Raw genomic sequence first — 57,671 nt, 5'->3', positions numbered from 1 at the left:
GAAAATCCGGTCCGCGAGGTCGGCGGAGTCGGTCAGCCGCTCATCGTCCTCGAGCCCGGCATACAGGGGGTACTGGATCGCCAGCACCTCCACCGTGGGCAGCAGAAGCTCGGACAGTGAGAGGTAGTACGCGGTGGAGTGGGCGGATTCCGGGAAACAGATCAGCCGGAAACTACTCGGAGTTTCCGTTTGCAATATCCGAATAAGGCCCACATCATCGGGCTTGATCTGGCTCAAGGAGTACATCCCCGCGATTGCACTGAGGGGCCGGGCACGAGTGCACGGTGGGGCGCGTCGACCACGCTCGTCCGAGATGCTGACTCCGTGAGGCTATGAGCCCTTCTCCGGGGCCACAACCCCTAGTAACCGCTATTCGAGGTACGCGCTATATGCGGGTACCACGCCCGTCCCGACGTGGCGCGGGACACAGCCGGGCGCCCCCTAAGGCCCCCTCACCCGTGCCACTACCCCCTAATCTGGGGGCAGTTAGGGGCCAGGAGTCAAGCTGTCGTGTTAAACATGTGCAAAGTAATGGTCTCCTCAAGCCAATTAAATCGGTGCGACGACAGCGATGAACACAACACGTCCTATTGATTTCGCCGTCGTTGTCGACGGCTTGGTCAAGAAGTACCCCGGCCGGCCCGTTCCGGCTGTCGACAATCTCAGCTTCACCGTCAGGCACGGTGAGGTCTTCGGCTTCCTCGGGCCCAACGGAGCGGGTAAGACCACCACCATCGGCATCCTGACCACCCGTGTCGCCCCCAGCGGCGGACGCGCCTTCGTGCAGGGCGTCGACGTGGTGCGCAGGCCGGCGGTGGCCCGGCAGTCCTTCGCCATCGTGCCGCAGCGAAACAACCTGGACCGGTCACTGACGATCCGTCAGAACCTGACCTTCCACGCCGGCTACCACGGTCTCACCCGCTCGGAGCGCAACCGCCTGGCGGACGAGAGCCTGGAGTGGGTCGGCCTCGGCGACCATGCCAAGGCCCGGGCGGACCAGGTCTCCGGCGGCCAGGCACAGCGCGTGATGATCGCGCGGGCGCTGATGCACCGCCCCCGAGTGCTGTTCCTGGACGAGCCGGCCACCGGTCTCGACCCGCAGTCCCAGATCTTCGTCCGCGACCGGGTCGCGGAACTCAAGACCCGTGGCGTCACGGTGGTGATCACCACCCACGACATGGAGGAAGCGTCCAAGCTCTGTGACCGGATCGGCATCGTCGACCACGGCAAGCTGCTGGCTCTGGACACCCCCGAGGCACTGACCAGCCGGATGAGCAACACCGCGCTGACCGTCACGGTGCGCCCGCCGCACAGCGGGATGAACGGCGTGGTCCACATGGTGCAGGGCCTCGGGGTCGCCGAGCGGGTCGAGGTGCTCGGTGGTGCCGGGGACGACATGGGCGGGGCCGCGGCCGCGAACGACGGCACCTTCCGGATGAAGGTCTACAGCAACGCGCCGTCCTCCGTACTGCTGCCCACGGTCATCAAGGCCCTGACCGACACCGAGTGCGAAATCAAGGACCTGAATGTGAGCAAGGCGAGCCTGGAAGACGTCTTTGTCGACCTGACGGGGAAGGAGATGCGATGAGCTCCTCCTCACGACCCACGTCTTCGACGGACGGGACCCCCGGCGGCAAGCCCGCCGAGGAGCAGCCCCCGACCGGCCGGGGCGGTGAGCGGTCCGACCCGACACGCAGGCCCGCCGACCCCAGGACCCCCGGTGCCAGGCCGGACGGGTCCGGGCCCGCCGATCCGCGGAACGCCGATGCGCGGAACGCCGACGCCAACTCCGCCGAGGACGACGGCTTCGAGGACACCCGGACCGTGCTCGTACGGTCCAAGCCGTCCGCCCCGCGTCCCGGCCCGGAGCACCAGACCCCGCGTCCCGGCCCGGAGCACCAGACCCCGCGTCCCGGCCCGGAGCACCAGACCCCGCGTCCCGGGGCCCAGGCCCCGCGTCCGGGCGCCGAGGTCCAGAAGGCCGCCCCGAACGCGCCGGTCAAGCACGAGAACCGGCCGCACGACCCCCGGCACCACGAGGGCCGGCCGCAGGAGCACCGGCACCACGAGCCCCGGGGCATGGGCGCCCCGCACGGCGGCGGGGACATCGGCGACACCCTGACGCTGGTCATCAAGCCGATACCGGCCCCGTCGGCGACTCAGGCCGCACAGGACGCCAAAGCCGCGCTGAACGCGATCATCGCGGCGGCGGACGCCCGTTCGCCGCTCGTGGCGCCCGAACCCGAGCCGGAGCCCGAACTCGAGCTCGACCTGCCCGACTCCAAGCGCCGCGGCGGGCGTCACCGGCGCCGCGCCAACCGGTGGCGGACGTTCTTCTTCATCCTGTGGCGCGACATCTTCGTCACCGGCCGCGAGATGGGCCCCTTCCTGGGCCAGGTCATCGTGGAACCGTTCTTCATGCTGTTCGTGTTCGGCAAGGTGCTCGGCGAGATCGGCTTCACCCAGCCGGGCTTCCAGCAGGTGCTGCTGCCCGGTGTGGTGGCGCTCAACAGCTTCCTGGTCGCCCTCCAGAACACCGCGTTGCCACTGGCCATCGACTTCTCCTGGACCAAGGAGATCGAGGACCGATTGCTCGCGCCCATCCCGGTCTCCCTGGTGGCGGTGGAGAAGGCGGTCTTCGGCGCGATGCGCGGTCTGATCGGCTCCCTGGTCATGATCCCGATCGGTCTGGCGCTGCTGGACGACGTCTCCTGGCCGCTGGACAAGATGCCGGTGACGCTGGGCATCCTCAGCCTCGGCGGACTCGTCGGCGGTTGCGTCGGCCTCACCCTGGGCACCCTGGCGCCCGCGCGTCACATCTCCATCGTCTTCGCCATGACACTGACCCCGATCATGTTCACCGGGGCCACGCAGTTCCCGTGGCGGAGCCTGGAGACCGTCCGCTGGTTCCAGGTGCTGTGCACCTTCAACCCGCTGACCTACGTCACCGAGGCGATGCGCGGACTGCTGCTGACCCCCGGGCCCAAGACGCCGGAGTCGATCCCGCTGTGGATCTGCTTCTCCGCCATCGGGGCGGCCATCCTGGTCTTCGGGACGATCGGTATCCGCGGCTTCAACCGCCGGGCGCAGGACTGAGCCACGGCAGGACTTGAGAGTAAGGCACCACACCATGACGGCATCCGAGCAGACGAAGACAGCCATCGTTTTCCCGGGCATGGGACCCTCCGGCTTCTCCGAGGTGGGCAGGTTCCTCACGCTCGACCCGTTCGCCCGGAAGCGGCTCGCCGAGGCCGACGAGGCGCTGGGCTACTCGGTCTTCGACCGGCTCCGCGATTCCGAGGACGACTACTCCGAGGCCACCCAGATCGCCTTCCTGGTGAACTCGATGGCCTCGGCGGACCGGGCGGAGCAGGAGCACGGACTCGTCCCCGACCTGTGCGTGGGCCCCAGCTTCGGGCAGAAGGCGGCCGCGGCCTACGTCAGTTCGCTGCCGTTCCCCGAGGTGGTGCGGCTCACCGCGGAGCTGGCCCGCTGTGAGCACGCGTACTTCACCGAGGAGTACCAGGACGCGGTGACCCACACCTTCGTCCGCACTCCGCAGGAGAAGCTGACGGAGATCCTCACCGAGCTCGGCGAGCGCGATGAGTGGTACGACTACTCCGGCTATCTCGACGACGGCTTCTTCATGGTGTCGCTGCGCGAGCCGGAGCTGGAGTGGTTCAAGAAGGCGATCAGCCAGGCCGGCGGCTACTCCATGTACAGCATGGTCCCGGCGGTGCACGCGCCCGCGTTCGCGGAGCTGCGGCGCCGGGCCGCCGAGGAGATCCTGCCCGGGTACGACATCCTCGACCCCAAGCTGCCCGTGGTCACCGACCAGGACGGCACCATCGTGACCACGGCCGACGAGCTGCGCACGATGCTGCTGGACACCTTCGATCTGCCGATCCACTGGCCGAAGGTGGTGGACACGCTGAAGGGCGCCGGGGTGTCGAAGATGTACATCACCGGGCCGGACAACCTCTTCCACCGGCTGGACCGCACCAAGTCCAACTTCGAGGTGGTGACGGTGGGCCCGGGCAAACGCTCGCGGCCCGCGCGCAAGCGCTGATGACGGCGTAACGCGCCGCGCGGCGGAAACTCCGCTCAACGCCCCGTGACGTAACCGAGTCGACGGGGCGTTGGCGTGAGCTGCCGGCCGCAGCGCCCGCGCGCCAGGACGACTAAATCCGGTTGCGAAAGTGCCGACCGCGATGTCTGATCCCCGCCAGCAAGGTGGGCCTTCGCCGATCACGCTGGTGACATGACGATGCCACCCACTACAGACTCAGTAGCCGTCCTCACCGGCATGTATGCGGCTGAGGCGGAGTACCTGGCGACCGGAGGCCCCGGCGAGGCTTCATTCGACTTGCTCGCCCCCTTCTTCGCGCCGAATGTCGAGCTGCATCAAGCAGCTGCTCTGCCATACGGAGGCACTTGGCGTGGGCACATCGGAATGACGCGGTTCTTCCTCGCGATGGGACAGACCTGGGAAACGTTCGACATGGTGGAGCAGGAGTTTCTTGCCACTGGTGAGACCGCTGTCGTGCTCACTCAGGTCCGTGCTCGCGCTCGTGCGACTGGCCGTGAACTCAGCTTCCCCATCCTGCAAACGATCACGGTCAAGGACGGGCGGATCACCGAGGTCCGTCCGTTCTACTGGGATACTCAGGCCATCGCCGACGCCTGCGCCGGGTCCGTGCCAACAAGCTGAGGCCGACTGCAAATCCACTGATCACAGCCACACGTTGAGGGCGGCATCCGAAGCGATCGGCCCCCGGTCCGGGGGCCGATCGCTTCGGTGGCTGGTTGCCGGATGGGTCAGGTGGCGGGGAACTCCCCGTGCCTGATGGCGGAGACGAACGACGACCAGGCGGTCGGCTCGAACGTGAGCGCCGGGCCGTGCGGGTCCTTGCTGTCACGGACGGGGACCACGCCGCGCGAGGCGACGAGGTTGGCGGCGACCTCTATGCAGGCGCCGCCGTTGTCGCTGTACGAGGACTTGAACCAACGGGGGGATTCGGTCGTCATGGGGTGCCCTTCAGCAACTGACTGATCATGGCTACAGACTGAGCCTGAGAAGGCGCTTCGGCCTGTAGCTGATGGTAGGCCGTCAGTACGGGCACCACTGAGCTGCTGTCCCGTTCGAAGTGGCCCCGCTGGGCGGACTCCGCGTAGGACATGAGCGAACGGTCCGGCATCGTCAGGATGTAGAGCGGCAGATTGAACGGCCGACGCGTCCCCATGTCGAACGGGGCAACCTGGAGCACGGTGTTCGGCAGCTCGGCGAACTCGGCCAGCCGGGCGAACTGGGCGTCCATGACGGCGGGTTCACCGATGGGCCGACGGAGACAGCTTTCGTCCAGCACCACGAAGATCAGCGGCGGGCGCGTCCGGACAAGCGCGGCCTGCCGCTCCGCGACGAGCGCCACCCGCTCCTCCGCCTGCTCGGCGGTGATCGCCCCTCGCTTGACGGCGCCCTCCGCCAGGGCTGTCGCGTACTCCGGCGTCTGGAGCAGACCGGGGATGACGCCCACTTCGTACAGCCGGATCTCCGCTGCCCGGCCCTCGTGCCCCACGTACTCCGGGAACCCCTCCAGCAGGCTGCCGTGGCGGATCTCGCGGAACCGGCGCTCAAAGGTGTCTTCACCCTCGATACCGAAGGCGCGGTCTGCGCTACGCGAGAAACGGAGGGTTGGAGGTTTCCGACCATTTTCGACGGCTGAAACATGCACACTGGAATATTCCGCACGTGCGGCAAGGTCCTCTTGGGTCCAGCCGCGAGCCTCCCGCAGGCTCCGTAATCGCGCCCCGTAGGCCGCCTCGGGCGAGGCGTCCGGGTTCAACTCGTTCTTGTTCACAGGTCGTCCTGAGCCTTCCATCCTGTGCTGACACGTTGAACGGCTCTCCACAGTAGGCCACGCTGAACTCGCTTGGTAGTGGAATCACTACAGAGAGGAGTGGCCGGTGGCCGACAAGACCACGGCGTGCCAGAAAGGGTGCGCACTGTGCGCCGCCCCCGGCGACTTCGGGCCCCACAACCCCACCGCGCCGCGTTCGGGCCTGTGCCCCGCGTGCGTCGGGGCCGGAAAGCCCACCCGCGACGGCCTGGAACAGGCCGTCGTGATCGTCGCCGGACAGACCCTCACGGGAGCCGAAGCCCTCGACCTGGCCGACGCCACGCCCGAAGAACTGGCCTACCACCTCGGCGCGGTGAAGCGGAGCCTGCGCAGCCTGCTCCAACTCCTCGCCCCCGTTGAGGGAGAGGAAGGCTCCTGATGGCCGACAACCAGCCCGACCGGGACGAACGGCCGAAGATGACGATGCGCGTCTACACCATGGCGCACAACGGGATCGTCACCACCCGACGCGCGATCGTGGCCGTCCTCGACGGGAAGCAGAGCGACACCTACTCATTGGGACAAGCGTGGCCACCGTGCCAGTGCCCCCGCCATCGCGACCACAACAACCCCGGCCGATTCAGGCTCCTCTGAACACGACGACGGCCTGTCGGCGCCCCTGTGGGGTGCCAACAGGCCGTCCGTCGGTCAGGACAGCCAGTCCTCCACGGCCCGCGCCGTCGTCCCGGCGTGCTCCTCCATCATCGTGAAGTGGTTGCCCGGCACGTCGAGCACGGTGTGCGGGAGCTGCCAGTACGAGCGCCAGTCGCCGTCGCGGGACCAGTCGAAGAGCCGGTCCCCGGCCCGGACCAGCAGCGTCGGCGTCTTGACCTCCTTGGGCCGCCACTCCCCGAACAGCCGGAAGTACGCGCCCATGGCCAGCAGCCGGGTGTCGTCCACCGGCACCTGGCCCGCGCTCCGCTCGTCCATCCCGGCGCTCAGTCCGGGCTGGAGGGCCACGGCCGCGTCCCGGTCGTGGGAGTAGATGTCGAGCAGGACGACCGCGTCCGGGAAGACCCCGGTGCTCTCCAGCCGCGCCGCCACCTCATGGGCCAGCAGCCCACCCGAGGAGTGGCCAAGCAGCACGAACGGCGCCCCGTCGGTCTCCCGCAGCACCGCCTCGGCCTGCGCCTCGACCACCGCCTCCGGGGTGGCCGGGAGCCGCTCCCCGGCGACGAAACCGGGGTTGCCCAGCGCGAGGACGTCCCGGTGGCCGCGGAATCCGGCGGCGAACCTGGCGTACTGGTGCGGGCCGCCGATCGACAGGATCGAGGAGAAGCACACCAGCGCGGGCCCGGTCTCACCGCGCGAGAGCCGCACCATCGGGGGCGCCTTGTCCAGCTCGGCGGCGGATCCGAAGGAGGGCCGGAACCGCGACACGTCCATCAGCAGGCGGGTGAATTCCTCCTGCTCACCGCGCTGTCCGGCCTCCCGCATCATCGCGCCGAACACGGCCGACGGCTCCGCGCCCGCCGCCTCGTCCCGCGCCGCGTCCGACACCGTGCCACCCTCGGCGGCCACCGCACCGGCCAGCCGCTCGAGCAGCTGCCGGGCGACCAGCTCGGGCGTCGGGTGGTCGAACAGCAGCGTCGGGGGCAGCCGCAGCCCGCTCGCGGCGCCCAGCCGGTTGCGCAGCTCCACGGCGGTCAGCGAGTCGAAGCCCTGCTCCAGGAAGCCCCGCGCGGCCCCCACCGCCTCCGCATCCGCGAAGCCGAGGACCGCGGCGGCCTGGCCGCGGACCAGGTCCAGCACGGCCTGCTCGCGCTCCGCCTCGGCCAGCCCGGCCAGCCGCCGCGCCAGCGAGGGGCCGCCGGTGTCGGCCGCCCCGGCGGAGACCGTACGGCGCCGGGCCGGGGCCCGGACCAGCCCGCGGAAGACGGCGGGCAGCGCGCCCTCGGCGGCCTGCTCGCGCAGCGGCGCGATGTCCAGGTGCAGCGGTACGAGCACCGCTTCCCCGCCCACCGAGCACGCCGTGTCGAACAGTTCCAGACCGTCCCGCGAGGTCAGCGGCGCCATCCCGGAGCGCTCCATACGGGCCACATCCGCGTCCGCCATGCCACCGGTCATCGCGCTGCGCTGCTCCCACAGACCCCAGGCCAGCGAGAGGGCGGGCAGCCCGGCGGAGCGGCGGTGCGCGGCGAAGGCGTCCAGGAAGGTGTTGGCCGCCGCGTAGTTGGCCTGGCCCGGCGCGCCGAAGGTACCGGCGGCGGACGAGAACACCACGAACGCCTTCAGGCCCAGGTCCAGGGTCAGCTCGTGCAGATTGAGCGCCGCGTCCACCTTCGGCCGGAAGACCGTGTCGATCCGCTCCGGGGTGAGCGCGGGCAGCAGCCCGTCGTCCAGCACCCCGGCGGTGTGGACGACGGCGGCGAGCGGATGCGCCGGGTCCACCTCGGCCAGCAGCAGCGACAGCGCCTCACGGTCGGCCACATCGCAGGCCGCGACGCTCACCTCGGCGCCCAGCGCGGTCAGCTCGTCGACCAGCTCGGGGATCCCCTGGGCACGCTGGCCGCGGCGGCTGTTGAGCAGCAGGTGCCGCACCCCGTGCTCGGTCACCAGATGGCGGGCGAGCTGTCCGCCGAGTACACCGGTGGCGCCGGTGATCAGAACCGTGCCGTCCGGGTCGAACTCCGGCAACCCCTCCGGCGTCCGGTCCCCCTCCTGAGCCGCGACCCGGGCCAGCCGGGGCGCGTGGAGGGCGCCCGCGCGGACCGCGAGCTGTGGTTCGCCACCGGCCGCGGCCGCCATGAGCGCGTCGGCCGAAGCCCCCTCGTGGTCCAGGTCGAGCAGCAGGAACCGGTCCGGGTTCTCGGTCTGGGCGGTGCGGATCAGCCCCCATACGGGCGCGTGCGGCAGGTCGTACACCTCGGCGTCCGGGGACGTGGCGACCGCCCCGCGGGTCACGAACGCCAGCCGCGCCCCGGCGAGGCCCTCCTCGGCGAGCCACGACCGCGCGGTGTCCAGCGCCGCGTGGGTGGCCAGCCGCGCGCCCTCCGCCAGATGGCCGCCACCGCCACCGGCGGGACCGGTGAGCGGGAGCAGGACGACATCCGGCCGGGGGCTGCCCGAGGCCACCACGGCCGCGAGCTCGGTCAGACCGGGGAAGACGGCGCACTCGGCGCCGATCGACTCCAGCGCGTCGACCAGTCCGAAGGCGTCCCTGCCGGTCGCGGCGGCCTGCTCGCCGACCACGGCCCAGCGGACGGCCGCGGGGGCCGCCGAGGGCGCCGGCACCGGCGCCCACTCCAGCCGGAACAGCGAGTCGTGGTAGGTCACCTGGGCCGCGCGCAGCTGCTCCGGGGCGATGCGCCGCAACACCAGGGAGTCCACCGACGCGACCGCGCCGCCGTGTCCGTCCGCGACGGTCAGCGCCACCGCCTCCGGTCCGGCCGGGGCGATCCGTACGCGCAGCGCCGTGGCGCCCGCCGCGTGGAGGGTGACCCCGCTCCAGGAGAACGGCAGCCGGATGCCGTCGGCCCCGGCGCCCAGGAAGTCGCCGAGCGCGACCCCGTGCAGCGCCGCGTCCAGCAGCGCCGGATGCAGCCCGAACAGCGCCGCGTCGCGGTGCTGCCGCTGGTCCAGGCGCAGCTCGGCGAAGACCTCCTCGCCACGGCGCCAGGCGGCCGTCAGGCCCTGGAACACCGGGCCGTAGCCGAAGCCGCCCGCCGCGAACCGCTCGTAGAGGTCGTCCACATCGAGGGCGACGGCCTCCGCGGGCGGCCATACGGACAGGTCAGCTCCGCTGTCGGCGGCCTCGCCCGGAGCCAGCACACCGCTGGCGTGACGGATCCAGGGCGCGTCCGAGGCGTCGCCACGGTCCGCGTCCGGCTCCGGACGGGAGTACACCTCCAGCGCCCGGCGGCCGCTCGCGTCGGACGCTGCCACGGTCAGCCGCAGCTGGATCCCGCCCCGGGCGGGCAGGATCAGCGGCGCCTCCAGGGTCAGCTCGTCCAGCAGCTCGCAGCCGACCTGGTCACCGGCGCGGATCGCCAGCTCCACGAAGGCCGTTCCCGGCAGCAGCACGGTGCCGGACACGGCGTGGTCGGCGAGCCAGGGGTGGGTCTGGAGGGAGAGCCGCCCGGTGAGCAGGAAGCCGTCGCAGTCCGGCAGTTCGACGGCGGCGCCCAGCAGCGGATGCCCGGCGGCGCCGAGACCGGCGGAGGCGACATCGCCCACCGAGAGCGGCACCTCGATCCAGTAGCGCTCGTGCTGGAAGGCGTACGTGGGCAGCTCGACGCGGACCGCGCCCGTACCCTCGTACACCGCCTCCCAGTCCACGGCCACGCCCCGCGTCCACGCCTCGCCCAGCGAGATGTGGAAGCGGTCCAGGCCGCCCTCGTCGCGGCGCAGCGACCCGATCGCGGCGGCCTCGCGGCCCGCGTCCTCGGCGGTCTCCTGCACACCCATCGTCAGCACCGGGTGGGCGCTGGACTCGATGAAGGCCCCGAAGCCCTCGTCCAGCAGGCGGCGAACGGCGCCCTCCAACTCGACGGTGCGACGGAGGTTGGTGAACCAGTACTCGGCGTCCAGCTCGGAACCGTCGACCCACTCCCCCGTCACGGTGGACAGGAACGGCACCTCGGCCTTCTTCGGCTGTACGGGCGCCAACAGTTCCAGGAGTTCCTCACGGAGGAGTTCGACCTGGGCCGAGTGCGAGGCGTAGTCCACCGGCACCCGACGGGCCCGCACCTCATCGGCCTCGCAGGACGCCAGCAGCTCCTCCAGCGCCTCGGGCTCGCCCGAAACCACCGCGGACGAAGGGCCGTTGACGGCGGCGACGGAGATCCGCTCCTCGCCCCAGGGCGCGATCCGCTCCCGTACGTCCGCCACCGGCAGCGCCACCGACACCATGCCGCCCTTGCCCGCCAGCACCCGGCCGATCGCCTGGCTGCGCAACGCCACCACACGCGCCGCGTCCTTCAGCGACAGGATTCCGGCCACGCACGCGGCGGCGATCTCGCCCTGGGAGTGGCCGACCACGGCGGACGGCCGGACACCCAGCGAACGCCACAGCTCCGCGAGCGACACCATCACCGCGAACAGCACCGGCTGGACCACATCCACCCGCTCCAACGACGGCGCGCCCTCGGCGCCGCGCAACACATCGACCAGCGACCAGTCGGTGAACTCCGCGAGCGCGGCGGCGCATTCGTGGATGCGGGACGCGAAGACGGGCGAGGCGTCCATCAGCCCCACCGCCATACCGGCCCACTGCGACCCCTGCCCCGGGAACACGAACGCCGTCTTGCCGGCCGTCCCGGTGCCCTGGACCAGCTGGGCCGCCGCCTCGCCCCGGGCGAGTGCCGTCAGGGCGCGGATGAAGTCCTCGCGGTCCGTGCCGACCAGCACCGCGCGCTGGTCGTGGACGGCGCGGGTGGTGGCCAGGGAGTAGCCGATGTCGGCCGGGCGCGGGCCCGGGTGGGCGTCGAGGTGGTCCAGCAGCCGCTCGGCCTGGGCGCTCAGCGCCGTCTCGCTCCTGCCGGACAGGATCCACGGCAGCGGACCCGGCTCGGGCGCGGTGGCGTCGGGGGCCGTGGGCCGCTCCGCCGGGGCCTGCTCGATGATGGTGTGCGCGTTGGTGCCGCTGATGCCGAACGAGGACACCGCGGCGCGGCGCGGACGGCCGGTCTCCGGCCACTCCGTCTGGTCGGTGAGCAGCGACACCGCGCCCGCCGTCCAGTCCACGTGCGGGGACGGCTCGTCCACGTGCAGGGTCCTGGGCAGTACGCCGTGCTCGATGGCCTTGACCATCTTGATGATCCCGGCGACACCGGCCGCGGCCTGGGTGTGGCCGAAGTTGGACTTCACCGAGCCCAGCCAGAGCGGTTCGTCGTCGGTGTGCTCCTGGCCGTACGTGGCGAGCAGCGCCTGCGCCTCGATGGGGTCGCCCAACGTCGTTCCGGTGCCGTGTGCTTCGACCACGTCCACCTCGGCGGGAGACAGCCGGGCGTTGGCGAGGGCCTGCCGGATGACGCGCTGCTGGGACGGGCCGTTGGGCGCGGTGAGGCCGTTGGAGGCACCGTCCTGGTTGATGGCCGAGCCCCGGACGATCGCGAGGACCGGGTGACCGTTCTTCCGGGCGTCCGACAGCCGCTCGACCAGCAGGAGCCCTACGCCCTCGCCCCAGGCCGTACCGTCGGCCGCGGCGGCGAAGGGCTTGCAGCGGCCGTCGGTCGCGAGGCCGCGCTGCTTGCTGAAGGCCACGAAGGTGCCGGGGGTGGCCATGACGGTCACACCGCCCGCGAGGGCGAGCGAGCACTCGCCGTTGCGCAGCGCCTGCACCGCCATGTGCAGGGTGACCAGCGAGGACGAGCACGCCGTGTCGACCGTGACCGCCGGGCCCTCCAGACCGAAGGTGTACGACACCCGGCCCGAGGCGACGCTGCCGGAGCTGGCGGTGCCCATGTAGCCCTCGAGGCCGTCGGGGGCGCGGTGCAGCAGGGTGCCGTAGTCGTTGTACATGACGCCGGTGTAGACGCCGGTCCGGCTGCCGCGCACCGTCGCCGGGTCGATCCCGGCCCGCTCGAACGCCTCCCAGGTGGTCTCCAGCAGCAGTCGCTGCTGCGGATCCATCGCGAGCGCCTCACGCGGCGAGATCCCGAAGAAGACGGGGTCGAAGTGGTGGGCGTCGTGGAGGAATCCGCCGTTCCGGGCGTAGCTGGTGCCCTGCTGGTCGGGGTCGTCGTCGTAGAGCGACTCGATGTCCCAGCCGCGGTCGGTGGGCATGTCGGTGATGGCGTCCGCGCCGTCGGTGACCAGCTTCCACAGGTCCTCGGGCGAGGTCACCCCGCCGGGGAACCGGCAGCTCATCGCCACGATGGCGATCGGGTCGTCGTCGTGGGCGGTGGTGGCGGCCACGGGGGCGGCCGCGTCCTCCTGGCTGCCCTGGGCCTCGGCCCGCAGATACGCGGCGAGGGCGGCGGGGGTCGGGTAATCGAAGATCAGCGTGGCGGGGAGCCGGACGCCGCTGACGGCGGTCAGGCGGTTGCGCAGCTCCACGGCGGTGAGCGAGTCGAAGCCGACCTCGCTGAACGCGCGCTGGGGGTCGACCGCCTCGGGCCCGGCGTAGCCGAGCACGGCCGCCACCTGCGAACGGACCAGGCCGAGGACGATGGCCTCGGCCTCGGCGTCGGACGCCGCCCCGGCCAGCTGCTGGGCGAGCGCGCCGTCCTTCGCGGCGGCGGCGGATTGGGCGGCGCGGCGCGGGGGGACGCGGACCAGACCGCGGAAGAGCGGTGGCAGCATTCCGGCGCCTGCCTGCGTCCGGAGGGCGGCCAGGTCGAGGGGCATGGGGACCAGCAGCGCGTCGTCCGTGGCGCTGGCCAGGTCGAACAGCTCTCGGCCCCGATCGGCGGTGATGGCGGCGATGCCACCGCGCTGGAGGCGGGCGAGTTCCGCCTCGTCCAGGTCTCCGGCCATGCCGCCGGGCTCGGCCCACAGGCCCCAGGCGAGGGAGGTGGCGGGCAGGCCCTGGGCGCGGCGGTGCTGGGCGAGGGCGTCCAGGAAGGCGTTGGCCGCCGCGTAGTTGCCCTGGCCCGCACCTCCGAAGACGCCCGCGGCCGAGCTGAACAGGATGAACGCGGACAGGTCCGCGTCCTGGGTCAGCTCGTGGAGGTTCCACGCCGCGTCCGCCTTGGGGCGGAGGACGGTGGCCAGCCGGTCGGGGGTGAGGGACGCGATGACGCCGTCGTCCAGGACGCCTGCCGTGTGCACGACGGCGGTGAGCGGGTGGGCGGCGGGGATCGCGGCCAGGGTTTCGGCCAGGGCGGTACGGTCCGCCACGTCGCAGGCCGACCAGTGGGCTTCGGCGCCCAGCTCGGCCAGTTCGGCGCTGAGTTCGGCCGCGCCGGGGGCGGATTCGCCGCGGCGGCTGACGAGGAGGAGGTGGCGTACGCCGCGCTCCGCCACTAGGTGGCGGGCGAAGAGGGTGCCCAGGGTGCCGGATGCGCCGGTGAGGAGGACCGTGCCGTTGGGGTTCCACTCCGTGGCTCGGTCGTCCTGCGACGACGCGGTGGCGCGGGCCAGGCGGGGGGCCTTGACCGTGCCTTCGCGTACCGCGAGTTCCTGTTCGCCGGAGGCGAGGGCGGTGGGCAGCGCCTTGAGGGAGTCCGGGTGGGTGTCGAGGTCCACCAGGATGATGCGGCCCGGGTTTTCTGATTGGGCGGAGCGGATGAGGCCGTGGGCGGCGGTGTGGGCGAGGTTGGTGGCGTCGGTGAGGATGACGAGGCGGGTGTCGGTGAAGTTGGCGTCGGCCAGCCAGGTTTGCAGCAGGTTCAGGGTCTGGACTGTGGTCTGGTGCGCCGTGGTGGCGGGTGAGGAGCATTCCCCTGTCCCGCCCCTTCCCGAAGCGATGGGCTCCGCCCCTCGGCCCCGGTCCTCAAACGCCGGACGGGCTGGGGATGCCGCATCCGGGCCATCAAGTGCCGCGCCGTCCGCGGACCGGCCCGGACGCCCTTCGGGCGTGTCCGCAATCGCCGGACGGGCTTGATTCGCCGCATCCGGGCCTTCAGGTACCGCGCTGTCCCCTGTCAGGGAAACCACGACGTGCTCCGGCAGCGCCGTTCCGGCAGCGACCGCTTCGGCGAGCCCACCCAGATCCGCGTACGCCGCGATCTCACCGCCGAGCGTTCCGAGACCGGGAACCTCGGAGCCCACCACCGCCCAGCGGCCGGGGGACACCGGCTCGGACAGGGACGGGACCGGGGTCCACTCGACGCGGAACAGGGCGTCGGAGGCGGTGCCCGGGGCCGTCAGCTGGTCCTGGGAGACCGTGCGGAGGGCCAGCCGGTCGACCGACGCCACCGGGGCGCCCGTGACGTCCGCCAGCTGGAGGGACACCGTGCCGTTTCCGGCCGGCGACAGGCGGACGCGTACCGTGTCGGCACCCACCGAGTGGACGCGGACGCCGGTCCAGGAGAAGGGGAGTCCGCCCTGGCGCGGGTTCTCGGTCAGGTCGCTGAGGCCGATGGTGTGCAGGACGGCGTCCAGCAGGGCCGGGTGGAGGCCGAAGAGGGCGGCGCCCGGTTCGGTGTCCTCGGGGAGGGCGACCTCGGCGTAGACCTCGCCGTCGCCGCGCCAGGCGGCGCGCAGGCCCTGGAAGACCGGGCCGTAGCCGAAGCCCGCCTCGGCCAGCCCCTCGTACAGGCCGTCGGTCTCGATGCGCTCAGCCCCGGGGGGCGGCCAGGCGCTCAGGTCGAACGAACTCTCCGGCGGGCCCGCCGCCAAGGCGCCCGTGGCGTGCCGCAGCCACGGCTCGTCGTCCCCCGCCTCGTCGGGGCGGGAGTGGAGGGCGAGGGTGCGGCGGCCGGTGTCGTCCTGGGCGCCCACGGCGATCTGGAGCTGGACCCCGCCCCGTTCGGGCAGGATCAGCGGCGCTTCGAGGGTCAGCTCCTCCACCAGATCGCATCCGGCCTGCTCACCGGCGCGCACCGCCAGTTCCACGAACGCGGTGCCGGGCAGCAGCACCGCGCCCATGACGGCGTGGTCGGCCAGCCACGGGTGGGTGTCCAGCGCGAGCCGCCCGGTGAACAGGAAGCCCTCCGCGTCGGCCAGGGAGACGGCCGTGCCGAGCAGCGGATGGTCGGCGGTGCCGAGGCCGAACGAGGAGACGTCGCCGTAGGCGGTGCCCGCGTCCAGCCAGTAGTGCTCGCGCTGGAAGGCGTACGTGGGCAGCTCGACGCGCTCGGCGCCGGTGCCCGCGTAGTACGCCGCCCAGTCGGGGGCCGTGCCCCGGGTGTGCAGGGTGGCCAGGGCGGTGGTCAGGGTCTCGGCCTCGGGGCGGCCGGACCGCAGGGTGGGGGCGAACGCCACGTGCTCGGACTCGCCCGCCAGGCACTCCTGGCCGAGCGCGGACAGCACGCCGTCCGGGCCGAGTTCGAGGTAGGTGGTGACGCCGTGCGCCTCCATGGCGCGCATGCCGTCGAGGAAGCGCACGGCCTCGCGGACGTGGCGGACCCAGAAGTCGGCAGTGGCGATCTCCGCGGCGGGCGCGATGCCGCCGGTGAGGTTGGAGACCACCGGGATCTTCGGGGCCTCGTACGTCAGGCTCTCCGCGACCTTGCGGAACGGCTCCAGCATCGGGTCCATCAGCGGCGAGTGGAACGCGTGGCTGACGGTGAGCCGCTTGGTCTTGCGGCCCTGGGCCTCGAACGACGCGGCGATCGCGACAGCCGCGTCCTCGTCGCCCGCGATGACCACCGACGTCGGGCCGTTGAGCGCGGCGATGGACACCCGCTCGGTGAGCAGCGGCGCCACCTCGTCCTCTGACGCCTGGACGGCGATCATCGCGCCGCCTCCCGGCAGCCGCTGCATGAGGCGGCCCCGGGCCGCCACCAGCAGGGCGGCGGCGTCGAGCGAGAGCACCCCCGCGACATGCGCGGCGGCGATCTCGCCGATGGAGTGGCCGGAGACCACGTCCGGCTTCAGGCCCCAGGACTCGACGAGGCGGAAGAGGGCCACCTCGATGGCGAACAGCGCGGGCTGGGTGAAGCCGGTCCGGTCCAGCGCGGCGGCGTCGTCCCCGAACAGCACGTCCTTCAGGGGGCGTTCGAGGCGCGGGTCGAGCGCGGCGCACACCGCGTCCAGCGCCTCCGCGAACGCCGGGAAGGTCTCGTAGAGCTCGCGGCCCATGCCGAGGCGCTGGCTGCCCTGGCCGGTGAAGAGGAACGCCAGCTTGCCCCGGGTCTCCACGCCCTGGACCACCCCGGCGGCGGGCTCACCGGAGGCGAGCGCGGCGAGGCGGTCGAGGAAGGTGGCGCGGTCACCGGCGATGACGGCGGCGCGGTTCTCCAGGGCGGCGCGGGTGGTGGCCAGCGAGTGGCCGACGGACACCGGGTCGAGATCGGGGCGTTCGGCCACGTGGGCGTGGAGCCGGGCGGCCTGGGCGCGCAGCGCGTCCTCGCCCTTGCCGGAGACCAGCCACGGGAGGAGGGGGAGGGTGCGGGGCGCGGCCGTCTCCTCGGCCGGTGCCGCCGTGCCCTCGGCGGGGGCCTCCGCGGTCTCCTCCTCGGCGTCGGGGTCCTCGGCCGGGGGCTGCTCGATGATCAGGTGTGCGTTGGTGCCGCTGATGCCGAACGACGACACGGCCGCGCGGCGCGGACGGCCGGTCTCCGGCCACGGCCGGCCCTCGGTCAGCAGCGAGACGGCCCCGGCCGACCAGTCGATGTGCGGCGACGGCTCGTCGATGTGCAGGGACTTGGGCACATAGCCGTGCTCGATGGCCTTGACCATCTTGATGATCCCGGCGACACCGGCGGCGGCCTGGGTGTGGCCGACGTTGGACTTGATGGAGCCGAGCAGCAGCGGCCGTTCGGCGGGCTTCTCCTTGCCGTACGTGGCGAGCAGCGCCTGCGCCTCGATCGGGTCGCCGAGCGTCGTACCGGTGCCGTGCGCCTCGACCACGTCGATCTGGTCGGCCGTCAGCCGGGCGCTGGCGAGCGCCTGGCGGATGACGCGCTGCTGGGACGGGCCGTTGGGCGCGGTCAGGCCGTTGGACGCGCCGTCCTGGTTGATCGCCGAGCCACGGACGACGGCCAGCACCTTGTGGCCGTTGCGGCGGGCGTCCGACAGCCGCTCGACCAGCAGCATGCCCGCGCCCTCGGACCAGCCGGTGCCGTCGGCGGAGGCGGCGAAGGACTTGCAGCGGCCGTCGAAGGACAGCCCGCGCTGACGGCTGAACTCGGTGAAGGTACCGGGCGTCGACATCACGGTGACACCGCCCGCCAGGGCCAGCGAGCACTCGCCGTTGCGCAGCGCCTGCATGGCCAGGTGCAGGGTCACCAGCGACGAGGAACACGCCGTGTCGACGGTGAGCGCCGGGCCCTCCAGTCCGAAGGTGTACGCCACCCGGCCGGAGGCGATGCTGCTGGAGCCGCCGGTGCCGAGGTAGCCCTCGACACCGGGCGGCACGGCGCGCAGCCGCGAGGCGTAGTCGTGGTACATGACGCCCGCGAAGACACCGGTACGGGTGCCGCGCACGGAGGTGGCGTCGATGCCCGCCCGCTCGAACACCTCCCAGGTGGTCTCCAGCAGCAGCCGCTGCTGGGGGTCCATCGCCAGGGCCTCGCGCGGATTGATACCGAAGAACGCCGGGTCGAAGTAGTTGGCGTCGTGGAGGAAACCGCCCTCCCGGACATAGCTCGTGCCCGCGCCGTCCGGATTGTCGTCGAAGAGCCGCCCGATGTCCCAGCCGCGGTCGGTGGGGAATTCGGAAATGCCGTCCCCGCCCTCGGACACCAGCCGCCACAGGTCCTCGGGCGAGCCCACCCCGCCGGGGTAGCGGCAGCTCATCCCGACGATCGCGATGGGCTCCTGGTCCTCCGACTCCACCTCTTGCAGGCGGCGCCGGGTCTCATGCAGGTCGGCGGTCACCCGCTTGAGAAAGTAGCGGAGCTTTTCCTCATTCATACGTGCGTTTCCCTCTCGAGGAATCCGGAAGACCTTGTCACTTGACGTCGGCTGCGGTCACTTCAGGAGATCGTCACTTCAGGAGATCCCGAATTCCTTGCCGATGAAGTCGAAGAGGTCGTCGTCCGTGGCGGACTCCAGCTCCTCGGCGACTCCGGCGCCGTCTTCCGGTCCTCGGTTGTCATTCCATTGCGCGAGCAGGGCCTGGAGCCGTGCGGTGACCCTGCTCCGGCCCTCGTCGTCCGGGGCGGCCCCGGCCCCGGCCAGGGCCAGGGACTTCTCCAGCCCGTCGAGCTCCGCGAGCAGCGAGGTGACCGCCGACGCGTCGTCCGGGAGGATCTCGCCCCTGAGGTACTCGACCAGTGCACTGGGGGTCGGGTAGTCGAAGACCAGCGTCGCCGGGAGGCGGACTCCGGTCGTCGCGTTGAGACGGTTGCGGAGCTCGACCGCGGTGAGCGAGTCGAAGCCGACCTCGCTGAACGAGCGGGCCGGGTCGACCGTCTCCGGGCCGGGGTAGCCGAGGACGGCCGCCACCTGGGTGCAGACCAGCTCCAGCAGCACCTCCTCGCGCTCGGGCTCGGACAGCCCGGCGAGCCGCTCGCGCAGCGCCTCGGCACCGGCCGCGGCCGCCGCCGCGGACTCGGCGGCGCGGCGGGCGGGGGCCCGGACCAGGCCGCGGAAGAGCGGGGGCAGCAGGCCGCTGCTCGCTTGTGCCCTGAGGGCGGACATGTCGAGCGGGAGCGGTACGAGGAGGGCGTCGTTCGAGCCCCGCACGGCGTCGAACAGCTCCAGGCCAGTCTCGGCCGTGAGCACGCCGACGCCTCCGCGGCGGATGCGGGCGATCTCTGTCTCGTCCAGCTCACCGCCCATGCCGCCGCCGGCCACGGACCACAGGCCCCAGGCGAGGGAGGTGGCGGGCAGGCCCTGGGCGCGGCGGTGCTGGGCGAGGGCGTCCAGGAAGGCGTTGGCCGCCGCGTAGTTGCCCTGGCCGGGGCCGCCGAAGACGCCTGCGGCCGAGCTGAACAGGACGAACGCGGCCAGGTCCGGGTGGTGGTCGCGGGTCAGCTCGTGGAGGTTCCACGCCGCGTCGGCCTTCGGGCGCAGTACGTGCGCCATGCGGTCGGGGGTCAGCGAGGCGATCACGCCGTCGTCCAGGACACCTGCCGTGTGGATGACGGCGGTGAGGGGGTGGGCGGTGGGGATCGCCCTCAATGCGTCGGCGAGGGCTTCTCGGTCGGCCGCGTCGCAGGCCACCCAGTGGGCTTCCGCGCCCAGCGCGGTGAGTTCCACGGTGAGTTCGGCGGCGCCGGGGGCTTCCGCGCCACGGCGGCTGAGCAGGAGGAGGTGGCGTACGGCGTGGTTGGTGACCAGGTGCTTGGCGAGGAGGGTGCCCAGGGTGCCGGTGGCGCCCGTGATCAGGACGGTGCCGTCGGTGTTCCACTCGGGCGCCTGGCTCTCCGTCGCCGTTGCCACGGTGGTGGCGCGCGCCAGCCTTGGCGCCCTTGGGGCGCCGTCGCGGAGGGCGATCTGGGGTTCGCCCGTTGCCAGGGCGGTGGCCAGGGTGTCCTGGGGCTTGCCCTTGGCGTCCGTGTCCACGAGGACGATGCGGTCGGGGTTTTCCGCCTGGGCGGAGCGGGCCAGGCCCCAGATGGCGGCTTGGGCCGGGTCGGTGGCGGGGCTGTCCGTGCCGGTGCTTACGGCTCCTGAGGTGAGGATGACCAGGCGGGCATCCGCGAAGCGGTCGTCGGCCAGCCACTGCTGGAGGAGGGTCAGGGTGTGGGTGGTGGCGTGGTGCGCCGCGTCGGCCGGTGAGGAGCTTTCCCCTATCCCGCCCCTTCCCGTAACCATGGGCTTCGCCCCTGGACCCCGGTCCTCAAGCGCCGGACGGGCTTCAAGTGTCGCGGCCGGTGCCCCGGCACGCCCTTCGGGCGTGTCCTCAATCGCCGGACGGGCTTGATGTGCCGCGCCCGGGCCTTCAAGTGCCGCGTCTACATGAGCTTCGTGTGCCAGCGACACCACGACGTACTCCGGGAGCGCCTTGCCCCCTTCCAACGCCTCTGCCAGCGCCGCCAGGTCCTCGTAGGCCGTGAGGCCCAACGTGTCGGGGCCCACTGCCGCCCAGCGGTCGGGGGACACTTCGGCGGACGGCGACGCCGCTACCGGGACCCAGTCCAGGCGGAACAGGGAGTCGGACGGGCTGCCCGGGCGGGCTGTGCCCAGTTGGTCCGGGGAGATCGTGCGGAGGGCCAGGCCCTCGACCGATGCCACCGGGGCGCCCGTTGTGTCGGCCAACTCCAACGACACCGTGCCGGTGGCCGTGCCGTCCAGCCGTACCCGTAGGGCCGAGGCGCCCACCGCGTGCAGGGAGACGCCGGTCCAGGAGAAGGGCAGGCGGCCCTGGCCGGTGCCCTCCTCGGTCGTCTGGAGGCCCAGCGCGTGCAGTGCGGCGTCCAGCAGTGCCGGGTGCAGCCCGAACGCGCCCGCGTCGGACCTGCGGTCCTCCTCCAGGCTGACCTCGGCGAACACCTCGTCGCCGCGTCGCCAGGCGGCCGTCAGGCCCTGGAAGACCGGGCCGTAGGCGAAGCCCGAATCGGCCAGGCCTTCGTAGAGGCCCGCTACCTCGATCTTCTCGGCCTCGGCGGGCGGCCAGGCGGTCAGGTTGAACGACGGGGGCGTGGCGCCCGACGCCACCAGTGCGCCCGTTGCGTGGCGCAGCCACGGTTCGTCCGTCGGGGCGCCCTCCGCACGCGAATGCAGGGTGAGCGCGCGGCGGCCGGTGTCGTCGGGGGCGGCGAGGGAGAGCCGGAGCTGGACGGCGCCCTGGTCGGGGACGATCAGGGGGGCTTCCAGGGTGAGTTCGTCCAGGCGGTCGCAGCCCGCGTGGTCCCCTGCCCGCAGGGCCAGTTCCACGAAGGCGGTGCCCGGCAGCAGCACCGTGCCCATGACGGCGTGGTCGGCCAGCCAGGGCTGGGTCTGGAGGGAGAGCCGTCCGGTGAAGGCGATGCCGTCCGAGTCGGGCAGTTCCACGGCGGCGCCCAGCAGCGGGTGGCCCGCCGCGTGGAGGCCGATCGCGGTGGCGTCGCCGCCGACCGGTCCGGCGTCCAGCCAGAACGAGCGGCGCTGGAAGGCGTACGTCGGCAGATCGACCACCCGGGGGCCGTACGGGGCGTACAGCGGACCGAAGTCCACCGCCGTGCCCCGGACATGGGCGGTGCCGACAGCCGCCAGCAGCGTCTCGTCCTCGGGGCGGCCCTTGCGCAGCGCGGCGGCGAAGGCGGCCGCGTCGGCGTCGGTCACGCAGTCCTGGGCCATGGCGGTCAGGACACCGTCCGGGCCCAGCTCGAGGTAGGTGGTGATGCCCTGGGCCTCCATCGTCCGGACACCGTCGAGGAAGCGGACCGCCTCGCGGACATGGCGCACCCAGAAGTCAGCCGTCATGATCTCCTCCGCGGAGACCACGCCACCGGTCAGGTTGGACACGATCGGGATGCGCGGAGGCTGGTACGTCAGCCCCAGCGCCACCTCGCGGAACGCGTCCAGCATGCCGTCCATATGGGGCGAGTGGAACGCATGGCTGACGGTGAGCCGCTTGGTCTTGCGGCCCTCCGCCTCGAAGGCCGCCGCGATCTCCAGCGCCGCGTCCTCGTCGCCCGCGACCACGATCGACGTCGGGCCGTTGACGGCCGCGATGCTCACGCGCTTGCCGAGCCGCGGGGTCACCTCGTCCTCGGACGCCTGGACGGCGATCATCGCGCCACCGGCGGGCAGCCGCTGCATCAACCGCCCGCGGGCGGCCACCAGCTCGGCGGCGTCGGCGAGCGTCAGCACACCGGCGACATGGGCGGCCGCCAGTTCGCCGATGGAGTGGCCGGAGAGGAGGTCCGGCTTGACGCCCCACGCCTCGACCAGGCGGAACAGCGCCACCTCGATCGCGAACAGCGCGGGCTGGGTGAAGCCGGTCCGGTCCAGCCGCTCCGCGTCGTCCCCGAACATCACGGTCTTCAGCGGCCGCGTCAGGTGCGGGTCCAGCGCGTCGCAGACCTCGTCCAGTGCCTCGGCGAACGCCGGGTGGGCGTCGTAGAGCTCACGGCCCATGCCGAGCCGCTGGCTGCCCTGGCCGGTGAACAGGACGGCCAGCTTGCCGCCCTCGGCCACCGCGCCCTCGACAAGACCGGTCGTGGCGCGGCCCTCGGCGAGGGCGTCCAACCCGGCCAGGAAGGTGTCCCGGTCCCGGGCGACGAGGGTCGCCCGGTGCTCGAAGGGCACCCGGGAGGTGGCCAGGGAGTGGCCGAGGTCGGCCAGGGACAGCTCGGGACGGTCGGCCACATGGGCGCGCAGCCGGGCCCCCTGGGCGCGCAGCGCCTCGGGGGTCTTGGCGGACAGCACCCATGGGAGCGCGGACGGCTCGCCGGCCGGAAGCCCAGGAACCTGCGTCTCCTCGGGCTCCGGCGCCTGCTCGATGATGGCGTGCGCGTTGGTGCCGCTCATGCCGAAGGACGAGATACCGGCCCGGCGCGGACGCCCGGTCTCCGGCCACTCCCGCGCCTCGCTCAGCAGTGACACCGCACCCGCCGCCCAGTCCACGTGCGGCGACGGCTCATCGATGTGCAGCGACTTCGGCAGCACGCCGTGCCGCATCGCCTGCACCATCTTGATGATGCCCGCGACACCGGCCGCGGCCTGCGTGTGGCCGAAGTTGGACTTGATCGACCCCAGCCACAGCGGCTGATCCTCGGTCTTCTCCTTGCCGTACGTGGCCAGCAGCGCCTGCGCCTCGATCGGGTCACCCAGCGTCGTCCCCGTGCCGTGCGCCTCGACCGCGTCCACATCACGAGCCGACAGACCGGCGTTGGCCAGGGCCTGACGGATCACCCGCTGCTGGGACGGGCCGTTGGGCGCCGTCAGACCGTTGGACGCACCGTCCTGGTTGACCGCCGTGCCCCGCACGACCGCCAGCACCCGGTGGCCGTTCTTCTTCGCGTCCGACAGCCGCTCCACCAGCAGCATGCCCACGCCCTCGCCCCAGGCCGTGCCGTCGGCGGCCGCCGCGAACGGCTTGCAGCGGCCGTTCCTGGCCAGGCCGCGCTGGCGGCTGAACTCGGTGAACACATCGGGGGTGGTGATGATGGTGACACCGCCCGCGAGGGCCATCGTGCACTCGCCGTTGCGCAGCGCCTGCGCCGCCAGGTGCAGCGCCACCAGCGACGACGAACACGCCGTGTCGACGGTGACGGCCGGGCCCTCGAAGCCGAAGGTGTACGACACCCGGCCGGAGGCGATGCTGCTGGAGCCGCCGGTGCCGAGGTAGCCCTCGACGCCTTCGGGGACGGTGTGCAGCCGGGACACGTAGTCGTTGTGCATCTGGCCGACGAACACGCCGACCTGCTTGCCGCGCAGCGCCCCGGGGTCGAGGCCCGCCCGCTCGAAGGACTCCCAGGAGGTCTCCAGCAGCAGCCGCTGCTGGGGGTCCATGGCGAGCGCCTCGCGCGGGTTGATGCCGAAGAAGGCCGGGTCGAAGTGGTGGGCGTCGTAGTAGAAGCCGCCCTCGCGGGCGTACGAGGTGCCGGGCCGGTCGGGGTCCGGGTCGTAGAACGCCTCGAGGTCCCAGCCCCGGTCCTCCGGCAGCCGGGCGATGCCGTCCCGGCCCTCGGCCAGCAGCTCCCACAGCTCCTCGGGGGTGCGCACATCCCCGGGGAAGCGGCAGCTCATCGCGATGATGGCGATCGGGTCGTCCTCGTCCGTCCCGGCACCCGCCGGGCCCTCGGCCCGCGCGGGGACGGCGGCCGCCGCCTCGGAGCCGAGCAGCTCCTCCAGCAGATATCCGGCGAGCGTGGTCGGCGTCGGGTAGTCGAAGACCAGCGTGGCGGGCAGCCGCAGCCCGGCGGCGCCGCCGAGGCGGTTGCGGAACTCCACCGCGGTCAGCGAGTCGAAGCCGAGGTCCTTGAAGGCCCGGCTCGCCTCCACCGCGTCGGGCGAGTCATGGCCGAGCACCACGGCCACCTGGGCGCGCACCAGGTCCAGCAGGGTCTGCTCGCGCTCGGCCGCGTCCAGCCGGACCAGCCGCTCCACCAGCGAGGAGCCGTCCCTGTCCGCGCCCGACTCGGCGGTGCGGCGGGTCGTACCGCCGCGCACCAGACCGCGCAGCAGCGGCGGCACCATCTCGATGGGCGCGCCGGTGAGCGGCGCCAGGTCCAGCTGCATGGGCACCAGGAAGGCGTCGCCCACCTCCTGGGCGGCGTCGAACAGCGCCAGGCCCTCCTCGGAGGAGAGCCCCAGCACCCCGGAGCGGGTCATCCGGGACTTGTCGGTGGCCTCCAGCTCACCGGTCATCCCGCTGGCCTCGGTCCACAGCCCCCAGGCCAGCGAGGTGGCGGCGAGGCCCTGGGACTGGCGGTGGCGGGCCAGGGCGTCCAGGAAGGAGTTGGCCGCCGCGTAGTTGGCCTGGCCGGGGCCGCCGAACGTCCCGGCCGCCGAGGAGAACAGCACGAACGCGGCCAGGTCCTGGTCGCGGGTCAGCTCGTGGAGGTTGACGGCCGCGTCCACCTTGGGGCGCAGCACCTTCTCCAGCCGCTCCGGTGTCAGCGCGTCGATGACCCCGTCGTCCAGCACACCGGCGGTGTGCACGACGGCGGTCAGCGGGCGCCCGGCGGGGATGTCGGCCAGGACGGCGGCGAGCGCGTCCCGGTCGGCCGCGTCGCAGGCGGCGATGGTGACCTCGGCGCCCAGCTCGCGCAGTTCGGCGGCGAGTTCGGCCGCGCCCGCGGCCTGCTCACCGCGGCGGCTGGTGAGCACCAGCCGGCGTACGCCGCGCTCGGTGACCGCGTGCCGGGCGACCAGGCCGCCCAGGGTGCCGGTGCCGCCGGTGATCAGCACCGTGCCGTCCGGGTTCCACGGGGCGGGCACGGTGAGCACGACCTTGCCGATGTGGCGGGCCTGGCTGAGGTAGCGGAACGCGTCCGGGGCCTGCCGCAGGTCCCACGCGGTGATCGGCAGCGCCCGCAGCGCGCCCTGCCGGAACAGCTCCAGCAGCTCGCTCAGCATCTCCTGGATGCGGTCCAGGCCCGCCTCGGTGAGGTCGAACGCCTGGTAGGAGACGCCGGGGTAGGTGGCCGCGACCTCTTCGGGCGCCCGGACGTCGGTCTTGCCCATCTCGACGAACCGGCCGCCGCGCGGCAGCAGCCGCAGCGAGGCGTCCACGAACTCCCGGGCCAGCGAGTCCAGTACGACATCGACGCCACGACCGCCGCTGACCTCGCGGAACGTGTCCTCGAAGGCCAGGTCGCGGGAGGAGGCGATCCGGTCGTCGGCCAGCCCCAGCGAGCGCAGGGTGTCCCACTTGCCCTGGCTGGCGGTGGCGTAGACGTCCACGCCCCAGTGGCGGGCCAGCTGGACGGCGGCCATGCCGACACCACCCGCGGCGGCGTGCACCAGCAGCGACTCCCCGCCCTGGAGGTCGGCCAGGTCGCGCAGCGCGTAGTAGGCCGTCATGAAGACGATCGGGACGGACGCGGCCTGGGCGTACGACCAGCCCTCCGGCATCGGCACGACCATGCGGCGGTCCACGACCACCAGCGGGCCGAAGCCGCCGGGCAGCATGCCCATCACCCGGTCGCCGGGCGCCAGATCGGTGACGCCGGGGCCGGTCTCGAGGACGACTCCCGCGCCCTCGCTGCCCATCAGGCCCGCGTCACCGGGGTACATGCCGAGCGCGTTGAGCACATCGCGGAAGTTCACACCGGCGGCCCGGACCGCGATCCGCACCTGCCCGGCCTCCAGCGGCGCGGCGGCCTCCGGGCTGGGCAGCAGGGTGAGGTTCTCCAGGGTGCCCTTGTCCTGGATGTCCAGCCGCCAGGCCGGCTCGCCGGGCGGCGGCACCATGGGCCCGGCGGCGGCGGTGCGCGCCAGCCGGGGGGCGTGTACGGCGCCCCGGCGCAGTACGAACTGCGGCTCGCCGGAGGCGAGCGCGGCGCCCAGCGCCTCGTAGGAGGCGTCGGTGCCGTCGAGGTCGACCAGCACCAGCCGGTCCGGGTTCTCCGACTGCGCCGAGCGCACCAGACCCCACACCGGGGCGTGCGCCAGGTCGTGGGTCCCGGCGTCGCCCGCGGTGGCGACCGCGCCCCGGGTGACCAGCACCAGCCGGGACGCGGCGAACCGGTCGTCGGCCAGCCACGCCCGGACGAGCGCCAGGGTGCGCTGGGTGGCGGTGTGGACGGCGGCGGTCACCTCATCTCCGGTGGCGCCGCGCGGATCGAGGTACGCCAGGACGTAGGCGGGCGCGTCCCCGGCCGCGGCCAGCGCGTCCAGGTCGGCGTGGATCGCGGCGCCGGAGGTCAGCGGGGCGGGCGCGCCCTCGCCGAGCACCGTCCAGAACGCGGCCGGGCTCTCGGTGGACAGCGGCACGGTGGCCCAGTCCAGCCGGTACAGCGACTCGTGGTACGCGGCGGAGCGGCCCTCGGCGAGCTGCCCGGCCGAGACCGGGCGCAGCGCCAGCTGCTCGACCGAGGCCACCGGGGCACCGGTGCCGTCGGCCAGCTCGAGCGACACGCCGTCGGCACCGGCCGGGGTCAGCCGGACCCGGAGCGCGTCGGCGCCCACCGCGTGCAGCGACACCCCGCTCCAGGAGAACGGCAGCCGCCCCTGCTCATCGCCGCCCGCGCGGGCGAAGGTGCTGTGCAGCGCGGCGTCCAGCAGCGCCGGGTGCAGCCCGAACGCGCCCGCGTCGGCCTTGCGGTCCTCCGGCAGCCGCACCTCGGCGAACACCTCGTCGCCGCGCAGCCAGGCGGCGGTCAAGCCCTGGAACATCGGCCCGTACGCGAAGCCGCCCTGCGCCAGGTGCTCGTAGAGCCCCTCGACCTCGGCGGGCTCGGCGCCCCGCGGTGGCCACGCCGTCAGGTCGAACGAGGGCCGCGGGCCAGCGGCCACCAGCACACCGCTCGCATGCCGGATCCACGGCAGCTCGGCGGGCGCGTCCTGCGCCCGCGAGTACAGCTCCAGCGTGCGGTGCCCGGCCTGCTGCGGGGCGCCGACGACGATCTGGAGCTGGACCGCGCCGCGCTCGGGCAGCACCAGCGGCGCCTCGATCGTCAGCTCGTCCAGCCGGTCGCAGCCCACCTGGTCCCCGGCGCGGATGGCCAGCTCCACGAAGGCGGTGCCGGGCAGCAGCACGGTGCCCATGACGGCGTGGTCGGCCAGCCACGGGTGGCTTTCGAGGGAGAGCCTGCCCGTGAAGAGGAAGCCGTCGGAGTCCGCCAGCGGCACGGCCGCGCCCAGCAGCGGGTGGTCGGCCCGGTCCAGACCCGCCGACTCGACGTCGCCCACGAAGCCCGCGGGGGACGTCAGCCAGAAGCGGCGGTGCTGGAAGGCGTAGGTCGGCAGGTCGACGCGGTGGGCGCCGGTCCCCGCGAAGTACGCGGACCAGTCCGGCGTCACCCCACGGACGTGCAGGGCGGCGAGGGCGGTGGCCACGGTCTCGGCCTCGGCGCGGTCCTTGCGCAGCGCGGCGGCGAAGGCGGTGTCCTCGCCGGTCACGCAGTCCTGGCCCATGGCGGACAGCACGCCGTCGGGGCCGAGTTCGAGGTAGGTGGTGACGCCCTGGGCTTCCAACGTCTGTACGCCATCGAGGAAGCGGACGGCCTCGCGGACGTGGCGGACCCAGAAGTCGGGGCTGGTGATCTCGACAGTGGAGACGACGTTCCCGGTGAGGTTGGAGACGATCGGGATGCGCGGGGCCTCGTACGACAGGCCCTGCGCCACCTCGCGGAACGCCTCCAGCATCCCGTCCATGCGCGGGGAGTGGAACGCGTGGCTGACCGTGAGCCGCTTGGTCTTACGGCCCTGGGCCTCGAAACCGGACGCGATCGCGACGGCCGCGTCCTCGTCGCCCGCGATGACGACCGACGTCGGGCCGTTGAGGGCGGCGATCGAGACGCGCTCGTTGAGCAGCGGCAGGACCTCGTCCTCGGACGCCTGAATGGCGATCATCGCGCCACCGGCCGGAAGCGCCTGCATCAGACGGCCACGCGCCGCCACCAGCTTCGCGGCGTCCGCGAGCGAGAGCACACCCGCCACATGCGCGGCGGCCAGCTCACCGATCGAGTGACCGGAGAGGAAGTCGGGCCGCAGCCCCCACGCCTCCGAGACCAGCCGGAAGAGCGCCACCTCGACCGCGAACAGCGCGGGCTGGGTGAAGCCGGTCTGGTCCAGCTCCTCGGCGTCATCCCCGAACACCACGGTCTTCAGCGGCCGTTCCAGATGCGCGTCCAGCTCGTCGCAGACCGCGTCGAACGCCTCCGCGAACACGGGGTAGGCGTCGTACAGCTCACGGCCCATGCCCAGCCGCTGGCTGCCCTGCCCGGTGAACAGGAACGCCACCTTGCCGTCCGCCACCGAGCCCTGCACCAGCCCCGCGGCCGACTCGCCGCGCGCCAGCGCCTCCAGGCCGGAGGTCAGCGCCGCGCGGTCCCCGCCGACCACGACGGCACGGTGGTCCAGCGCGGCGCGGGAGGTCGCGAGCGAGTACGCCAGGTCGGTCGGGGACAGCTCCGGCCGCCGTTCCAGGTCGGCGAGCAGCCGCTCGGCCTGCGCCCGCAGCGCGTCGGCGTTCTTCCCGGACACGGTCCACGGCAGCACGGACGGCCGAGCCGCCGGAAGCGCGGTGACCTCGGCCGGTTCGATCTCCGGCGCCTGCTCGATGATGGCGTGCGCGTTGGTGCCGCTGACGCCGAAGGAGGAGACACCGGCCCGGCGCGGACGCCCGGTCTCCGGCCACTCCCGCGCCTCGCTCAACAGCGACACCGCGCCCGCCGCCCAGTCCACATGCGGCGAGGGCTCGTCGAGGTGCAGCGACCGGGGCAGTACGCCGTGGTGCATGGCCTGCACCATCTTGATGATGCCCGCGACACCGGCCGCGGCCTGGGTGTGGCCGAAGTTGGACTTGATCGACCCCAGCCACAGCGGCTGGTCCGCGGTCTTCTCCTTGCCGTACGTGGCCAGCAGCGCCTGCGCCTCGATCGGGTCACCCAGCGTCGTCCCCGTACCGTGCGCCTCCACCGCGTCCACGTCACCAGCCGACAGACCCGCGTTCGCCAGCGCCTGACGGATCACCCGCTGCTGCGACGGACCATTCGGCGCCGTCAGACCGTTCGACGCGCCATCCTGATTGACCGCCGTGCCCCGCACGACCGCCAGCACCTTGTGACCGTTCTTCCTGGCGTCCGACAGCCGCTCCACCAGCAGCATGCCCACGCCCTCGGCCCAGCCGGTGCCGTCCGCGTCGGCCGAGAAGGACTTGCAGCGGCCGCTGGCCGAAAGCCCGCCCTGGCGGCTGAAGTCGATGAAGGTGTCCGGGGTGGACATGACGGTGACACCGCCCGCGAGGGCCATCGTGCACTCGCCGTTGCGCAGCGCCTGCGCGGCCAGGTGCAGCGCCACCAACGACGACGAACACGCCGTGTCGATGGTGACCGCCGGGCCCTCCAGACCGAAGGTGTACGCCACCCGGCCCGAGGCGACACTGCCCGCCGTACCGGTGCCGAGGTAGCCCTCCAGGCCCTCCGGCAGTGCGGTCAGCCGGGAGAGGTAGTCGTGGTACATGACGCCCGCGAAGACGCCGGTCTTGCTGCCGCGTACGGTCGCCGGGTCGATCCCGGCGCGCTCGAACGCCTCCCAGGAGCTCTCCAGCAGCAGCCGCTGGTGCGGGTCCATGGCGAGGGCTTCGCGCGGGTTGATGCCGAAGAAGTCGGGGTCGAACTCGCCCGCGTCGTAGAGGAATCCGCCCTCGATGGTGGCGCTGGTGCCGGTCTGCTCGGGGTCGTCGCCCAGCAGGCCCTCCAGCTGCCAGCCGCGGTCGGTCGGGAAGCCGGAGATGGCGTCCACCGAGTCGGTGACCAGCTGCCACAGCCCCTCCGGGCTGGTGACCCCGCCGGGGTAGCGGCAGCTCATGCCGACGATGGCGATGGGCTCGTCGTCGGCGACGGCCACGGTGGCGGCCGGGGCCGCGGCGGCCTCGTCCGCCTGGTCGCCGAGGATCTCGGTGCGCAGGAAGCCGGCGAGCGCGGTCGGCGTCGGGTAGTCGAAGACGAGGGTGGCCGGGAGCCGTACGCCCGTGACGGCACCGAGGCGGTTGCGCAGCTCGACGGCGGTGAGCGAGTCGAAGCCCAGCTCCTTGAAGGCGCGCGCCGAGCCGACGGCCTCCGGGCCCGCGTAGCCGAGTACGGCGGCCACCTGACCGCAGACGATCTCCAGCAGCAGCCGGTCGCGCTCGGGCACGGACAGCCCGAGGAGCCGGTCGGCGAGCCCGCCGGGGGCCGCGCCGCCGCCCGACTCGACCACCCGGCGGCCGGGGGTCCGCACCAGTCCGCGCAGCAGCGCGGGGACCAGGCGTGCGTCGGCGTGCCGCAGCGGCGCCAGGTCCAGGTGCATGGGGACGAGCGTGGGGTCGCCCACGGCGAGGGCGGTGTCCAGGAGGGCCAGGCCCTCCTCGGAGGAGAGGGCGGCCACTCCGGCGCGGGTGATGCGCTGGATGTCGGTGTCGTCCAGGTCGCCGGTCATGCCGCTGCGCTCGGCCCACAGGCCCCAGGCGAGGGCGGTGGCGGGCAGCCCCTGGGCGCGGCGCCGGTGGGCGAGGGCGTCCAGGAAGGCGTTGGCGGCCGCGTAGTTGGCCTGGCCGGGGCCGCCGAGGGTGCCGGCGGCGGCGGAGAACAGCACGAACGCGGACAGGTCGAGGTCGCGGGTCAGCTCGTGGAGGTTCCACGCGGCGTCGACCTTGGGCGGCAGGACGCGGTCGACGCGCTCGGCGGTCAGCGAGCCGATGACACCGTCGTCCAGCACACCGGCGGTGTGCACCACGGCGGTCAGCGGGTGTTCGGCCGGGATGGCGGCGAGCGTCCCGGCGAGCGCGTCGCGGTCGGCCACGTCGCAGGCGGTGAGGGTGACCTCGGCGCCCGACGCGCGCAGCTCGGCGACGAGTTCGGCGGCGCCGTGGGCGTCTCCCCCGCGCCTGCTGAGCAGCAGCAGGTGGCGTATGCCGTGCTCGGCCACCAGATGGCGGGCGACGAGCCCGCCCAGGGTGCCGGTGGCGCCGGTGACCAGGGCGGTGCCCTCGGGGTCGAGCGCGGGGACGGTCTGCTCGGGGTCGGAGGCGACCTTGGCCAGCCGCGGTACGACCACAGTCCCGGCGCGGACGGCGAGTTGCGCTTCGCCGGTGGCCAGGGCGGCGGACAGCGTCCGGTACGACTCGTCGGTGCCGACGGCGCTGTCGAAGTCCATCAGGACGAAGCGGTCCGGGTTCTCGGACTGCGCGGAGCGCAGCAGACCCCACAGCGGGGCGTGGGCCAGGTCCTCGGTGTCCGCGTCGGCGGAGGTGGCGACGGCGCCACGGGTGGCGATCACCAGCCGGGAGCCCTCGAAGCGGGCGTCGGCGAGCCAGTTCTGGACCAGCTCCAGCGCGCGGTGCAGGGCCTCGCGCACGACGGTCTCGAGGGGAAGCCCGGTGTCATCCGCGAAGAACGGGGCGACGACGGCCTGCGGCACCGGGGTTCCGGCGTCCACGGCCGCGCCGAGCGCGGCCAGGTCGGCGTACCCGGCGGCGGTGGGCAGGGCGGTGGCGAGCTCGGGGCGCTCGGCGCCCAGCACCGCCCACTGCCCGGCCACCACGGTGGTGTTGGCCGGGACCGGCACGTGGGTCCACTCGACGCGGAACAGCGCCTCGTGGAAGGCGCCGCGCGCGGCGTGCACCTGGTCGGGCGAGACGGGGCGCAGCAGCAGCGAGTCGACGGAGGCGACGGGCGCGCCGCTCTCGTCCGTCACCAGTACGGCCACCGCGTCCTGACCGGCGGGCGAGAGCCGGACGCGCAGCGCGGCGGCGCCCACGGCGTGCAGCCGGACCCCGCTCCAGGAGAAGGGGAGGCGGCCGTGTTCGGTGTCCTCCAGGAGGGAGCCGATGCCCACGGCGTGCAGGGCCGCGTCCAGCAGCGCCGGGTGCAGCCCGAACAGCTCGGCCTCGGCGCGGGCGCTCTCGTCCAGCCGCACCTCGGCGTACACCTGGTCGCCGTGTTGCCAGGCGCCCTGGAGCCCCTGGAAGACCGGGCCGTAGGCGAAGCCGGTCCCGGCGAGCCACTCGTAGAGGCCGTCCACGGGGACTTCGGTGGCACCGGCCGGGGGCCAGGCGGTGAGGTCGTCGGAACGGTCGGAGGGCGTGGTGGCGCCGGTGCCGAGCACACCGGTGGCGTGGCGGGTCCACTCGCCCTCGCCCCAGGTGCCGTCGGGGGCCTCCTCACGACGCGAGTGCAGGGTCAGCGAGCGGCGGCCGGTCCCGTCCGGGGCGCCCACGGACACCTGGAGCTGGACGCCGCCCTGCGGGGGCAGCACCAGCGGGGCCTCGAGGGTCAGCTCCTCCAGGACATCGGCGCCCGCGTGGTCACCGGCGCGGATGGCCAGCTCCACGAAGGCGGTGCCGGGCAGCAGCACGGTGTCCATGACGGCGTGGTCGGCCAGCCAGGGGTGGGTCTGGAGGGACAGCCGTCCGGTGAAGAGGAATCCGGCGCCGTCGGCGAGCGACACGGCGGCGCCGAGCAGCGGATGGTCGGCGGAGCCGAGCCCGGCGGCGGTGACGTCACCGGTCCAGGGGCCGGGCGGCTCGGGCCAGTACAGCTCGCGCTGGAAGGCGTAGGTGGGCAGTTCGACGCGGCGGGCGCCGGACCCCTCGAAGACCGCCGCCCAGTCGACGGCCACGCCGTGCACATGGGCGCGGGCGAGGGCGCCGGCCAGGGCGGTGGCCTCGGGGCGGTCGCCGCGCAGCACGGGCACGAACACGGCGCCGTCGCCGGTGACGCAGTCCTGCGCCATGGCGGAGAGCACCCCGTCGGGGCCCAGCTCCACGTACGTGGCGACGTCGTACTCCTCGAGCCGGCGGACGCCGTCGGTGAAGCGGACCGCCTCGCGGACGTGCCGGACCCAGTAGTCGGGCGAGCAGATCTCGTCGGCGGAGACCGAACCGCCGGTGAGGTTGGAGATGATGGGGATGACCGGCGGGGCGTAGGTCACCTGCCGCGCGACCTCGCGGAACGCGTCCAGCATGCCGTCCATGCGGGGCGAGTGGAACGCGTGGCTGACGGTGAGCCGCTTGGTCTTACGGCCCCGCTCCTCGAAACCGGACGCGATCGCGACGGCCGCGTCCTCGTCACCCGCGATGACCACCGACGTCGGCCCGTTGAGCGCGGCGATCGACACCCGCTCGGTGAGCAGCGGCGCCACCTCGTCCTCGGACGCCTGGATCGCGATCATCGCGCCACCGGCGGGCAGTTCCTCCATCAGCCTGCCACGCGCGGCCACCAGCTTGGCGGCATCCGCCAGCGACAGCACACCGGCCACATGCGCGGCGGCCAGCTCACCGATGGAGTGGCCGACGAGGAAGTCGGGCTTGACGCCCCACGTCTCCAGCAGCCGGAACAGCGCCACTTCGAGGGCGAACAGCGCGGGCTGGGTGTAGCCGGTGCGGTCCAGCGATCCGCTGTCGTCGCCGAACATCACCGTCTTCAGCGGCGTCTGGAGGTGCTGGTCGAGCTCGGCGCACACCTCGTCCAGGGCGCGGGCGAAGCTGGGGACGGCCGCGTACAGCTCACGGCCCATTCCGGCGCGCTGGCTGCCCTGGCCGGTGAAGAGGAACGCGACCTTGCCCTCGGTGACCTCGCCCCGGACGACGCCGCCCGTGGGGGTCTCGTCGGCGAGTTCGGCCAGTCCGCGCAGCAGTTCGTCGCGGCCGTCCGCGCCCGTGAGGACCACGGCCCGGTGGTCCAGCGCGGCACGGGTGGTGGCCAGCGAATGGGCGAGGTCGACCAGGCCGAGGCCCGGGTCGTCCTGGATCCGGGCGGTGAGCCGCTCGGCCTGGGCGCGCAGCGCCGGTGCGCTCTGCGCGGACACCAGCAGCGGCACCTGCCCGCCGATGCCGGTCCACTCCGAGGGAGTGATGTCGTCGCCGCCGGGGGCCTCGCGGTCCTCGGCGGGTGCCTGCTCGATGACGGTGTGGGCGTTCGTACCGCTCACGCCGAAGGAGGAGATGCCCGCGCGGCGCGGCTGGCCGGTCTCCGGCCACGGGGTGTTCTCGGTGAGCAGGGAGACGGCGCCCGCGTCCCAGTCCACGTCCCGGGAGGGGGCGTCGACGTGCAGGGTCCTGGGCAGCACCCCGTGCTCGATGGCCTTGACCATCTTGATGATTCCGGCGACACCGGCGGCGGCCTGGGTGTGCCCGAAGTTGGACTTGATCGAGCCGAGCCACAGCGGGCGGCCCTCGGCCCGGTTCTGCCCGTACGTGGCGAGCAGGGCCTGGGCCTCGATGGGGTCGCCGAGGCTGGTGCCGGTGCCGTGGGCCTCGACGGCGTCCACCTGGGCCGGGGTGAGCCGGGCGTCGGTGAGCGCCTGGCGGATGACGCGCTGCTGGGACGGGCCGTTGGGCGCGGTCAGACCGTTGGACGCGCCGTCCTGGTTGATGGCGGAGCCCCGTACTACGGCCAGCACCTTGTGGCCGTTCTTTCGCGCGTCCGACAGCCGCTCGACGAGCAGCATGCCGACGCCCTCGCCCCAGCCGGTGCCGTCCGCGCCGTCCGCGAACGCCTTGCAGCGGCCGTCGGGCGCGAGGCCGCGCTGGCGGCTGAAGTTGATGAACGCGCGCGGGCTGTTCATCACCGTGACACCGCCGGTGAGCGCCAGCGAGCACTCGCCGCCCCGCAGCGCCTGGATGGCCAGGTGCAGCGCCACCAGCGACGCCGAGCACGCGGTGTCGACGGTGAGCGCCGGGCCCTCGAGGCCGAAGGTGTAGGAGATCCGGCCGGAGATGACGCTGGCGGCGTTGCCGGTGAGCAGATACTGCTCGACGCCCTGCGGCAGCGTGTGCATCAGCTCCGGGTAGTCCTGGCCGTTGGTGCCGACGAAGACACCGGCCTTGCTGCCGCGGAGCGTGGCCGGGTCGATCCCGGCCCGCTCGAACGCCTCCCAGGACGTCTCCAGCAGCAGCCGCTGCTGCGGGTCCATGCCGAGGGTCTCGCGCGGGCTGATCCCGAAGAACCCGGCGTCGAACTCGCCCGCGCCCTCCAGGAATCCGCCCTTGTCGGTGTAGCTGGTGCCCTGCTCGTCGGGGTCGTCGGCGAAGAGCGCGTCGGTGTCCCAGCCACGGTCCGTGGGGAAGTCCGCGATGGCGTCGCCGCCCGCGGCCACGAGCTCCCACAGCTCCTCCGGAGACGTGACGCCTCCGGGGAACCGGCAGCTCATTCCGACGATCGCGATCGGCTCAGGCTCCTGCGACTCGACCTCGCGAAGACGCTGCCGCGTCTGGTGCAGATCGGCAGTTACCCGCTTGAGGTAGTCGAGGATCTTGTCCTGATCCGCCATTGGAGTCTCACCCATGCTTCTCGTCACAAACCTTGCGCCCTCGGACCCGTCGATCCTCAGATTCCGAGTTCCTTGTCGATGAAGGCGAAGACCTCGTCGGGCGTCGCCTCCTGCAACTTCTCCGTCACGGTGCCGCCGTCGCCGTCGGCCGCCTCGGCATCGGCCGTACGGGGCTCCGCCCACTTCGCCGCGAGGTCCCGCAGCCGGGCCGCGATGTCGTCCCGCGCCGCGCTGTCGGGGTCCAGGACGGACAGCGCGGACTCCAGCGCGTCGAGCTCCGCGACCCCGGGCGCCGCGGCCGTACCGCCGTCGCCCACGATCCGGCCGCACAGGAACTCGGCGAGCGCCGCCGGGGTCGGGTAGTCGAAGACCAGCGTGGCGGGCAGCTTCTGCCCGGTGGCGGCGGTCAGCCGGTTGCGCAGCTCCAGCGCGATGAGCGAGTCGAAGCCCAGCTCCTTGAACGCCCGCCCGGCGCCGACCTCGTCGGTCGAGGGGTGGCCGAGCGCGGCGGCCGCGTTGGTACGCACGACCTCCAGGACGACCAGGGACTGCTCGGCCCGGGAGATCCCGGCCAGCCGCTTGCGCAGCGCGTCCGCCGGGGACCCGTCGGAGGCCGTACCGGGCTCACCGGCCGGGCCGCCGGTCTCCCTCAGCCGCTTGACCTCGGGCAGCTCGCCGATGAGCGGGCTGGGGCGGACCGCGGTGTAACCGTAGGCGAAGCGGTCCCACTGGATGTCGGCGACGGCCACGACCGTGTCCGCGTGGTCCAGGGCCCGCTGGAGCGCCGTGATCGCGGCGTGCGGGGCCATCGCCGGGACGCCGCCCCGGTCCAGCCGCTCGCCGACGGCGCCGTCGGCGGCCAGACCCGTCTCGCCCCAGCGGCCCCAGGCCACCGAGGTGGCGGGCAGGCCCGCCGCGTGGCGCCGCTCGGCCAGCGCGTCGAGATAGGCGTTGGCCGCCGCGTAGTTCCCCTGCCCGGCGTCACCGAGGGTGCCCGCGATACCGGAGAACAGCACGAACGCGGACAGGTCGAGATCGCGGGTCAGCTCGTCCAGATGGCGCGCCGCGTCGGCCTTGGGGCCGAGGACGGTGGCGAACCGCTCCGGGGTGAGCGCGTCCAGGACGCCGTCGTCCAGGACGCCCGCGGCGTGCATGACCGCCGTGAGCGGCCGGTCGGCCGGGATGGCGGCGAGCAGTGTCTCGACGGCCTTGCGGTCGGCCACGTCACACGCGGCGACGGTGACCTCCGCACCCAACTCGGTCAGCTCATCGCGCAGTTCGGCGGCGCCCGGCGCCTCCAGGCCGCGGCGGCTGGTGAGCACCAGGTGCTCGGCCCCGTTGCCCGCCAGCCAGCGCGCCACATGGGCGCCCAGGGCGCCCGTACCGCCGGTGACCAGCGTCGTACCGGACGGCTTCCACGACCGTACGGCGGGCGCGCCGGCCAGCGGGGCGTGGGCGAGCCTGCGGGCGAACACCCCGGCCGCGCGCACCGCGAGCTGGTCCTCGCCGTCGGTCCCGGCGAGCACCCCGGCGAGCCGGGCCAGCGCCCGCTCGTCGGGCGTCCCGGGCAGGTCCACCAGACCGCCCCAGCGCTCCGGGTACTCCAGCGCCGCGGTCCGGCCGAGGCCCCAGACGAGCGCCTGCTCGGGGGATTCCACCCGGTCCGTCCGGCCGACGGTGACCGCGCCCCGGGTGGCGCACCACAGCGGCGCGTCCACCCCGGCGTCGCCGAGGGCCTGGATCAGTACGGCGGTGCCGACCAGCCCGGCGCTGACCCCGTCGGTGCCGGGCGCGGTGCCCGCGTCGAAGGCGAGCAGCGAGAGCACACCCGAGACGGCTCCGGCGTCGGCCAGCTCCTCGCGCACCAGGCGGGTCAGCGACGCGCGGTCCGACTCCACGGCGGCCGGGGTGATCTGCCGCACCTCGGCGCCGCGTTCGGTGAGCATCCGGACCGCGCCCAGCGTCCATTCGTCGATGGCGGCGGACTCGGGCACGGCCAGCAGCCAGGTCCCGGACAGCCGCGGGGCCGGTGCCTCGGTCAGCGAGGTCCAGGTCACGCGGTAGCGCCAGCCGTCCACCGTGGACTGCTCGCGGGCCTGCCTGCGCCAGGACGCCAGGGCGGGCAGGACGGCGCCGAGCGAGGACCGCTCGCCGTCGTCCGCGAACGCGAGGGTGTCGGCCAGCGACTCCAGGTCCTCGCGCTCGACGGCCTCCCAGAAGCGGGCGTCCACGGCGTCGGACGGCGCGCCCGACTCGTCGGCCGGGGTGTCGGCCGCCCGCGGCCAGTAGCTCTGGTGCTGGAAGGCGTAGGTGGGCAGCTCGACGCGGGCCGCGCCGGTCCCCTCGTACACCGCCCTCCAGTCGACGCCGACGCCGCGCGTCCACGCCTCGCCCAGCGAGGTGTAGAAGCGGTCCAGACCGCCCTCGTCACGGCGCAGCGACCCGATCGCGGCGGCCTCACGGCCCGCGTCCTCGGCGGTCTCCTGCACACCCATCGTCAGCACGGGGTGCGCGCTGGACTCGATGAACACCCCGAAGCCCTCGTCCAGCAGCCGCCGGACGGCGCCCTCCAGCTCGACGGTGCGACGGAGGTTGGTGAACCAGTACTCGGCGTCCAGCTCGGAACCGTCGATCCACTCCCCCGTCACGGTGGAGAGGAACGGCACCTCGGCCGCCTTGGGCTCCACCGGCGCGAGCAGTTCCAGGAGCTCCTCGCGGAGCAGTTCGACCTGCGCGGAGTGCGAGGCGTAGTCCACCGGCACCCGGCGGGCCCGCACCTCGTCCGCCTCACACGCGGCGACCAGCTCATCGAGGGCCTCGGGCTCACCGGAGACGACCACCGACGAAGGCCCGTTGACGGCCGCCACCGAGATCCGCTCCTCGCCCCACGGCGCGATCCGCTCCCGTACGTCCGCCACCGGCAGCGCCACCGACACCATGCCGCCCTTGCCCGCCAGCACCCGGCCGATCGCCTGGCTGCGCAACGCCACCACACGCGCCGCGTCCTTCAGCGACAGGGCTCCGGCCACGCACGCGGCGGCGATCTCACCCTGCGAGTGGCCGACCACGGCCGACGGCCGCACACCCAGCGAACGCCACAGCTCCGCGAGCGAAACCATCACGGAGAACAACACCGGCTGAACAACGTCCACCCGCTCCAGCGACGGTGCGCCCTCCGCCTCGCGCAGCACATCCACCAACGACCAGTCGGTGAACTCTGCGAGCGCGGCGGCACACTCATCAATACGGGCAGCGAACACCGGTGAAGCATCCAACAGCGCCACGGCCATGCCTACCCATTGTGACCCCTGTCCTGGGAACACGAATGCGGCCTTGCCCCCGATTGAGGCCCCCTGCACCAGGTTCGGCAGGACCTGCCCCCTAGCGAGGGCGTCCAAACCCCGGACGAAATCGTCCCGGTCCGTGCCCACCAGCACCGCGCGCCGGTCGAAGGCGGCGCGGGTGGTGGCCAGCGAGTGGCCGATGTCCAGCGGGCGCGCGGCCGGGTCGGCATCGAGGTGGGCCAGCAGCTTGGCGGCCTGGTCGCGCAGCGCCGCCTCGCTCTTGCCGGACACCGTCCACGGCAGCGCGCCGAGCGGCCGGGTCACCGGCTCGGCCTCGTCCGGCTCCTCGGCGGGTGCCTGCTCGATGATGGCGTGCGCGTTGGTGCCGCTGAAGCCGAACGAGGATACGGCGGCCCGGCGCGGACGGCCGGTCTCCGGCCACTCCCGCGCCCGGGTCAGCAGCTCGATGTCGCCCGCCGACCAGTCCACGTGCGGGGTGGGCTCGACGATGTGCAGCGACTCCGGCAGCACGCCGTGGCGCAGCGCGAGCACGAGCTTCATCACACCCGCGACACCGGCGGCCGCCTGGGCGTGGCCGATGTTGGACTTGATGGAGCCGAGCAGCAGGGGCTGGCCGTCGGGCCGCTCCTGGCCGTAGGTGGCCACCAGCGCCTGCGCCTCGATCGGGTCGCCCAGCGTCGTACCGGTGCCGTGTGCCTCCACGACGTCCACCTCGGCCGGAGACAGCCGGGCGTTGGCGAGGGCCTGCCGGATGACGCGCTGCTGGGACGGGCCGTTGGGCGCGGTGAGGCCGTTGGAGGCGCCGTCCTGGTTGATCGCCGAGCCCCGGACGACGGCCAGCACCGGGTGGCCGTTGCGGCGGGCGTCCGACAGCCGCTCGACCAGCAACATGCCCACGCCCTCGGCCGGGCTGAAGCCGTCCGCGTCCGAGGAGAACGCCTTGCTGCGGCCGTCCGAGGACAGTCCGCGCTGGCGGCTGAACTCGATGAACGTGCCCGGAGTGGCCATCACGGTCACCCCGCCCGCGAGCGCGATCGAGCACTCGCCCTGGCGCAGCGACTGGACGGCCAGGTGCAGCGCCACCAGCGACGCCGAGCACGCGGTGTCCACGGTGACCGCCGGGCCCTCCAGGCCGAAGGTGTACGAGAGGCGGCCGGAGACGACGCTCGCGGCGCTGCCGGTGGCGAGGTGGCCCTCGTAGCCCTCGGTGTTGTCGCGCATGACGATGGAGTAGTCGGAGCCGTTGGTGCCGACGAAGACACCGGACGGGCTGCCGTGCAGCGTGGCCGGGTCGATGCCCGCGCGCTCGAACGCCTCCCAGGACGTCTCCAGCAGCAGCCGCTGCTGCGGGTCCATCGCCATGGCCTCGCGCGGCGAGATCCCGAAGAAGGTGGGGTCGAAGTCGGCGGCCCCGGTGAGGAATCCGCCCTCGCGGGTGTAGCTGGTGCCCTGCGCGTCCGGGTCCGGGTTGTACAGCGCCTCGATGTCCCAGCCGCGGTCGCCCGGGAACTCCGACAGCGCGTCGCCACCGGAGGCGAGCAGCTGCCACAGCTCCTCGGGGGTGCGCACGCCGCCCGGGAAGCGGCAGCTCATGGAGACGATGGCGATCGGCTCGTCGTCGGCGAGCGCCGACGCGGTCGGCAGCGCGGCCACGGCGGCCCGCTGCCCGCCCGCGAGCTCGGTGCGCAGATGGCGCGCGAGCACGGTGGGCGTGGGGTAGTCGAAGATCAGGGTCGGCGGCAGCTTCAGCCCGCTGGCGGCGCTGAGCCGGTTGCGCAGCTCGACGGCGGTCAGCGAGTCGAAGCCCAGCTCCTTGAAGGCCCGGCCCGCCTCGACGTCGTCGGCGCCCGCGTAGCCCAGGACGGCCGCGACGGCGGTGCGCACCAGTTCCAGCACCAGCCGCTCCCGCTCGGCCTCCGGCACCCCGGCGAGCTGCTGGGCGAGAGCGACCGCGCCCGCGCCGTCCGCCTCGGCGTCCCCGGCCATGTCCTGGATGACGTCCCGCGCCTCGGGCAGGTCGTGCAGCAGCGGACGGGAGCGGCCGGAGGTGAAGGCGAGGACGAAACGCTTCCACTCCATGTCGACGACGGTCAGCACCGACTCGTCGCGGTCCAGCGCGTGCTGGAGCGCGGTGACGGCCGACCGTGGCGCCATCTCGATGACGCCGTGGCGGCGCATCCGGTCGCCCACGCCGCCCTCGGCCATTCCGCCCTCGCCCCACGGGCCCCAGGCCAGCGAGGTGGCGGGCAGCCCCTGGGCGCGCCGGTGCTCGGCGAAGGCGTCCAGGAAGGCGTTGCCCGGGGCGTAGTTGCCCTGGCCGGGCGCGCCGAAGGTGGCCGCGAAGGAGGAGAACAGCACGAACGCGCTCAGGTCCAGCTCGCGGGTGAGCTCGTGCAGATGGCGGGTGGCGTCCACCTTGACCTTCAGCACCCGGTCCACCTGGTCCGGGGTCAGTCCCTCGATGACCCCGTCGTCCAGCACGGCGGCGGTGTGGACGACGGCGGTCAGCGGGAGTTCGGCCGGGATGTCCGCGAGCAGCGCCTCGACCTGGGCGCGGTCGGCCACGTCGCATGCGGCGATGGTGACCCTGGCGCCGAGCTCGGTCAGTTCGGACCGCAGATCCGCCGCGCCCGGGGCGTCCAGGCCACGGCGGCTGGTGAGCACCAGGTGCTCGGCCCCGTTGCCCGCCAGCCAGCGCGCCACATGGGCGCCCAGGGCGCCCGTACCGCCGGTGACCAGCGTCGTACCGGACGGCTTCCAGGCCCGTACGGCGGGCGTGGCGGCCAGCGGGGCGCGCACCAGACGGCGTACGAGCGGCCCGGTGGCGCGGATCGCGACCTGGTCCTCCTCGTCGGCCCCGGCGAGCACGGTCACCAGCCGGGCCAGCGCCCGCTCGTCGGGCGCCCCGGGCAGGTCCACCAGACCGCCCCAGCGCTCGCCGTGCTCCAGCGCGGCCACCCGGCCCAGGCCCCAGACCAGCGCCTGCTCCGGGGAGTCCAGCGGGTCCGTGCGGCCCACGGAGACCGCGCCACGGGTGGCGGACCACAGCGGCGCGCCGATCTCCGCGTCGCCGAGGGCCTGCACCAGCGCGAGCTGCGCCGCCACTCCGGCCGGGACGGAGGGGTGGCGGGGGTGCGGACGCCCGTCGAGGGCCAGCAGCGACAGCACTCCGGTGAACGGGATGCCGGCGGTCTCCGCGAGCGCGGCGCGCAGCCGCCCGGTCAGCTCGTCGCGGCCGTCGGTGGCGGTGTCCACGGCGATGCGCGTCACGTCGGCGCCGCGTTCGGCGAGCACCCCGGCCACGGCGTCGGTCCAGGTGTCCTCGGTGGCCGGGGCGATCACGAGCCAGGCGCCGGTCAGCCGCGCGGACTGCCCGTCGGCGAGCGGCTTCCACGTCACGCGGTAACGCCAGCCGTCCACCGTGGACTGCTCACGGGCCTGCCTGCGCCACGACGCCAGGGCGGGCAGCAGCGCGCTGACCCGCTCGTCGCCGTCGACGTCCAGCTCGGCCGCGAGCGTCTGCCAGTCCTCGCGCTCGACGGCCTCCCAGAAGCGGGCCTCGACGGGGTCGGCGGCGATGGCGGCGGCAGCGGCGGGGCTGCCCGCCTCGAGCCAGTAGTGCTGGTGCTGGAAGGCGTACGTGGGCAGCTCGACGCGGGCCGCGCCGGTACCGTCGAACACCCCGGCCCAGTCCACGGCGACGCCCCGCGTCCACGCCTCGCCGACGGAGGCCCAGAAGCGGTCCAGGCCGCCCTCGTCACGGCGCAGCGACCCGATCGCGGCGGCCTCACGGCCCGCGTCCTCGGCCGTCTCCTGCACGCCCATGGTGAGGACCGGGTGCGCGCTGGACTCGATGAACGTACCGAAGCCCTCATCGAGCAGTCGGCGAACGGCGCCTTCCAGCTCGACGGTGCGCCGGAGGTTGGTGAACCAGTACTCGGCGTCCAGCTCCGGACCCTCGACCCACTCCCCCGTCACGGTGGAGAGGAACGGCACCTCGGCGGCCCTGGGCCGCACGGGCGCGAGCAGTTCGAGCAGCTCCTCGCGGAGGAGTTCGACCTGGGCCGAGTGCGAGGCGTAGTCCACCGGCACTCGACGGGCCCGCACCTCATCGGCCTCGCAGGACGCCAGCAGCTCCTCCAGCGCGGTCGGCTCGCCGGAGACGACCACCGACGAGGGCCCGTTGACGGCGGCGACGGAGATCCGCTCCTCGCCCCACGGCGCGATCCGCTCCCGTACGTCCGCCACCGGGAGCACCACCGACACCATGCCGCCCTTGCCCGCCAGCACCCGGCCGATCGCCTGACTGCGCAACGCCACCACACGCGCCGCGTCCTTCAGCGACAGGATTCCGGCCACGCACGCGGCGGCGATCTCGCCCTGCGAGTGGCCGACCACGGCAGCCGGGACGACACCCAGCGAACGCCACAGCTCCGCGAGCGACACCATCACCGCGAACAGCACCGGCTGGACCACATCCACCCGCTCCAACGACGGCGCGCCCTCGGCACCCCGCAACACATCCACCAGCGACCAGTCGGTGAACTCCGCGAGCGCCGCGGCGCACTCCTCGATCCGCGCGGCGAAGACGGGCGAGGCGTCCATCAGCCCCACCGCCATACCGGCCCACTGCGACCCCTGCCCCGGGAACACGAACGCCGTGCGGCCGCCGACGACGGAGCCCTGTGCGACGCCCGCCGCCATACCGCCCTCGGCCAGGGCGGTGAGCCCGGCCAGCAGTTCGTCACGGTCGTGGCCGCGCACCACGGCGCGGTGGTCGAGCTGGGCCCGGGTGGTGGTCAGCGAGAGGGCCACGTCCACCGGGTTCAGGGACGGGTCGGCCTCGAGGTGCGCCAGCAGCCGCTCGGCCTGGGCGCGCAGCCCCGCCGCGCTCTTGCCCGACACCGCCCACGGCAGGACGTCCAGCCGCTTCGTCGGGGCCGCCGGTGCCTCGGTGGCCTTCTCGGTCTCCTCGGCCTCCTCGGCAGGGGCCTGCTCCAGGATGGTGTGGGCGTTGGTGCCGCTGAAGCCGAACGAGGACACGGCGGCGCGGCGCGGACGGCCGGTCTCCGGCCAGGGGGTGGTGTCGGCGAGCAGCGACACCGCGCCCGCCGACCAGTCCACATGCGGGGTCGGCTCGTCGATGTGCAGCGTCTTGGGCAGCACGCCATGGCGGATGGCCATGACCATCTTGATGATCCCGGCGACACCGGCGGCGGCCTGGGTGTGCCCGATGTTGGACTTGATGGAGCCGAGCAGCAGCGGCTGGTCCTGGGTGTGCTCCTGGCCGTAGGTGGCGAGCAGCGCCTGCGCCTCGATCGGGTCGCCCAGCGTCGTACCGGTGCCGTGTGCCTCGACGGCGTCCACATCGGCGGCGGAGAGACGGCCGTTGGTGAGCGCCTGGTGGATGACGCGCTGCTGGGACGGGCCGTTGGGCGCCGTCAGGCCGTTGGACGCGCCGTCCTGGTTGATCGCCGAGCCACGCACGATCGCGAGGACCGGGTGGCCGTGGCGGCGGGCGTCCGACAGCCGCTCGACCAGCAGCATGCCCACGCCCTCGCCCCAGCCGGTGCCGTCCGCGGCGGCGGCGAAGGGCTTGCAGCGGCCGTCGGCGGCGAGTCCGCGCTGCCGGCTGAACTCGGTGAACGTCGAGGGCGTGGCCATCACGGTGACACCGCCCGCGAGCGCCAGCGAGCACTCGCCGTTGCGCAGCGCCTGCACCGCCATGTGCAAGGTGACCAGCGAGGACGAGCACGCCGTGTCGACCGTGACCGCCGGGCCCTCCAGACCGAAGGTGTACGACACCCGTCCGGAGGCTATGGATCCGGAGCTGCCGGTGCCCAGGAAGCCCTCGACGCCCTCGGGCACGGAGTCCAGCCGCGAGGTGTAGTCGTGGTACATCACGCCCGCGAACACACCGGTCCGGCTGGAGCGCAGCCCGGTCGGGTCGATCCCGGCCCGCTCGAACGCCTCCCAGGAGGTCTCCAGCAGCAGCCGCTGCTGCGGGTCCATCGCCATGGCCTCGCGCGGCGAGATCCCGAAGACCGCCGGGTCGAAGCCGCCCGCGTCGTAGAGGAACCCGCCCTCGTTCACATAGCTGGCGCCCGCCTGGTCGGGGTCGGCGTCGTAGAGCGACTCGACGTCCCAGCCGCGGTCGGTCGGGAAGCCCGAGATCGCGTCCTCGCCGTCCAGGACGAGCCGCCACAGCTCCTCGGGGGTGCGCACACCACCCGGGTAGCGGCAGCTCATCGCGACGATCGCGATGGGCTCCTGGTGCCGCTCCTCGACCTCGCGGAGCTGTCGGCGGGCCTGACGCAGATCGGCGGTGGCCCGCTTGAGGTAGTCCCGGAGCTTGTCCTCGTTATTCACCATTGCGTCGGCTCCTTGCGAAGAGGGAGGTGGTGCTCATGAGTTCCATGGGTTCAGAACGCTCCCGTTCAGGAGGAGCCGAGTTCGTCGTCGAGCAGGTCGAAGAGCTCATCGTCGGTCGCGGATTCGAGGTCGTGGTCGTCGGTGTCGCCGTCGCCGGTCGCGTCCTGGGCGTCGTTCCACTTCGCCAGGAGCGCCTGGAGGCGCATGGTGATCCTGGAGCGGGTCACGCTGTCGTCCGCGGCCACCGCCAGGGCGGCTTCCAGCCGGTCGAGTTCGCCGAACACCGAAGGACCGCCGCCGTCCCCGTGCGGGAGTTCCGCGCGCAGATGGTCGGCCAAGGCGTCGGGGGTCGGGTAGTCGAAGATCAGCGTGGCGGGCAGCCGGAGGCCGGTGGCCGCGCCGAGCCGGTTGCGGAGTTCGACGGCGGTGAGCGAGTCGAAGCCCAGCTCCTTGAAGGCCGCGCCGGGTTCGATCGCCGCCGCGCCGCCGTAGCCGAGCACGGTGGCCACCTGGCCGCAGACCAGGTTGAGCAGGAAGCGGTCCCGTTCGGCCGCGGACATGCCCGCGAGCCGCTCGGCGAGGCCCGCCGCCTCGTCCGCCCCGCCGCCGCCACCGGCCGCGGCGCGCCGTACGGGGGTACGGATCAGCCCGCGCAGCAGCGGGGCGACCCCGGCCGTGGACTGGGCGCGCAGGGCGGCGATGTCCAGGGCGGCGGGGATCAGCACCGCGTGTCCGGCCAGGCCCGCCACATCGAACAGGGCCAGGCCCTCGGCGTTGCTGAGCGCGCCCATGCTGCCGCGGCTCATCCGCTGCCGGTCGGCGGTCGCGAGGGTCGCGGCCATGCCGCCCTCGTCCTCCCACAGGCCCCAGGCCAGGGAGACGGCGGGCAGGCCCTGGGCGCGGCGGTGCTGGGCGAGGGCGTCCAGGAAGGCGTTGGCCGCCGCGTAGTTGCCCTGCCCCGGGTTGCCGAAGACACCGGCGGCGGAGGAGAACAGCACGAACGCGGACAGGTCCAGGCCCCGGGTCAGCTCGTGCAGGTTCCACGCCGCGTCCACCTTCGGGCGTAGGACGTGGGCGACGCGCTCGGGGGTGAGGGACTCGATGATCCCGTCGTCGAGCACACCCGCCGCGTGGATCACGGCGGTGAGCGGGTGGTCGCCGGGGACGGAGGCGATGACGTCGGCCAGGGCGGTGCGGTCGGCCGCGTCGCACGCCGCCCAGTGGACCTCGGCGCCCAGCTCGGTGAGTTCGGCCGCGAGTTCGGCGGCGCCCGTCGCCTCCGCGCCCCGGCGGCTGGTCAGCAGCAGCCTCCGGGCGCCGCGCTCGGTCACCAGATGGCGGGCCAGCACCCCGCCCAGGGTGCCGGACGCCCCGGTGACCAGCACGGTCCCCGCCGGGTCAAGGCCGGGCACGGCCGCCTCGTCCAGGGCCGCCACCCGCGCGAGCCGCGGCGCGTGGACGACCCCGGCGCGCACGGCCAGCTGCGGCTCGTCGGTACGCAGGGCCGCCACGAGGGCGGGGAGCCAGCCACTGGGGGCGGAGGCGGTCGGGGTGTCGGTGGCCGGGTTGCCATGGGCCCGGTCGCCGTGCGTGGGGACGCCGCGGGCCAGGGCCCCGTGGAGGTCGATGTCTCCCTGGACGTCGACCAGGACGAACCGGCCCGGGTGCTCGGCCTGCGCGGAGCGCACCAGGCCCCAGGCGGCGGCGTGGGTGAGGTCGTCCACGCCCTCGCCCGCATCGATGCCGTGGGCCGCTTCGACGCCCTCGGCCCCGGCGTCGTCGCCCGTGGTCACGGCCACGGCGCCACGGGTGAGCAGGACCAGCCGGGAGTCGGCGAACCGCTCATCCGCGAGCCACTCCTGGACCAGCGCCAGCGTCCGCCGGACGACGGTGTGCGCGGCGCCCGCGGTGTCCCCGGGCGTGCCCAGGTCGGGCAGGCACGGCACCAGGACCACATCGGGCGCGATGCCCTCGGCCTCCACCGCCTCGGCGAGCGCGGGAAGCCCCGCGTAGGTCTCGGCCTCGATACCGGTGCCGGCGTCCGTCAGCGCGGCCGTGAGCTTCAGATCGTCGCCACCGAAGCCGTCCAGGACGGCCCACAGGGCGGTGTCCTCCGGCCGTTGCCGCGCCGCGTGCGTGGGCAGCGCGGCCCAGCCGACGCGGAACAGCGCCTCGTGGTGTGCGGTACGGGCACCCGCGAACTGCTCGGCGTCCAGCGGCCGCAGCGCCAGCGAGCCGACCGACACGACCGGGGCACCGGCCTCGTCGGTGATCTCCAGCGCCACCGCGCCCTGCCCGGACGGGGAGACCCGCACCCGCAGCGCGGTCGCGCCGACCGCGTGCAGCCGTACGGCGTCCCACGAGAACGGCAGCCGCGCCTGGCCCGCCTCCTCGGCCGGGAAGAACCCGCCGAGCGCCACCGTGTGCAGCGCGGCGTCCAGCAGCGCCGGGTGCAGCCCGTACGCACGGGCCTCGCCCTGCCGGTCCTCGTCGAGCGCCACCTCGGCGAACACCTCGTCCCCGCGCCGCCACGCCTTGCGCAGCCCCTGGAACACCGGGCCGTAGCCGAGGCCGAGGGCGGCGAAGCCGTCGTACAGCCCGTCCACGTCGAGCGGTTCGAGGTCGGTGGTGGAGGCCGTACCAGTGGCCGGAGGCCATTCCGCCGGGGCGGTGGCGGAGGAACCGGAGACCGTGAGCACACCTGAGGCGTGCCGGATCCACGGCTCGTCGGTGGCGTCCTCCAGCCGCGAGTAGACGGTCAGCGCACGCCGCCCGTCGGGGCCGGGGCCGTCGGGCTCGTCCACGGCGACCCGCAGCTGCACCCCGCCGCGCTCCGGCAGGATCAGCGGCGCTTCGAGGGTCAGCTCGTCCAGCAGATCGCAGCCCACCTGGTCACCGGCCCGGACCGCCAGCTCGACCAGGGCCGTACCGGGCAGCAGCACGGTGTCCATGACGGCGTGGTCGGCCAGCCAGGGGTGGGTACGGAGCGAGAGCCGACCGGTGAAGAGGACACCCTCGGAGTCGGGCAGATCCACCGCCGCGCCCAGCAGCGGGTGATCGGCCGCGCCGAGCCCCGCCGAGGCCATGTCGCCGATGGTCCCGGCGGGGGCCTCCAGCCAGTAGCGCTCGCGCTGGAAGGGGTACGTGGGCAGCTCGGTGCGCTGGGCACCGGTCCCCGCGAAGAACGCCCTCCAGTCCACCGCCACACCACGGACGTGGGCCCGGGCGACGGCGGCAGTCAGCGCCTCGGCCTCGGGACGGTCCTTGCGCAGCGCGGCGGCGAAGGCGGGCGCGTCGGTGTCGGTGCCGGTGCCGGTGACGCACTCCTGGGCCATGGCGGACAGGACACCGTCGGGGCCGAGTTCGAGGTAGGTGGTGACGCCCTGGGCCTCGAGGGTGCGGATGCCGTCGAGGAAGCGGACGGCCTCGCGGACGTGACGGACCCAGAAGTCGGGGGTCGTGATCTCCTCGGCGGAGACGACGGCTCCGGTGAGGTTGGAGACGATCGGGATGCGCGGGGCCTCGTAGGTCAGCCCCTCCGCGACCTCGCGGAACGCGTCCAACATCCCGTCCATGCGCGGGGAGTGGAAGGCGTGGCTGACCGTGAGCCGCTTGGTCTTACGGCCCTGCGCCTCGAAGCCGGAAGCGATCTCCAGAGCCGCGTCCTCATCGCCCGCGATGACGACGGAGGTGGGCCCGTTGAGGGCGGCGACGCTCACACGGTCGGCGAGCAGCGGCAGCACCTCGTCCTCGGACGCCTGGATGGCGATCATGGCGCCACCGGCCGGAAGCGCCTGCATCAGACGGCCACGCGCGGCCACCAACGTCGCCGCGTCGGCGAGCGAGAGGACACCCGCCACATGCGCGGCGGCCAGCTCACCGATCGAGTGCCCGGAGAGGAAGTCCGCCTTCAGACCCCAGGTCGCGACCAGCCGGAACAGCGCCACCTCGACCGCGAACAGCGCGGGCTGGGTGAACCCGGTCTGGTCCAGCTCCTCGGCGTCATCCCCGAACACCACGGTCTTCAGCGGCCGTTCCAGATGCGCGTCCAGCTCATCGCAGACCGCGTCGAACGCCTCCGCGAAGGCCGGGTAGGCGTCGTAGAGCTCACGGCCCATGCCGAGCCGCTGGCTCCCCTGGCCGGTGAACAGGAACGCCACCTTGCCATCGGCCACCGAGCCCTGCGTGAGCCCGGCCGCCGACTCGCCGCCCGCCAGCGCCTCCAGACCCGCGACCAGCCCGGCCCGGTCCCCGCCGACGACCACCGCACGCTGGTCCAGCGCGGCGCGCGTGGTCGCGAGCGAGTACGCCAGGTCGGTCAGCGACAACTCCGGCCGCCGCTCGACATCGGCGAGCAGCCGCCCGGCCTGGGCGCGCAGCGCGTCGGTGTTCTTGCCGGAGAGCAGCCACGGCAGAGCGGACGGCTGGACGACCGGGGCGGTGGGAGCCTCCGCCGGTTCGGGCTCAGGGGCCTGCTCGATGATCGTGTGCGCATTCGTGCCACTGAAGCCGAACGAGGAGACCGCCGCCCGCCGGGGACGACCCGACTCCGGCCACGCCACCGACTCCTGCAACAGCGACACCGCACCCGCCGACCAGTCGATATGCGGCGAGGGCTCCTGGGCGTGCAGCGTGCGCGGCAGCACACCGTGCCGCATCGACATGACGACCTTGATGATGCCCGCGACACCGGCAGCGGCCTGCGTGTGGCCCATGTTCGACTTGATCGAACCGAGCAGGAGCGGCTTGTCCGCGTCCCGCTCCTGGCCGTACGTGGCCATCAGCGCCTGCGCCTCGATCGGGTCACCCAGCGAGGTCCCCGTACCGTGCGCCTCCACCGCGTCCACATCACCAGCCGACAGACCCGCGTTCGCCAGCGCCTGACGGATCACCCGCTGCTGCGACGGACCATTCGGCGCCGTCAGACCATTCGACGCACCGTCCTGATTGATCGCGGAACCCCGTACGACCGCGAGCACCGGATGCCCGTTCTTCCGCGCGTCCGACAGCCGCTCCACCAGCAGCATGCCCGCACCCTCGGACCACCCCGTGCCATCCGCGTCCGCAGAGAACGCCTTGCACCGGCCATCCCCCGCAAGCCCACGCTGACGGCTGAACTCCACAAACGGCGCCGGAGTCGCCATCACCGTCACACCACCAGCGAGCGCCAGCGAACACTCACCGTTCCGCAGCGCCTGCACCGCCAGATGCAACGCCACCAACGACGACGAACACGCCGTGTCCACCGTGATCGTCGGCCCCTCAAGACCGAACGTGTACGCCAACCGCCCCGAAATCACACTCGCCGCATTACCGGTACCGACGAAGCCCTCCACGCCTTCCGGAAGCGCCGGCAGCGAGGACGCGTAGTCGTGGTACATCACACCGGCGAACACACCGGTACGGCTGCCACGCAGCACACCCGGGTCGATCCCGGCCCGCTCGAACGCCTCCCACGAGGTCTCCAGGAGCAGCCGCTGCTGCGGATCCATCGCCAGCGCCTCACGCGGCGAGATCCCGAAGAACGCCGGGTCGAAATGGCCCGCCCGGTCGACGAAGCCGCCCTCGCGGGAGTACGAGGTGCCCGGGTGGTCGGGGTCCGGGTGGTAGAGCCCGTCCAGGTCCCAGCCACGGTCGGTGGGGAACTCGGAGATCGCGTCCCGGCCCTCCATGACCAACCGCCACAGATCCTCCGGAGTCTCCACCCCACCCGGGTAACGGCAACCCAACCCAACGATCGCGATCGGCTCATCATCAGCGGCCGACACCACCACCGGACCCGCCACCGCAGCCGCAGCCCCCACAACCTCCGCACGCAGGAACTCCGCCAACACCGCAGGCGTCGGATAGTCGAAGACCAGCGTCGCGGGCAGCCGCAGCTCACTCACCGCACCCAGCGCGTTCCGCAACTCCACCGCCGTCAGCGAGTCAAAGCCCAGCTCACGGAAGGAACGATGCGGTTCGACGGTGTCCGGCGAGTCATGGCCGAGTACGGCCGCGACCTGCGTACGGACCAGCTCCAGCAGGGCGTCGAGCTGCTCGGCCTCACTCAGCCCGGCGAGCCGCCGTGCCAGCGCGCCCGACGCCGCCGCGCCGTCCGCCGCACGCCGCGCCGGAACCCGCACCAGCCCCCGCAGCAGCGGCGCCACCACACCGTTCGACGCGGCCTCGGCGCGCATCACGGCCAGGTCGAGCCGTACGGGTACGAGCAGCGCCTCGTCCGTGCGGTACGCGGCGTCGAACAGCTCCAGACCCTCGGACGCCGAGAGCGCGAGAACACCGCCCCGGCTCATCCGGGACACATCCGCGTCGTCCAACTCCCCGGTCATTCCGCTGGAGTCGGCCCACAGGCCCCAGGCCAGCGAGGTGGCGGCCAGGCCGTGCGCCCGGCGGTGCTGGGCAAGGGCGTCCAGGAAGGCGTTCGCGGCGGCGTAGTTTCCCTGCCCCGCATTGCCGAACACACCGGCGGCGGAGGAGAAGAGCACGAACGCCGACAGGTCCAGGTCGCGGGTGAGCTCGTGGAGGTTCCACGCCGCGTCCACCTTCGGACGCAGCACCCCGGCCATACGCTCCGGGGTGAGCGAGCCGATCACGCCGTCGTCCAGCACACCGGCGGTGTGGACGACCGCCGTCAGCGGATGTTCGGCGGGGATGGTGGCGAGGGTCGCGGCGAGGGCGTCCCGGTCCGCCACGTCGCACGCCACCCAGCGCGCCTCGGCGCCCAACTCGGCCAGCTCGGTGGCGAGTTCGGCCGCGCCCGGTGCCTGGTCGCCACGGCGGCTGACCAGCAGCAGCTGCCGTACGCCACGCTCGGCCACCAAGTGGCGGGCGAACAGGCCGCCCAGTGAGCCGGACGCGCCTGTCACCAGCACCGTGCCGTCCGGGTTCCACGCGGAGGCCGCGTTGTCGGCGGTGGTCACGGCGCGGGCCAGCCGTGGCGTCTTCAGGACACCCTCCCGCACCGCGACCTCGGCCTCGCCACTCGCGAGCACGGCGGGCAGCGCGGCCCGCGAGTCGTCATGGCCGTCGAGGTCGATCAGGAGGAGCCTGTCCGGGTTCTCGGACTGCGCCGAGCGCACCAGACCGCGTACGGCGGCGCCCGCCAGGTCCGTCACCGGCTCAGCGGCCTCGGTGGCCACGGCGCCGGAGGTCAGCAGGACCAGACGGGAGTCCGTGAAGCGGTCGTCGGCCAGCCAGGACTGGAGGAGGTGGAGGGCTTGGGCGGTGGCGTGGTGTGCGGCTCGGGTGAGGGTTTCCCCTATCCCGCCCCTTCCCGTAACCATGGGCTCCGCCCCTGGACCCCGGTCCTCAAACGCCGGACGGGCTTGATTTGCCGCACCCGGGCGTTCAAGTGCCGCGCCATCCAAGTGCACTCCCGGACGCCCTTCGGGCGTGTCCTCAAACGCCGGACGGGCTTGAATGGCCAGGTCCACCACGACCTGGGTCGGCAGCGCCGTTCCGGAATCCACGGCCTCGGACAGCGCCGCCAGGTCCGGGTACACCGTGGCGCCCAGCCCGTACGCGTCCGTGCCCAGCACCGCCCAGCGGCCGTCGGCCGAGTCCACAGGCGCGGGCGTCGTCGTCCACTCCACGCGGTACAGCGACTCGTGGTAGGCCGTACGCGCGCTCTCCAACTGCTCCGCCGACACCGGCCGCAACACCAGCGAATCCACCGACAACACCGCACGACCGGCACCATCCGCCACCGCCAACGACACCGCATCCGCACCCGCACCCGCACCCGCCGACGACAACCGCACCCGCAACACCGAAGCACCCACCGCGTGCAACGACACCCCGGACCACGAGAACGGCAGCCGAGCCCCGGCCTCGCCCTCGATCAGGCCACCGAGCCCGACCGCGTGCAGCGCCGAGTCCAGCAGCGCCGGATGCAGACCGAACAGCCCGGCGTCGGCCTGTCCGTCCTCCGGCAGCTCCAGCTCCGCGTAGACCTCGCCACCGAGCCGCCAGGCGGACGTCAGCCCCTGGAACACCGGGCCATAGGCGAGCCCCAGGCCCGCCATGCCCTCGTAGAGACCGTCCAGCTCGACCGGTGTCGCACCGGCCGGAGGCCAGGCGCCTAGGTCGAACGGTGCCTCCGACGCACCCGCCACCAGCGCACCCGAGGCATGGCGCAGCCACGGCTCATCGGCGGCCGCGTCCTCGAACCGCGAGTACACCTCGAACGCACGACGACCAGAGCCATCCGGCTCGCCCACCGACAGCTGAAGCTGAACACCGCCCGCCTCCGGAAGCACCAGCGGAGCCTCCAGCGTCAGCTCCTCGACCCGGTCACAACCGACCTGGTCACCGGCGCGAACCGCCAGCTCCACAAAGGCCGTACCCGGCAGCAGCACCGAGCCCATCACGGTGTGATCGAGCAGCCACGGATGCGTCTGGGCCGAGATCCGCCCGGTCAGCAGCACACCGTCACCGCCCGCGAGCGGCACGGCGGCGCCCACGAGCGGATGGTCCACGGCGGCCAGCCCGAGCCCCGCCGTGCCACCGACGCCGTAGGCCGACGCCTGCGGCCAGTACCGGCGGCGCTGGAAGGCGTACGTCGGCAGATCGGTCAGCTCGACGCGAGCCGCACCCGTACCGGCGAAGACGGCCGCCCAGTCCACCGCCACACCACGGACGTACGCCCGCGCCACGGCGGCGTGGACCGCCCGCGCCTCGGGCCGACCGGCCCGCAACACGGCTGCGAATCCGGCCGCGTCGGCGTCGGTGACGCACTCCTGGGCCATGGCGGTGAGGACACCGTCGGGGCCGAGCTCGAGGTAGGTGGTGACGCCCTGGGCCTCCATCGTCCGGACGCCGTCGAGGAAGCGGACGGCCTCGCGGACGTGACGGACCCAGAAGTCGGGGGTCGTGATCTCCTCGGCGGAGACCACGTTCCCGGTGAGGTTGGAGACGATCGGAATGCGCGGGGCCTCGTAGGCCAGCCCCTCCGCGACCTCGCGGAACGCGTCCAACATCCCGTCCATGCGCGGCGAGTGAAAGGCGTGGCTGACCGTGAGCCGCTTGGTCTTACGGCCCCGCGCCTCGAAGCCGGACGCGATCGCGACAGCCGCACCCTCGTCACCAGCGATGACGACGGAGGTCGGGCCGTTGAGCGCGGCGATCGAAACGCCCTCGGTGAGCAGCGGTGCGACTTCGTCCTCGGACGCCTGGATGGCGATCATGGCGCCACCGGCCGGAAGCGCCTGCATCAGACGGCCACGCGCGGCCACCAACGTCGCCGCGTCCGCGAGCGAGAGCACACCCGCCACATGCGCGGCGGCCAGCTCACCGATCGAGTGCCCGGAGAGGAAGTCCGCCTTCAGGCCCCAGGTCGCGACCAGCCGGAACAGCGCCACCTCGACCGCGAACAGCGCGGGCTGGGTGAACCCGGTCTGGTCCAGCTCCTCGGCGTCATCCCCGAACAGCACCGTCTTCAACGGCCGCTCAAGATGCGCGTCCAGCTCATCGCAGACCGCGTCCAGCGCCTCCGCGAACACCGGATAGGCGTCGTACAGCTCACGGCCCATGCCGAGCCGCTGGCTCCCCTGCCCGGTGAACAGGAACGCCACCTTGCCGCCAGCGGCCGATCCCTGGACCACGTCCGAGCCGGACTCGCCGCGTGCCAGCGCGTCGAGGCCGCGCAGGAAGCCCTCGCGGTCGTCGGCCACCAGCACCGCGCGGTGGTCCAGCGCGGCGCGCGTGGTCGCAAGGGAGTAGCCGAGGTCGGTCGGTACGAGCTCCGGCCGCTCGTCCAGGTAGGAACGGAGCCGCCCGGCCTGCGCACGCAGCGCGTCGGCGGTCTTCGCCGACAGCGGCCACGACGTCACCCCGGGCGCCGTCGTCACCTCACGCGGAGCCTCGTCCTCGCCGACCGGGGGCTGCTCGATGATCGTGTGCGCGTTGGTACCGCTGAAGCCGAACGACGAGATCGCCGCCCGCCGGGGACGACCCGACTCCGGCCACGCCACCGACTCCTGCAACAGCGACACCGCACCCGCAGACCAATCAATATGCGGCGAGGGCTCCTGGGCGTGCAGCGTACGCGGCAACACACCGTGCCGCATCGACATGACGACCTTGATGATGCCCGCGACACCGGCAGCGGCCTGCGTGTGGCCCATGTTCGACTTGATGGACCCCAACCACAGCGGCTGCTCCGGGGCGCGCTCCTGGCCGTACGTGGCCATCAGCGCCTGCGCCTCGATCGGGTCACCCAGCGAGGTCCCCGTACCGTGCGCCTCCACCGCGTCCACCTCGGACGCCGACAGACCCGCGTTCGCCAACGCCTGACGAATCACCCGCTGCTGCGACGGACCATTCGGCGCGGTCAGACCATTCGACGCACCGTCCTGGTTGATCGCGCTGCCCCGCACCACCGCCAGCACCGGGTGCCCGTTCTTCCGCGCGTCCGACAGCCGCTCCACCAGCAGCATGCCCGCACCCTCGGACCACCCCGTGCCATCCGCGTCCGCCGAGAACGCCTTGCACCGCCCATCAGCAGCCAACCCCCGCTGCCGACTGAACTCCACAAACGGCGCCGGAGTCGCCATCACCGTCACACCACCGGCCAACGCCAGCGAACACTCACCGTTCCGCAGCGCCTGCACCGCCAGATGCAACGCCACCAACGACGAGGAGCAGGCCGTGTCCACCGTGATCGTCGGCCCCTCAAGACCAAACGTGTACGCCAACCGCCCCGAAATCACACTCGCCGCATTACCCGTACCGAGGAAGCCTTCGACGCCCTCGGGCACGCGCTCCAGCAGCGAGGCGTAGTCGTGGTACATGACGCCCGCGAAGACACCGGTACGGCTGCCACGCAGCCCGGTCGGGTCGATGCCCGCCCGCTCGAACGCCTCCCACGACGTCTCCAGCAGCAACCGCTGCTGCGGATCCATCGCCAGCGCCTCACGCGGCGAGATCCCGAAGAAGCCCGGATCGAAGTGGCCGGCGTCCTCCACGAAGCCGCCCTCGCGGGCGTAGCTCGTTCCGCTGTGGTCCGGGTCCTCGTGGTAGAGCGCCGAGAGGTCCCAGCCACGGTCGGTGGGGAACTCGGAGATCGCGTCCCGGCCCTCCATGACCAACCGCCACAGATCCTCCGGAGTCTCCACCCCACCCGGGTAACGGCAACCCAACCCAACAATGGCGATCGGCTCATCATCAGCGGCCGACACCACCACCGGACCCGCCACCGCAGCCGCAGCCCCCACAACCTCCGCACGCAGGAACTCCGCCAACACCGCAGGCGTCGGATAGTCGAAGACCAGCGTCGCGGGCAGCCGCAGCTCACTCACCACACCCAGCGCGTTCCGCAACTCCACCGCCGTCAGCGAGTCAAAGCCCAGCTCACGGAAGGAACGGTCGGGCTCGACCGTCTCCGGACCGGCGTATCCGAGCACCACCGCGACGTTCGTACGCACCAGGTCCAGCAGCACTTCGCGCTGCTCGGCCTCGTCCAGCCCGGCGAGCCGCCGTGCCAGCGCGCCCGACGCCGCCGCGCCGTCCGCCGCACGCCGCGCCGGAACCCGCACCAGTCCACGGAACAGCGGTGCCGGCGCACCGCTGCCCGCCTGCGCCCGGAGCGCGGCCATGTCCAGCGACATCGGCACCAGCACCGCCTCGCCGAGGCGGCCCGCGACGTCGAACAGCTCCAGCCCCTCGGACGCCGAGAGCGCGAGAACACCGCCCCGGCTCATCCGGGACACATCCGCGTCGTCCAACTCCCCGGTCATTCCGCTGGAGTCGGACCACAGACCCCAGGCCAGCGAGGTGGCGGCCAGACCGTGCGCCCGGCGGTGCTGGGCAAGGGCGTCCAGGAAGGCGTTCGCGGCAGCGTAGTTGCCCTGACCCGCATTGCCGAACACACCGGCGGCGGAGGAGAAGAGCACGAACGCCGACAGGTCCAGGTCGCGGGTGAGCTCGTGGAGGTTCCACGCCGCGTCCACCTTCGGACGCAGCACCCCGGCCATACGCTCCGGGGTCAGCGAGCCGATCACACCGTCATCCAGCACACCGGCCGTGTGCACCACACCCGTCAGCGGATGCTCGGCCGGAATCCCCGCCAGCACCTCGGCCAGCGCGTCACGATCGGCGACATCACACGCCGCCCAGCGCACACCCGCACCCAACCCGGACAACTCAGCGGCGAGTTCCCCCGCGCCAGGAGCCTGGTCGCCACGGCGGCTCACCAGCAGCAGCTGCCGTACACCGCGCTCCGCCACCAGGTGGCGGGCGAACAGGGTGCCCAGCGTGCCGCTCGCACCGGTCACCAGGACCGTGCCGTCGGCGGCGAACTCCGACACGTCCT

Annotated in this window: 13 protein-coding genes (1 of these 13 running past the window's edge); 6 read left to right on the top strand and 7 right to left on the bottom strand. The window is 73.2% G+C overall.

Annotated features, from left to right (window positions below):
* On the bottom strand, positions 1-246 hold the beginning of the coding sequence (locus tag ABD329_RS34480) for a thioesterase II family protein (RefSeq protein WP_198276857.1). The gene continues 411 nt to the left of window position 1, outside the view; 246 of the gene's 657 nt are visible here — the first part of the coding sequence; the start codon lies at positions 244-246; its stop codon lies off the left edge, out of view.
* A gap of 325 nt (positions 247-571) precedes the next feature.
* On the opposite strand from ABD329_RS34480, the gene ABD329_RS34475 reads away from it, so the two are divergent.
* From ABD329_RS34475 to ABD329_RS34460, 4 genes are all read left to right on the top strand, one after another.
* The gene (locus ABD329_RS34475; RefSeq protein ID WP_198276856.1) at positions 572-1,588 is read left to right on the top strand and encodes an ABC transporter ATP-binding protein; all 1,017 of its coding nucleotides are present in this window, start codon (positions 572-574) and stop codon (positions 1,586-1,588) included.
* The gene (locus tag ABD329_RS34470; protein WP_246618406.1) at positions 1,585-3,096 is read left to right on the top strand and encodes an ABC transporter permease; all 1,512 of its coding nucleotides are present in this window, start codon (positions 1,585-1,587) and stop codon (positions 3,094-3,096) included. Before ABD329_RS34475 ends, ABD329_RS34470 begins: the two co-directional genes overlap by 4 nt.
* 34 nt (positions 3,097-3,130) lie before the next feature.
* Positions 3,131-4,069: an ACP S-malonyltransferase gene (locus ABD329_RS34465; RefSeq protein ID WP_198276855.1), complete on the top strand. Its 939-nt coding sequence runs from the start codon at positions 3,131-3,133 to the stop codon at positions 4,067-4,069.
* A gap of 192 nt (positions 4,070-4,261) precedes the next feature.
* A complete protein-coding gene (locus tag ABD329_RS34460) occupies positions 4,262-4,711 on the top strand; it encodes a nuclear transport factor 2 family protein (protein WP_198276854.1) in 450 nt (149 codons plus the stop codon).
* Between the two features lie 107 nt (positions 4,712-4,818).
* Here the strand turns inward: ABD329_RS34460 and ABD329_RS34455 are convergent, their stop codons facing one another.
* Positions 4,819-5,028, bottom strand: a complete 210-nt coding sequence (locus ABD329_RS34455) for a DUF397 domain-containing protein (protein ID WP_198276853.1) — start codon at positions 5,026-5,028, stop codon at positions 4,819-4,821.
* Positions 5,025-5,858 (bottom strand): Scr1 family TA system antitoxin-like transcriptional regulator, encoded by an 834-nt coding sequence (locus ABD329_RS34450; protein ID WP_198276852.1) that lies wholly within the window; start codon positions 5,856-5,858, stop codon positions 5,025-5,027. The genes ABD329_RS34455 and ABD329_RS34450 overlap by 4 nt, the downstream gene beginning before the upstream one ends.
* Before the next feature lie 106 nt (positions 5,859-5,964).
* Here ABD329_RS34450 and ABD329_RS34445 point away from each other — a divergent pair, with 106 nt between their 5' ends.
* Entirely contained in the window at positions 5,965-6,276 is a 312-nt protein-coding gene (locus tag ABD329_RS34445) for a hypothetical protein (protein ID WP_198276851.1), read from the top strand.
* A complete protein-coding gene (locus tag ABD329_RS34440; RefSeq protein ID WP_198276850.1) occupies positions 6,276-6,491 on the top strand; it encodes a hypothetical protein in 216 nt (71 codons plus the stop codon). The genes ABD329_RS34445 and ABD329_RS34440 overlap by 1 nt, the downstream gene beginning before the upstream one ends.
* Before the next feature lie 54 nt (positions 6,492-6,545).
* Here the strand turns inward: ABD329_RS34440 and ABD329_RS34435 are convergent, their stop codons facing one another.
* From ABD329_RS34435 to ABD329_RS34420, 4 genes are all read right to left on the bottom strand, one after another.
* On the bottom strand, positions 6,546-18,302 hold the full coding sequence (locus ABD329_RS34435; RefSeq protein WP_344317392.1) for a type I polyketide synthase: 11,757 nt from the start codon (positions 18,300-18,302) through the stop codon (positions 6,546-6,548).
* Positions 18,303-18,380: 78 nt separating this feature from the next.
* Positions 18,381-35,684, bottom strand: coding sequence for an SDR family NAD(P)-dependent oxidoreductase (locus tag ABD329_RS34430; protein ID WP_425574417.1), 17,304 nt, complete (start codon positions 35,682-35,684; stop codon positions 18,381-18,383).
* A gap of 56 nt (positions 35,685-35,740) precedes the next feature.
* On the bottom strand, positions 35,741-45,358 hold the full coding sequence (locus ABD329_RS34425; RefSeq protein ID WP_425574416.1) for a type I polyketide synthase: 9,618 nt from the start codon (positions 45,356-45,358) through the stop codon (positions 35,741-35,743).
* A 68-nt stretch (positions 45,359-45,426) separates the two neighbouring features.
* The coding region (locus ABD329_RS34420) for an SDR family NAD(P)-dependent oxidoreductase (protein ID WP_344317390.1) at positions 45,427-57,671 on the bottom strand (12,245 nt) is incomplete at its 5' end.

The sequence above is a fragment of the Streptomyces javensis genome (genome assembly GCF_039525925.1).
GTDB lineage: Bacteria > Actinomycetota > Actinomycetes > Streptomycetales > Streptomycetaceae > Streptomyces > Streptomyces asiaticus.
The sequence above is the reverse complement of the archived record's forward strand: the minus strand, read 5'-3'. Positions and strand labels throughout refer to the sequence as shown.

Coding starts and splice junctions, on each gene's coding strand:
- ABD329_RS34475 (WP_198276856.1), top strand. CDS start 572: ATGAACACAACACGTCCTATTGATTTCGCCGTCGTTGTCGACGGCTTG.
- ABD329_RS34470 (WP_246618406.1), top strand. CDS start 1,585: ATGAGCTCCTCCTCACGACCCACGTCTTCGACGGACGGGACCCCCGGC.
- ABD329_RS34465 (WP_198276855.1), top strand. CDS start 3,131: ATGACGGCATCCGAGCAGACGAAGACAGCCATCGTTTTCCCGGGCATG.
- ABD329_RS34460 (WP_198276854.1), top strand. CDS start 4,262: ATGACGATGCCACCCACTACAGACTCAGTAGCCGTCCTCACCGGCATG.
- ABD329_RS34455 (WP_198276853.1), bottom strand. CDS start 5,028: ATGACGACCGAATCCCCCCGTTGGTTCAAGTCCTCGTACAGCGACAAC.
- ABD329_RS34440 (WP_198276850.1), top strand. CDS start 6,276: ATGGCCGACAACCAGCCCGACCGGGACGAACGGCCGAAGATGACGATG.
- ABD329_RS34435 (WP_344317392.1), bottom strand. CDS start 18,302: ATGAATGAGGAAAAGCTCCGCTACTTTCTCAAGCGGGTGACCGCCGAC.
- ABD329_RS34430 (WP_425574417.1), bottom strand. CDS start 35,684: ATGGCGGATCAGGACAAGATCCTCGACTACCTCAAGCGGGTAACTGCC.